The organism is Patescibacteria group bacterium, from assembly GCA_018897195.1.
Taxonomy (GTDB): domain Bacteria; phylum Patescibacteriota; class Patescibacteriia; order Patescibacteriales; family UBA12075; genus JAHILH01.
In genome coordinates this window covers 1-57,671 of the sequence record JAHILH010000003.1, presented here as the reverse complement: position 1 = coordinate 57,671, position 57,671 = coordinate 1, and the positions used below count along the sequence as shown (strand labels likewise).

Below are 57,671 nucleotides of genomic sequence, written 5' to 3'. Positions count from 1 at the left end.
CATCATAACTACCAGCATTTCCCCCAAAATTCTGCAAATCACCATCATATAAGTAATACCCGCCCCCGCAAGCACTAGCTGTGCCACTAGGGTGACAATATTCATCATTCGGATTACCATCCCAACCGCCATCACCCTCCACATCCTCCCATATATATCCGCTAGGACATTTACAAGTACTGCATCCAGCGCCATTGCAATAAGCGCCAGCACACTCATCATCTCCCGGCTCAGCGTGTCCAAAACGAGTATCAACTCTTCTCTCAACAAGCTCTAAATTTCGAGAGTGGAATTGCGTACAATAATACAAGGGATAGCGATCATTATATCCAACCACATCCTCCTCCCAATCACCACGTATACGGTCAACTGGATACCACAATAAACAAGCATTGGGATTACCTGGATAACGATCATACTCCAAGCAATAACCATAGCGACCTTTTTTCTTAATTCCAGAGTCTTCGTAATATTCACATGATAATGAATCACTTTCTGGATAAAGCCGGCAAGTTGGAGCAACAGTGTCATAAAAACCGTTAACCACTCTAGTCTTTAGCGCTGGCTTAATGACAACATTATCAACATAAACATTACCAGAACAAGTGTCGCCCTGACCAGCACAAACAGTAGAATTATTAACCCAACCCAAAAACTCTATTTTTATGCGATGAACATTATTATTAACCCAAAAATTACTAACAACCTGGCTCCAATCCTTGCCATTGGCGAAAACAATCGGATCAAAAGAATTTATAAAAACACCGGCGCTGCTAAATGTTTGGATTCTAATATAAAATGAAAGCGGAACATTTCCCTTGGAAAAGAAATTAAGCGTGTTAATATCGGCTGATAAATAGTAGTTTTCGCCAGGATCAACGTCAATAAAATCAGATTCCATATTTCCCGCTGCTGGCGAATATTTCAAAAAGGCTTTACCTTTGCCGGCATATTTAATACCTTCGGTCTGAGCGGTGATAGGATTATCGACCACGGAAAATAAATTATTCGTCCATGCCAGATCATTAGAAGGACTCCAACCAAGCGGATATTTACTAGCGCTTCTTTCAAAATCACCATTGGGAACCACTGTCATGCCTCCATTTTGAGTCATAGACGCTAATGGCAACATATCTTTTTTCAAAGTATTATTAACGACACCAACTTCGGAATAACCTGAAGCATTTTGATATTTACTAAAATTAGATGAGATTGCTTGCTGGTTTTTACTATCGGGAACGATAAAATTGTTGCAGTCATTATTAGCGCCAATGCTATCACATAAGCCAACACCGTAGCAAACATTATTATTATTCTCATCTTTGACATAGCTCTTGCAAGCCAACCATTCATCACAGGTGCGATCAGGAGAAACTTTTAATAAAACATTAGAATCATTCTGCCCAGCCACACTGGTTAGCGTCGTTGTACTTGTGTCGGCATCATAAATTAGTCCACTATACGAAACTCCCGGCTTCTTTCGTTCATTGAACAAAACACAGCCCTTACTAGGATTCAAGGATCCATTACATTCATCCCTATTAACGCTTTGACTTAATTGATAATCAATTACACTCTTTTTCAGGCTAACACTGTTTCCCGAAGCCACATCAGAAGAACTAACTTCAACAACGGCGCCATTAGAATTATTTGAATAAAAAGATTTACTAATCGCATCATCGTTTACAGTAATAGAAATTGCGCCACTGGCTGCGAATAAATTGCCTTCATTTAACAACGTTAAATTTCTTGCTGTCACGCTTGCCGTAAAACCAGAACCAGATTTAACTGAAAAAGTGTACAAAGTATTCGGTTCCAATGACACGCTCTGCTCTTTGTTCTCACTCCAACCATCAGCAACACGATTACCATCAACATCTTGCGAAAAATCACTATTATAAATAACATTAGAACTGAAATTAGAAATAGGGTCAATATATTCAGTACAAGTCGATTGACTAGTTGGGCAAGCACCCACCCAATAATTACTTGGCTGGTCAACAATATTACCGTAACCACCATAGCCGATTGTTTTTTGACTACTGACATAGCAAGAAATATCCTTATCGAACAGTGTACATGTTTTTTTAACATCCATTAATTCAGTGCTACAATCCTTGTCACTCTTACAAATATGTCCATCTTCAACACCGCCACATCGGCTAATCTTTTTTCGATACCAGTCAAAATCGGTAGAGCTGGCCTTTTGTCGCCATTCGCAAGTCATATCAAAGGGGTCTTTGAAATAACTCAATGATGCCCCACCATTATTATTCGACGCCGTGTCAAATATCCATTCATCACAACCGACCTGATCAGCGGCACATTTGCCCTGCACGTTATCTGGATTATTGAGCTTATAGACATCAGTATAAAAATTCTCAATAACACTATCAGTAACACCGCTATCATATTTAGATACTTCTCCCATTCGTTCACAGCCCTTTTCTTCACTGGTGCATTCCTTATCTTTGCTATAAACAACAAAGGCAATATTATCCTCAGCTGCACTGGAACTATTGTGCGTATCAATCATCATCTCACAACCGATTGCGCTTTCCTGACACAAATTAGTAAATTGACGCAAATAATGTTTATTATTATCACCTTCAGAGGAGTATTCAGCACAACCCAAATTATATTCTGGTCCCTGATAATTGCCAAAAATATCACTATTGCAAACATCTGGAATAACCGATGAACCCTTAATCAAGTAATAACGATCTGTAATTTCCGTAAGAATAATGTTATCAATAAAAAAATCGCCATTAGCCTTAATGAGTAATTTTTCATCAACGCTTATTTCATGATCTAATGAAGTCAAATTCAATTCATAAAGATTCCAATCGGTCTTAATCACGGCATTCACTGCCAATGATGATGAGGCTACACCAGAATCAAAATAAATATTAGTAAATTTATTAACTAAATTTGATTTACCTTTAGCCAAGAAAGCTAAATGATAAGATTTGCCTTGCTTAACAACATCGGAGACGTCATAAGAAATACCGGTATCACCGCTAGCGTTAGTAATCATAAGAGAATTTTCACCAGATTTCAATGACTCACTATCAAGTATCGCCTGAGTACCATCAAGGCCCTGCCATCCGGAAGCACTACCCTCGAAATCACTTTGTAAAACAATCTGCACGTTGGCTCCTGAATTACCATTATATTCACGACAACCATCTTGAGTCGCTGCACAAGTCTTGCCTTCACCGGGGATTGCATCATAGATACAAGCCTGGCCTGCTACGCTCCACTTACCGCCATTCAAACAAACATTGCAATTACTCAAAAGAGCATCCCAGCAGCTGTCTTTCTTGTCCGCCCCTTCATCAGTACAAATAACACTACCACAAGCAGCTTGCGTCGTTATACTATCGTCAACATTCACAGCTGTGCGGCGATATGGATGACAATCGTCACTACAAGCTATTGTATACGGCAAAAATTTATAAGATACTTTTCCCGTCTTATTATAGAACTCGAAACACATTGGATTGTCTAGGCTTCCATAAGTATCTGAATCACAGACTTTATTATTATAAAGAGAATCACTAGAAACCGCCGGATCAGTGGCGCTATCAGCCTTTAATTGATGAACTTTTAATTGAAAACCAGTCTCTGAAGATCCCTCCCAGGTATAAAATTCAGCGCAAGCTACATCACCAGCCTTAACACATTGCTTCAGCTCACTATAATACTCAACTGCTTCTGCCCCATACTGATCAACTTTTTCCTTTTGCGCGCTATCACCGACCTTGTCCAGGTTAGTAAATTGATCACAGCCAACTGCTTCGGCGCCACAAGTCTTGGTTTTGGTTGGAATCAAATAAGCCGATCGTCGGGAATCAAAAGCACTCTCTGATTGCAAATATTCGTCATAACCATTACAGGATGCATCACAATAATCAGTCGGTATTACACTCGCCGGGATTGTCATCTTGTCCGTTGTCGCTGTAAACATTTTGCAACCTACCTCCTCGGCATTACACTTGCGTGCAAAACTATTACAAATAGCGGGTGCTGTACTCTTCAAGCTATAATTTAACCCAGGATCATCATAACAAACATATTCCAAATAATTTGGTAATAATTTTTCATAAATCACGCCCACCTGTGCATATTCACTAAAAACAGTCGGATTCTTACTCTTTTCCACTTTTACGCCATCAATCAAGCAATTTGCATAGTCAGCACCGATAACGCCTATCCAAACTCGACCATCATTACTTTCATTTTCTTTATTAAAATAATGCGAAACTGCAAAACGTTGCCATTGATCTGTTGTTTCTAATGTGGACGATGAATAATTAGTCAAACTGTCACCTATTCCAATCACGCCGTTGGTGCCACAATTTTTTGCCGAAACGGAAAAGGTATAATAATAACCCTTCAAATCAACGTCAATCTTAAAGGCCGGTACGGTAGTGGCAATATCATGTGTTAATTTCACACTCTTGTCACCGAAGGCCGCTGTTGCGTCAACAGTCGCATCGAACAAATCCTCAAAACCGCCAAAAATATTAGCGCCGTTGCTCATTTCCGTACGAATAAACTGATGACAACCTTCACCCTTAACGTCACAATCACTCATGATGCGATTAAAAGTTGATGAGGCACTTGATAAACTCCACTTGACAGAATTATCTACAACATTATAAAAACCATTACTAGCACTAACGCCCATGGCATACTCTCTACAACCAACCGCATCCGCGCTACAATTATTAAAATCTAAACCATTTTGCAAATAAGAAACTGTATTACCTTGACGACTGCGGAAGGTCTGGCAAGTATTATAAATCGGCTCGCAAGAATTGCTGCCAAAATTCCATTTACGCTTTTCTTCAGTACAATAACCATAAACATCACAAGAGCCGTCTGCTTTTTCCTTGATACAAGATTGTTCATCGGCGCAATAATTATTATTACGAGAAATAGACAACTTGCTCGCACTCCCCTCGCCAGTAATATTTTCTGATAATATTTCTGGGCCATACCCCTCTTTCTTACAATAACCCAAGGGTGCCTTTAAAACCCAATCTGGATCTACTAAACCCTTACACCAATTAGCTGAATAACCATTACGCGCATCATTATCAGAGAAACAATCGACTAAATCTTTTAAGGATCTGACACCTGTACCAGTTGCAGGATCCTTGATATATTGCGCAGCCACCTCCCAGCCGACAGGCAAGATTCTAAATTTGCGCAAAATAATCATGGAACGATATGGATAATCTTCGTTATATTTCGGCTCTAAGCCATCTAATCTGAATCCAAAAATAGCATCCTGATTAAGATACTTCTGATCCATTGCCTCTCCCACTGTCATCCGACCCGCAATCGCCTGTCGGAATTTATCAGTAATTACACAATTAGTTGGTCCCGCCTTAGTTGGGTCTGGACATATTGTTAATTCAGCCAAAATATCATAATCACCTCGCACCGTAAAATTAGGCTCAATAATCTTCTTAAACTGCTCCTTGACTGCTTCAGTGCCGCCAGATCCACCACCAGCGTTAACATTCACCAAGCCATAATCACCTGTGTACGGCGACGTAGCAGGCGCGCCGGTTAAACTTTTTAATAAATTACTGAATACGGTCGCAGCTAATTGATTTAAAAAGACATTAACCGCGTCAACCATTGTTCCTGTAAAAGTATTGGCAGCAATAGCTCTCGTTGTTCCATCTTTTTGCAATTGATACGTAACAATCTGATCAGTTGGTAGCCCTGTTAAATTGCCAGCTATATCCGTAACGTCCAACCAACCTTTTTTATTCTTCACCCTCTCCTCCGCCAATCTAGTCTTGTTAGCACTTGCCTCCATTAAATTAGTTTGCAAAGACAAGGCGATGCCCAAATCATTAGAGTTAGGCTCAAACATATTTTGGAAGCGATTAAGAAAATCCGGTCTAGCCAGTTCCGACTCCCAATTTTTCTTCATTGTTGTAAAAGTACAAGCCGGCGCTTTCTTCCGATACGGTCCAGACAAACCACCTAAGATTTTAATTTTAATATCAAAGCTAGGGTTACAAAGATTAGCATCCCACTTCTTACTCAGAGCTTCAATATATTCTCCGGCAAAATTATCACCAATATTGGCCAAATACTTATCCCAACCCTCGGTAATAAACAACGGCTTTTGACCTTTTCCACCAGAGCCAATCCAAGTAGCTGTATCGTAAGCAATGGTGTTTAAAGATTTTTGAGCCGCCGCCCAAAAAGTTTTCGCATTAAGAGTCGACAAAGCATCTCTAGTTTTTTGTTCTGCAAAAGTCCTAGCCCATGACGCAGCATCAGCCATATCACCCTTTAGGGTAGTTTTTACCACCCCATCATCACCAACCTTAATCAATCCAGCACCAAGAGCCTGATCAAACGCCGCCTGATCTGCGCTGCCCAATGAAGCTATATCTGTAACCGATCCTCCGGCAAAATCTGTTCCAGTGAACAGCGCCGCAACATTTTTGCCACGACCAAACAATAAAAAAACAACAAAAAATCCTAAAACAAAGCTCTGCCAAAATCTCTTCTTTATTGTTTTTTTATTTTCCGTAGTCATATTGTTTACAAATTTAAACCCTCACTATTTTAAATCACTTATTTAAAGTTTGTTTATAATTATTCATTAAATCCTCATCGGAAATCTTCTCTAGCACCGTCGGATCCATACCCGCTTGAAGCAACATCTTGCGCAATGAAGCTGCGTCAGCTTGACCGGCCAAAACCTTTTGTGCGTCAATAGTGTCGGTACTACTAGCAGATAAATTCAATATTGGCTGACTGCCTCCTGATTGATTTGCCTCCTGTCCTACGGAATTTAGTAAGGGATTATTACTCTGCACTCCATTTATTGTCGTCGATGCTATCGTATCAGTCCCAACCGCATTACAAATAGCCCCCGTTGGACAATTCGGATCCTTACCGCTATCAATCTCCACCTTATCACTAAAACCATCACTATCGGAATCCTCTAAATATGGCGAAGTTTTATAAGTATTAAGCTCATTGTAATCAGTCAGGCCATCACCATCGGTATCCTTGGTCATATTCACAGTTGCTGGTACCTCAGTATCGGTAGTTACCGGATTGGAGTTGGTCACAGTCGAAGAACCGCTCAAAGGTGCGGAAATACCCTGCTTAAACTGAATCATCCAAGCAATAATTATGAAAAACGAAAAAAAAGCCAAAACCGCGACCGCGATCTTTTGGCCTTTACTCAAAGGTGGTCTTGAATAATACTGATTATAATCAACAACTTGATTACTATCATTCAATCCACCAACATCTTCTCTGATGTTTTGCTCTTCTTGCATGAGGAATTTATTATGAATATGAATCACCCAAAGGGACTCCGTTAGGGTTATCAACAACTATGATAATTATAACATATTTGCCTCCACTTCGACAAGCAATCTCTTCCAATCGTCAAGCGCCAATTCCTGAGCCCGTGCTTTTTCATTTAAGCCCACTTTTTCAATTACTGGCAAGATCTTTTCTTGAGGCACATGATATCCGGACGACAGATTATTCTTTAACATTTTACGCTTGGAAACAAATCCATGCTTTACCAATCTAAAAAATCGCTTCTGGTAAGCCGCATCTTCAACTGATTCAAATGTTTTCAGCTTAATAACCGCCGAGTCTACTTTTGGGGCTGGCCAAAAATCATTTTTGGGCACCACCTGAACAATATCACCATTCGCGAAAAACTGCACTGAATTAGCCAAAATACTCATCTGTCCCGGCTTAGCAATAATCCGCTCAGCCACTTCTTTTTGCAACATCAAAACCATCAACTCTGGCCGATTGTCAGTCTCTAAAAAACGACGCAAGAAAACTGAAGTAATATTATATGGAAGATTGGCTACTATTTTATATTTGTTAGCCACAAAATCCACGCCCTGCAAGTTTAAATCAAGAATGTTCTCATTGCGCACCTCCACGTTTTTAATCCCTTCCTTGGTCAAATTTTTGACCAACAAGGCCGCCAGGACATCGTCTAATTCAATGGCAATGACTTTTTGCACCTTTTCCGCTAATTTTCGTGTCAAAAACCCCAAACCAGGTCCCACTTCTAAAACTACGTCAGCTGCCTGCAAATCGGATGCCACAATAATATCATCATAAACTCCTTCATTAATTAAAAAATTCTGCCCCTTTGACCGGGCAGGCTCAATTTTATTCTCTTGGCAAATTTTTTGGGTTTTTTGTAATAAATTCATAGTTACTTTTCAATCTCCCTCGCCCTGGCGGGAGAGGGTTGGGGTGAGGGGAAAATTATTTAAACGAAGCAATTACATAATCAAATACCTCTTTTATTTTATCAACCTTATTCGCCTTAGCCATACAACCGGCACAACCAGCAGTTGAGGCCAAAACACCATTATCCATTAGAACATTAGACATGCCACCAGCAATTAACTGACCGCCTGATGTCAGGCCAGCCTGGGCGATAGACGTATTCAAGAACAAAGCATTCATTCCCATGCCGCCAGCTGGTGACCCGCTCACGTCAGAATACAAAGTGCAACTTGCCGCGTCCTTAGTTAAACAAAGCGTTCCGCCCTCACAGAGAGGTGGATAGCCGGTTGTAAAACAAGGAATTACCGTCACCGTTGTCAATCCAATCTGATACGGAAAGCCGCCCACTGCTTGTGCACCCTGAAATAAATGAAATTTACCAGAATTACTTACAAAAAAATAAGCGCCGACCATGGACAATGCAAAAAATGACAACAATATTCCTTTTTTACTTTTTATCTTCATATCAACATTATACCAAATTTATAAAAAAATAGAAAATGTGCTAAAATAAATATATGAAAAAAATTCTAACCGCCATCACAATCCTATCATTTCTTCCTCTGAGCACTTTTGCTGACACCAGTCTTGCCGCTAAACTTTCTGGTCAAATTCTAATTCAAGTCGAAGCTCACGGAGAAGCGTGGTATATTAATCCAGGCGACAACAAGCGCTATTTTCTTGGTCGCCCACAAGATGCTTTTGAGTTAATGAAAAAACTCAGCCTTGGCATTAGTAACGCCGATTTGAATAAAATCGTCCCACGAGTTGAGACAGGGCCAATTGACAGCGATGGCGATGGTTACAGTGATGAAATTGAAATCAAGAATAACTACAACCCATTCGGCGCAGGCAAACTTAATATTGATACCGCTTTTACAACTCATCATCTCGGCAAGATTTTTTTACAAACCGAAAAAAACGGCCAAGCCTGGTATGTAAATCCAAGTGATCAACGAAGATATTTTCTTAATCGCCCCTGCGACGCTTTTACCATTATGAAAAATCTCGGACTCGGCATCAGCAACAAGAATCTTGAAACAATTCCGGTCGGCATACTTTATAATGAAATCAGTACGCCAGCGCAACCAGTCGAAACACCAAGTATCAATGATCCGATTAACGCAGCCGCTAATGCCATTCGAAACGGCAATAAGAGTGAAGCGGTTAAGTATTTCATACCGACAATGAAAAAAGCTATCGAATACACCGTCGACTTCCTCAATGCCGAAGGCCGTCTCACGCTTGGTAATATCCTCTCTGGCTCTCGACTCGAATCATCTACTGAAACCAAAAAAACATACTTCAATGAAGTATATTTTAATGGGGAAAAAATTCCGGTGCGTTTTTATATAGAGAAGATTGACGGCGTGTGGTTGATGACAAATCTGTAATTTTCAAATTTACCCCTCACCCCGACCCTCTCCCGCCGGGGCGAGGGAGAATATAAATTATCTGATAACAATATTAACTAACTTACCCTTAACAACCACCACTTTCACAATCTCCTTACCATCAATCCATTTCTTAATCACGTCGCTTTCTAGAGCGACTTTTTTTGCGTCTTCTTCGGTAATATCTGATGCCACCTCAATCGTATCGCGAAGCTTACCGTTCACTTGTACGACCAATTGAATCACCTCATCAACAATCTTGTCTGGATTATATTGTGGCCAACTAGATTTAAGAATGCTTTCGCTGTGACCCAATTTTTCCCACAACTCTTCAGCTATGTGTGGCGCAAATGGCGCTAAAATTTGTAATAGTTTTTCCACCGCCATCTTTGGCAAAATCTCATAGCGACTCATCTCGTTGACCAAAATCATCATCTGAGCAATTGCGGTATTAAATTTAAAATCCATGATATCCTCGCCCACTTTCTTAATCGTCTTATGCACCAAAGTGGCAAATGGTTTAGCAATGCCGGCACACTCATCAGTAGCGCAATTACAATTTTCCAAGTGTTTATTTTCAACAATATTATAAATCTTTTCCAAAAATTTTCTGACACCCACAATCCCCTTCGTATTCCATGGTTTCGCATCCTCCAATGGTCCCATAAACATTTCAAACATACGCAATGAATCAGCGCCGTGCGATTCTACTACCTCATCAGGATTAACAACATTACCAAGTGATTTTGACATCTTACGTCCATCCTCTGCCAGAATCATGCCCTGATTACGTAATTTTAAGAATGGCTCATCAAAATCAATATAGCCTAAGTTGTGCAAGACCTTGGTAAAGAAACGCGCATACAGTAAATGCAACACCGCGTGTTCCGCCCCACCAACATATAAATCTACCGGCAACCATTTTTTAATACTTTCCTTTGAAGCAAATTCGTCTTTGTTTTCGCAATCAGTATAACGAAAATAATACCAACTTGAGCACACAAAGGTGTCCATTGTATCTGACTCACGACGCGCAGCTGCACTGCCACACTTTGGACATTGCACATCATGAAAAGTTTTTGAGTAAACTAACGGCGATTCACCAGTCGGTTTGAAATCTACATCCGTCGGCAATTCCACTGGCAAATTAGCATCCAACACTTCACCACAATCATCACAATAAATCACCGGAATCGGCGCGCCCCAATAACGCTGACGAGATACTAACCAATCACGCAAACGATAATTAATTTTGCGCGCACCAGCTCCTTTCTCCTCAAGCCATGACATCATTTTTTCACGCGCTGCCGCCGATTTCAAGCCAGTGAATTCACCAGAGTTAACAAGCACACCATCATCGGTAAAAAGCTCTTCATCAGTGCTCTGCTTACTATCAATAGATTTTTTAATTTTTAAATCATACTTCTTCGCAAACTCCCAATCTCTTTCATCATGTGCCGGCACCGCCATTACTGCACCAGTTCCATAACTACCCAAAACATAGTCGGCTACAAATAAAGACACCTCTTCGCCATTAAATGGATTAATCATCTTCACCCCCTTGAGTTCGACTCCGGATTTTTCTTTCGCCTCCATACGATCCAGATCGGTCTTGTGTTTAGCTTCTAAAATATACTGCTCAACTTCGTTGTAATTTTCAATTTGCAATTTCAAGTTTTCAATCAGTGGATGTTCAGGTGCCACTACACAATAGGTGCAACCAAAAATCGTATCGACGCGTGTCGTAAATACTTCAAGATGTTCTTGGCTATCGCTAATCAGAAATTTAACAAGTGCACCTTCAGATTTTCCAATCCAATTACGCTGTGCTGCCTTGATTGATTCCGGCCAATCAACTTTATTCAAACCATCCAAAAGACCAGTGGTCTGACCATTCTGTTCAATAAAATCCGTGATCTTAAAAAACCACTGCTCTAAATCTCGCTGTTCAACCTTGGTACTGCAACGCTCACAAACACCTCCATTAGCTTGTTCATTGGCTAATACTGTTTGACACTTTGGACACCAATTCACTTTAGACTTCTTTTTATAAGCTAAACCATTTTTATATAACAAAGAAAAAAACCATTGTGTCCATTTGTAATATTCCGGCGTTGAAGTATTAATTTCTTTACTCCAATCATAAGACATGCCCAGACTCTTAATCTGACGCGTAAAGTTCTTGATATTATCCGTTGTCGTCACCGATGGATGAGTACCAGTCTTGATCGCGTAATTCTCCGCCGGCAAACCAAAAGCATCCCAGCCCTGCGGATGCAAAACATTCTTACCGTTCATGCGTTGATAACGAGACATGATATCCGTCGCTGTATAGCTCTCGACATGACCGATGTGCAAACCAGCGCCAGACGGATAAGGAAACATATCTAGACAATAATATTTATCCTTGCCCTCATTATCGCCAGTTTTATTGATTCCACTCTCTTCCCATTTCTGCTGCCATTTTTTCTCAATTATTTTATGATCGTACATATGTTTTAAAATTAAAATTAAATCGTTTTATTCCCTCTCCTTGCCAGGAGAGGGTTAGGGTGAGGTAGTTTTCTGTGCACTAAACAAAATATTATCCACAAACCATCTTCCGACAACCCCTCACCCCGTCCCCTTATTATTTGTCGGACGAGGATTGCGCTAACCCTCTCCCGCGGGGCGAGGGAGACCATTACCCCTCTTTTTTATATAGAATTATATTTGTTTTGTGATTTTAATATTCAACTCTCGCAATTGCTTCTCATCAACAACAGTCGGACTGTCCATCATCACATCGCGTCCTTGACCATCCTTAGGAAAGGCATAAACGTCTCGCACGGAGTCGATGCCAAGAAGAATCATCAAGACGCGGTCAATGCCAATCGCGGAACCGCCATGAGGTGGCGCACCGAATTTGAAAGCATTGATCAAGCCACCGAATCGAGCATCTACTTCCTCTTGTTTGTAACCAGCCAATTCAAAAGCTTTATACATAATCTCTGGATTGTGATTGCGAATCGCACCGGATAATATTTCATAGCCGTTGAAGGCTAAATCATATTGATACGCCAAGATGTCGAAAGGATTTTTTTCTTGCAAGGACTTGAGTCCGCCTTGAGGCATTGAGAATGGATTGTGTGAGAAATCGACACGACCTGGTTCAAGCTCAGACATTTCAAACATCGGGAAATCTACCACCCAGACCAATGAAGCCTTTTTATCGTCTTTTAGACCTAAACGCGTGCCACAGTCACTACGAACCGCGCCAAGTGCCTTCCAGACGGTCTCAAACTTGTCAGCGCCAAAGAAAACGATATCACCCGCCTTCGCCTCCAATCTATCCACGATTTTCTTTGCCAATTCTTCACCCAAAAATTTCACGATTGGCGACTGCAACTCACCGCCTTCTTTTAAAATAATGTATGCCAAGCCTTTCGCTCCTTTCGTCTTCGCCACTTCAGTCAACTCATCAATCTCCTTACGACTAAACTTCGCACCACCATCTACTTTCAAGGCGTGCACGACGTAACCATTTTTCGCTGCCATATCCGCAAAGACTGAGAAGCCACAACCAGCCACCATCTCCGTTATCGGCTCAATCTCTAGACCATAACGCAAATCCGGCTTATCACTACCATACTTAGTCAAACATTCCATATATGGAATTCGCAAAAATGGTTTGTTAATTATTTCCATGTCACTAAACTTCTCAATCACTTCGATCATTAAATTTTCAATCACACGCCACACATCTTCCTGTTCCACAAAGCTCATCTCCATATCGACTTGATAAAAATCTCCTTGATGACGATCTGATCTTGGATCTTCATCACGGAAACATGGTGCGATTTGAAAATATTTATCAACGCCACCAACCATCAAGAGTTGTTTGAATTGTTGCGGCGCCTGTGGCAAGGCATAAAATTTACCCGGATGAAAACGTGATGGAATCAAAAAATCACGCGCTCCTTCCGGAGATGAATTAGCCAAAATCGGAGTCTGTACATCAATAAAATCTAGCGAATGAAAATACCGGCGCATGTGTGTCAAAACATCATCACGCATTTTCATAATATGTTGCATGCGTTGTCGGCGCAAATCCACAAAACGATATTTCAAACGAATATGTTCATTAATTTCACTTACCTTATCTTCATTCAATTCAAAAGGAGGCGTTTCTGATTTATTCAAAATCTCCACACTAATAGCCTCAATCTCAATTTCTCCAGTCGCTAATTTTGGATTGACCATATTATCTGGTCGCGCAATCACTTTACCAGTCACCTGCAATACCCATTCACTCCGCGCCGCATCCGCTTCGCTCCAAGCAGCTTTATTAATTTCTGGATCAAACTTGATCTGCGTCAATCCATAACGATCACGTAAATCAATAAAAATAATTCCACCGTGATCACGTCGGCTATGCACCCAGCCGGATAAGATTACTTCCTCATTTAAATTTTTCTTGGTTAATTCACCACACTTATGTGTTCGCAACATATATTTTTATATTTTTATATTAATAATTAATAAAAAAAGACTCGTCTCTGAACATCAAAAAAAATGACATCCAGGGACGAGTCTTCACCCGCGGTACCACCCTCATTTCCCAAACAATCGGGACACTTTTAGACAGCGATAACGGGGCTTATCCGGCAGATTCTACTCCTTGCCAAAATGACAAATTTCTTTCTGCGCCTTTTTTGGTGTTGGCCAAAATAATAACGGCTTTATATAGAGTAATAATACAGATAAAATCAAAAAATGTCAAAATATGTAATTTTATCTAATATTACATATATATCATTATTTAGATATAAAAAACAGATTTATTTTATTACAATCTACCCATTCCCATCGACCCAACTATCCCACCACGACCTATACCTGGTGCAGCGCTATTTTTAGATCCGAAACCGCCTGCGGGCTTATAAGCATCCTTATCCACCGACAAGCCCTTATTATTCTCATTTTGAAAACTAAGATTTTTACGAGTACTGGCGCCACCAATTGAAGCACTATGTACTCCTTGATGAACAACCTGCGCGCGAGCTTTAATATCTTTCATAAACATGGATCCCCGCTCAGATTTCTGTTGACCAAAGCTAGCCGATGCTCTTGATGCGGCAATATTACGTCTTATCATTATTTTTCTTATTTTTTCCTCTGCCCTTAACTCACTTGATGATTTTATTTTCTTACTATTAAAAGCCTTATCAATTTTTTCCCTAGAACTTTTAAAACTACCATACTTGCTCAATCCTGCATTATTTAATATTGTATTTTTTGTTTCATTGTTTTTTGTATCCGCCCATTTTTTAAGAAATTTACCCAACTCCTTTTTTGATCCATCTCTGCTCAATTTTTCACCAGTCATTTTCTCAACAACCGTTCTTACTCCTTTGTTGTCTACTAAATGATTTTTTTCGATTATTTCTCTAATTTTTACATTTGATAAATCTGACATATATTTGCTTTGCCACGCCATAGTCCAGAACACTCGGGACAACAGCGGATACCTCATTATTAAAATTTTATTTATATCTTAGCGCCGCCAAACAATTAATATTAGCAGCGCGCTTAGCTGGATAAAATCCCGTAATCAAACCAACAAAAGTGGAAAAAATAATAATCAACATGATAAACCATAAGGGCGTATAAAACAAATCAATTCCATTACCACCCATTGCGCCCGCTAAAAAATTAACGCCATAATTAAACACTTCGCCACCGGCCATGCCAATACCAATACCGCAGGCTCCGCCCAGAAAACCGATAATCACTGACTCGGACAAAAACATACTCCAAATATCCAAACTAGTAGCCCCCAGAGCCTTCATAATGCCGATTTCCTGCGTCCGCTCCAAAAGAGCAATAGTCATCGTATTAAACATGCCGATAGCTGACACTATCAAAGCCACAATACCAAAGGACGCTAAAACAATTTGCAAAATTTTAAATATCTGATTGGCCTGCTCAATAACATCAGACAAGGCACTGACCGTAAAGCCTTTTTCCGTAATTGCATTTCTAACAAAATCCAGGCGCTCTTTCATGTCAACTCTCACCTTGATTTTACTAAAATTTTTAGCAGATAAAATATCACTATTGGTAAAAGGCATATAGACATAGCTAGCACTTTCATCATCAATCACGCCAACAATTTGAAATTCTCTGTCGAGACTAATTGAATTTCTTAATTTCTTGTCAGCACCCTCAACAACATTTGGTAATAATAAAGTAAATTTAATATTGGTATTAAAAATCTTATCGTCGGCAATATTAAAAAGCTTTAAGGCGGTTGATGAAATAATTATTTTGTCTTTATCCTCTTCGGTATTTTCATAAAAACGCCCGATTTTCAAAGTCGTACCATCGAGTTTGAAAAAGTCCCTATCGGAAAAATTAACGGCCAACTCTGATGAAATATCATTAATATCAGCCTGCGATTGCGTTGTAAGCAGCGGACTAACCTTATCAACGCCAGCAATTCCTCGAATATTTGTCAATAAATTTTCATCCATCTTTAGATTATCAAGATCACCGGTAGCGACATCTAGACTCAATAATGCATCCGAAGTGGTAATTTTATTTAAAATAAGTTGCTGTAAGCCATACCCAAGCGACACCAAAAACAAGATAGCGCCAATGCCGACACTGATACCCAAAATAGTCAAGATCGTCCGCGACCGATTGCTCCTAAACATTCTTGTTGATAATCTTAATACATCCAATGTTAACATAAACTTTATTTATTATTAATTTTCTTTAAGCGCTCTGCAATACTATTCATCACCCTAGATGATTCTAAATCCATGGCTGAATTGGACACCATGCTAGCACTCTCTGCTTTTTCCAATTTAAGTTTTCGCATGCTCTCGTTTTGCGAAACACCAAAGCCAACTACTAAAACCAATTCCATCTCATCCGTTATTGCGCGTGCCGTTTTACTATTCAAGCCCACCCCATCCTCTTTGAAAGACTTGTCTAAATAATTATAAAATTCCGATTTTTGCATATTGTTTTCAAAGCGATCCTTAACAGCACTCTTCAGCCTACTCAATTGAGCTTCGTCTAAATTTTGATAATGCTTATTATAGCAAGTTTTTAATAAATAATCAGTCAGTTTCTGTGTCTTTTCCTCAATAACAACTTTTTCATGCCCGCCTCGCTCGTTCTTCACCTGATGAAATTTTTGCTGCATAAAATAAGCTAAACGGATAATTCTATCCATTCTTCTAATAATCTTTTCTGACGACCTAATGTCAAAACCAATACCGCCATCACGCGAAGGACGATGCAAGATATCTAAAAATTCCGCCCTGGTAATAGTTCCCATCAACTGACGTTGAATAGCGTCTTCAAAGACTTTTGTTTCCTCATAATTCTTCTCAGACGTAAAATAATTAACAAACATCTTTGACTTATAGGGCATAATCAAAATATTTATCTGTTCATTCGATAATCCGCTATAAGTCCGCAGCATGGATGCCATTTCCTCGGTTGGTGATTTAGCTGTTTTTCCGTCCTCTTTTTTAGCCAATGGCTTGCCCTTATTCTCGTTAATTTCTTCCCTGATTATCACCCCGTCTTTCATATGAATAATCCGATCAGCATAAATAACATTTTCTGGATTATGCGTCACCATAATAATCGTCTTTTTTTCTTTGGTATTTAAGTCACTGAGGATATTTAAAACATTTTCCGCTGAAGTTGAGTCCAAATTACCAACGGGCTCATCTGCCAAAATCAAACTCGGATCATTAACTATTGAACGAGCAATGCCAATACGCTGTTGCTGTCCACCAGACAATTCAGTTGGAATACGATGTGCCTGCTCCAAAATGCCAAATCTTTCTAGAAGCGTTTTTGCCAAGGCATTGCGCTTGCCGCGATGAGTGTTTATAAAAATCTGTGGCAGGGCCACATTGTCCAACACGCTCAAACTAGTAATCAAATTATAGGCCTGATAAATCATCCCCACCTCGAGACGATGATAATCGGCAAACTCACGACCATTCATGGCCATCAAGTCACGCCCCATCACGTTAATCATCCCCTCGTCCGGCTTTTCCAGTCCAGCTAAAATATTTAACAACGAAGACTTCCCACAGCCAGACGGCCCCAGGATTGCAATAAATTCCTCCGGATAGATATCTAAGTTAATATCAGCTAAGGCTTGATACTCATTATCTTTTCCCTTGTTGTAGGTAAAATTTACTTTTTTCACCTCGATAATTGGATTAGTATTTGCCATATATTTATTTTTTTATTATAACATATTTTGATAATATAAAAAACCTGTCCACGTTGGACAGGTTTTTTGTGTAGCTAAGCTAATTTTCTTATTTTATCTCATACTCCCGCATTGTTAACTGTGCTTCAATCTGCTTTACCAATTCAATTACCACTGACACCACAATCAATAAGGATGTGCCGCCAATTGCTAATGACTGAACGCCAGAGAAATATTTCAACACCAAGGGCATAACAGCAATGATAGCCAAGAATAAAGCTCCAACAGAAATAATTTTGTAAGTTGTGTTTGATAAGTACTCAGCTGTGTGACGTCCTGGTCTAATACCAGGAATAAATCCACCTTGCTTTTGTAAATTCTCAGCTATTTGATCAGGATGAAAAATAACTTCCGTATAAAAGAAAGTAAAGGCAAAAACTAACACAAAATATGAAATACCGTAGAATAACTGATTTTGGAATAAAGTAATAGTGTGCGCCGCGGTGTTAGCAATCCAGGTAGTTTTTGCATGAATGAAAAACTGTGCGATCATTGATGGAAATAAAATTACTGAAATTGCAAAGATAATTGGAATCACGCCAGCCATATTAACACGCAATGGCAAATGAGTAGAAGTACCACCATGAACATGTCCGCCTCGAATCTGCTTCGCATACTGCACGGGAATGTTACGTTGCGCTTCTGTAATATAAATAACCCCCACAACAGTCACAATCGCAATCACAATAAAGGCAATAAAGGTAAATAATTGGTCAGCGCTATATGTCGCCATTGTCTGTTGCAATTGCATTGGCAAGCCAGATACAATACCAGCAAAAATCAAGAAAGACACGCCATTGCCAATATTTTTTTCCGTAATCAATTCACCAATCCACATCAAGAAGACTGTGCCCGCAGTCACAACAACTACCATACTCAATAAATCAAAAGCAGAAATATCACCCAAGATGTTTGCTTGCGTTCGACGCAAAAGCGTAATCATACCAAAAGCCTGCATCGCTGCCAAAGGAACTGTTAACCAACGAGTCCACATATTAATCTTTTGTCGTCCAGACTCCTCCTTTTGCATTTCTTCAAAACTTGGAATAATCATACCCAATAACTGAAAAATAATCGAAGCGGTAATATAAGGAGCAATACCCATCATAATAATTGAAAAGTTTTCCATACCTCCACCAGAAAAAACATTCAACAAACCCATTACTTGGTTAGATGCAAAAAATTGTTTCAAGGCCTCAGCATTTACGCCCGGCAAAGGAATATGTGCCGCAAAACGAAATACAACCAACATCGCAAACACGAATAAAATATTTTTTCGTAGATCCTTAATTTTCCAAATTTGTAAAAACTTTTCCATATGATTTTTAATTATTTATATATAAAAGCAATCGGCTTTTTGTATAGTTGAAAGTTCATGCTTCTCAACTATAAAAAAATGTAGCAGTGCTACATTTTTTTATTTATAAAATTGTTCCGTCTAACTTGGTGATTTTTTCTTTAGCACTTTCTGATATCTTGATATTCTCAAAGGTCAAACCCTTTACAGTCAACTCACCGTCGCCTAGTATCTTTACAGTGATTGCCTCTTTCGAAATCAAGCCCTTTTCTTTCAAGACTTTGTTATTAACAATGTCCTTATCCTTAAAAACATTCAAGTCGTCCAAATTAAGCACTTGATCTTTCCCACTCAAAGATTTAAAACCTCTTGATTTTGGAACTCTCAACAAGATTTGTCGCATACCCAATCTCTTTAAACCACTCACACCGGCACGCGCCTTTTGACCCTTCAAGCCCTTACCAGAGTAAGTGCCGATACCAGAACCATTACCACGACCAATTCTCTTCTTAGGTTGCTTCAAGCTCTTATTTGATTTAATTGTATTTAATGATAATGTCATAAATTTGCTAAACCGCCGCGGCGGATGTTATTATTTTTTGATTTCTTTCTTTTCTTTAGTTTTAGCTGCTACTTTTTTAGTGGCTGGTTTTTCAGCCTTAACAGCTTCTTTCTTTTCTACTTTTACTTCTGCTTCTGCTTTTTCAACACTAACGCCCTCCTCTTTCTTTACCACTACCTTCTTGTCAACTTTTCGCAAACTGCTTAAAGCTTCAATAACGTTTCTAGCAATACTAACCTTGTTAGTTGTTCCCAAAATTTTACTAGAAATATTTTTGATACCGGCAAGATCAAAAATGATACGAGCCGCTCCTCCAGCAATAATACCCTTACCTTGCTTAGCTGGTTTCAATAGAATTTTCGCAGCCCCAGTTTTCATATAAACATCATGAGGAATTGTATCATTAACAATCGGCACTTCAATCATTACTTTTTTTGCTTGATTAACTGCTTTAGAAATCGCAATAGTTACATCAGCGCCCTTATCTAAACCGATTCCAATGCGACCATTTTTATCACCGATTGCCACGCAAGCTCGGAAACGCATTCTCTTTCCTCCAGCCATTACACGAGTTACTCTCGCCAAATCAACAATTCTTTGTTCGAATTCTTCTTTCGGTCTTTCACCACGACTATCCGGTCTTCTTTTTTTAGAAAATTGATTTTTTTTCTTATCACCAAAAACAGACTTAGCAACCACATCAGCTGCCTTCTTATCAGTATCAATCTTTGCTTCGATTTTATTTTCTACTTTATCGTTTGACATAATTTTTATCTAAATTAGTTCTATGTATTAATTTTAAAATTGTAAACCACCCTCTCTTGCTCCTTCAGCCAAAGATTTGATTCTACCGTGATATTTATAACCGCCACGATCGAAAACTACTTGTTCAACTTTCTTCGCTTTTGCTTTTTCAGCAATTAACTTGCCTAATTCAAAACCAGTCAAGATTTTGCCCGTCAAAGCGCTCTCACTCTTCTTACCTTTAACTTCCTTGGCAGCACCGCTTACTAAAGTTTTACCAGCTACGTCATCAATAATCTGCACAAACATGCTCGCATTTGAACGAAAAACGCTCAATCTTGGACAAGTCGCAGTGCCAGAAATCTTCTTTCTGATCTTAATGCGTCTCTTAAGTCTCTTTTCAATTTTAGCTTTATTAATATTCATATATTTATAATTTGTTTTCTATTTAACTATTTATTTACCCTTTGCTGAAGTCTTACCTTCCTTTCTCACAATCACCTCATCAGAATACTTAATGCCCTTACCTTTATAAGGTTCTGGCTTCTTAATTTTTCTGATTTGTGCGGAAATTTCACCCACTAATTGCTTATCAATACCTTCAATTGTGATTGTGTTCGCTTCTACTTTTCCAGCAATACCTGTCGGTAAAATAAATTCAACTGGATGAGAAAAACCAACGTTCAAAGTTACTTTCTGTCCTGCAATTGCAATTTTATAACCAACACCTTTCAATTCCAATTTCTTGCTAAAACCATCTGTCACGCCCTTCACCATATTGTTCAACAAACTCCAAAATAATCCCCAAAGGGCATTGTCTTTTCTTGAAACACCTTCCTTAATACTTACATGTAATTCACTTTCGCCAACTGTTACTGTAATTAACGGATGTAACTTTTGCTTCAACTCACCTTTCGCACCTTTAACAATCACGAATCCCTTTTCAACGCGTACTTGAGTATTATTATTAAATTTTATTGGTAATTTTCCTAAACGTGACATAATGTATTATTTTACTTAGTAAATTTCACAAATAACTTCTCCACCTAAACCTTCTCTTCTAGCTTTTTTATTTGTCATTAAGCCTTTAGATGTTGAAACAATGGCGATACCCAAATTATTTAAAACTCTAGGTAGTTCAATCTTCTTGGAATAAGCGCGTAAGCCTGGCTTACTAATTCTCTTAATGCTAGTAATCGCTGATTTACCGCTCTTCTTGTATTTCAATACTATTTTTAATTCATCAAAAGTAGATTTCTTCGGGTCGGCGCTAGCTTTAACAACATCAACATCATAAACCCACCCTTCTTCTTTAAGAATCAAGGCAATCTTATGCTTCATTTTGCTCATCGGTAAAAGAATCTCTGCTTTTTTCACAGCGGAAGCATTTCTTATTCTTGTTAACATGTCAGCTATTGGATCTGTCATAAAATTTATATTAATTTATTTTCTATATATACTTATTATTTATTATTATTTCCGCTTAACGCGGACAAACACTCTACCAAGATGCTTTCTTTATTCCCGGAAGATCACCATTGTCAGCTAATTCACGAAAACAAATACGACACAAACTAAAATCACGCATGTAACCATGGTTTCTGCCACATCTCCAACATCGGCGAATAACGCGTGTTGAAAATTTTGGTGTTCTTTTTGCTTTTGCAATTAATGCTTTTCTAGCCATATAATCTTAGCCGTTAATTTATTATTTATTAAAAATTATTTATTATCTTTCTTAAATGGAAAACCGTATAATTCAAACAGTCTCAAACCTTCTTTTCTAGTCTTAGCAGTTGTTGCTAAACTTACCTCAAGGCCGAAAACATTTTCAATTTCATCACTACGAATTTCTGGGAAAGCTAAATGTTCTTTGAAACCGATTGTCATGTTACCAGTTCGGTCCATGCCTTTATCAGTAATGCCACGGAAATCTCTTACACCTGGGAAAGAAAGATTAATTAATTTTGTCAAAAAATCAGTCATTCTCTTACCTCTCAAGGTAACACTGGCGCCAATTACCATTCCTTCTCTAAGCTTGAAAGCAGAAATCGCCTTCTTCGCTTTGTTCTCTTGTGGTTTTTGTCCAGTAATTCTTGTTAAACCGCTCAAAACGTTTTGGATAAAAGCTTTTTCCTTAGTCTGTCTACCAAATCCAACATTAACAACAATCTTAGAAATCTTTGGAATCTGCATCGCGCTCGTATAACCAAATTCTTCCTTCAATTTCGGCATTATTTCATTTTTATATTTTTCTTGTAACATAATTATTATTCTAATTAATCAATTACTTGATCACATTTTTTACAAACTCTATATTTCTTCTTTTTATCATCTGAATATTTATAACCGATTCTCGCTTCTTTGCCACACTTAGGGCAAGACAACATTAAATTAGACAAATCCATAGGTGCTGGAAATTCAATTCTTTGACCATGCTCACCTTGTCTTCTTGGACGCATATGCTTGATCAATAAATTGATACCTTCAACACTGGCTCTGTTCTTCTCAGGAAAAACTTGCAAAACTTTTCCGGTTTTACCGTTATCCTTACCAGCTGTTATTTTAACTTTGTCATTAACTTTAATTTTCATATTATATTCTTATTATATATCGTAATTTACAAAACTTCTGGTGCTAATGAGGCAATCTTCAAAAAGCCTCTCTTTCTAACCTCTCTAGCAATCGGACCAAATACGCGAGTTGCTTTTGGCTCTTTCTTTACCTTATCAATAACCACACAAGCGTTTTCGCTAAATCTCAAATACACACCATCTTCACGACGGATTTCTTTTTTGGTTCGAACAATAACAGCGTGAACTACATCACCTTTCTTGATCGCTGCATGTGGCGCTGCCACTTTTACCGCACAAGAAATAATATCACCAACCCCACCGTATCTTTTTTTGTAACCACCAAAAACATGGATACACAAAACTTCCTTTGCACCCGAATTATCTGCTACTTTTAATCTTGACTCTGTTTGAATCATATCTCTAAAAAATTAGATTAATAAATTACTCGCCATCTCTTGTCCTTGGACATTGGCCGACATTCAATAAATTTTACTTTATCACCTGTTTTATACTGTTCCTTTTCATCATGAACCTTGTATTTCTTGCTTACTGTATATCTCTTCTTATATCGTGGGTGAATCTTAACACTATCAACCTTAACTACAACAGTCTTGTTCATTTTGTCGCTCACAACCTCGCCATTAAAAGTTTTTTTAATAACTACTCTTTCTACGACTACTGCCTCATCAACCTTAGTTGCAACTTTCTTATTCGATTTTACTTCTTTTGTATTAACCATACTAATTATTTAACTAATGTAAATATTATTTAATATTTTCTTCTTTCTTGGTGTTAAGCAAAGTCAAAATTCGGGAAATAGTTGTTCGCACAACTCTAATATCCGTTACTTTTTTTAATTGCTTGCTCGCATCCTTAAATCTCAAATCACGCAAATTATCTCTCTGTTCCGCCAACATCTTGTGCAATTCTGGAATGTTTTTTAATTTTAATTCTTTTAAATTCATAAAATTTATCTACTTACTACTTTACATTTAACTGGTAGCTTGTGGGCTGCCGCGATCAAAGCACTTTTAGCTGTCTCTTCGTCAACACCGTCGATTTCAAACATAACCATTCCTGGTTTCACAACAGCTACATAGTGATCAACTGAACCTTTACCCATACCCATAGGGATTTCTCCACCTTTTTGGGTAACTGGCTTATCAGGGAAAATTCTAATCCATATCTTACCACCTCTTTTTGTCGCTCTCGTGATTACTCTACGAGCCGCTTCGATTTGTCTGGAAGTGATCCAAAATGGTTCCATTGTCTTCAAACCAAATTTACCGAAAGCAACGCTAATCATTCTACTAGCTTTTCCGCCTCTCTTGCCTTTGTGCGACTTTCTATATTTAGTTTTCTTTGGCATTAACATATATGTATAATATCACTAATTGTTATAAAAGATTTAGTCTTTTTGTATGGTCGGGAATTCACATTCCACGACCGTATAAATTATTTATTTTTTCTTGCCAACGACTTCGCCGCTAGAATCTCCTACTTTTTCAAATTTATCACCCTTATAAATCCAAACCTTGATACCGATTGCACCATATGTTGTGCGGGCTACGCCACGGGAATAATCAATGTCTGCTCTTAAAGTGTGTAGGGGTACTTTACCACTAGTCAACATTTCCGTTCTAGCAATTTCTGATCCATTCAATCGTCCTGAAATTTTTACTTTGATTCCTAATCCCCCAGCTCTTTCTACTTTGTTAATCACTTGCTTCATTACTCTTCGGAAAGGCATTCTCTTTTCAATTTCCAAGGCCATTCCTTGCACCACAATTTGAGAACTCAAACTTGGTCGATCAACTTCGTGTATATTTAAATTTATATCACTCAATTTAACTGCTTGTGGTCTTGATAAAAACTTAACCAAAAGCTCTTTTTTCAAATCCTCAATACCAGCACCGCCGCGACCGATAATAAAACCAGGCTTAGCTGTATAAACATTGATTACAATCTTCTTAGCATTTCTTTCAATCTCAACGCGATCAACACCAGCTTCCATGTATTTTTTCAACAAATGTCTACGAATATACAAATCTTGTTGCAAATTTTTTACATAGTCTTTACCAGTCCCGAACCACTTAGAGTGCCAAGTTCTTGTAATACCCATTCTAAAAATTTTTGGATTAACTTTTTTTCCCATATAATGTATAAGTTATTATAAAAACCAAAGGTTTTTTGTGTGGTCAGGAGTTTATGCTCCATGACCGTAAACTATCAATCTACTTCAAGTAGTCGCTTATCCTGACTTTCTTCTAAACATTTTATTAACAAAACCCTTAGAATCTTTCTCAACTTTGCTATGCTTGCCATGTCCTTCCATTCTTGGATCAACAATTTTCTTACCCTTCTCATCCGCATCTTCCTTAGCAATTTTTTCTTCTTCCTTGGCCTTAACCTTAGCAGCACCTTCTTCTTTAACGTTTCCTGTTAATTTGATCGGCGCTTCAATTTTAGTCTGCTTGCCTTTCTTCTCACCACTATCAACTAATTCTCCTAAAGTGATCATCACGTGACTAACTCTTTTTCTGATAACTGTCGCACGACCTCTAGCTCTTGGCATTGATCGCTTCATAGTCATACCTTCGTCAACTCTGATTTCCTTCACTAATAGATTATCCACCTTCAATTCGAAATTGTTTTCCGCGTTAGCAATCGCTGATTTCAAAAGCTTGTCAATTGGATGAGTTGATTTCTTATTAATAAACTTCAACTGATCCAAGGCTTTTTCAACCTTCATGCCACGAATAACGTCCACTACTAATCGGACCTTTCTTGGAGATATTTTTAAATTGTTTAATTTTGCTGATACTTGCATATTATCTTTTATCTTTTAAATTATTTTTTAACCTTGGCCATTTTACCACCGTGATTAACAAATTTTCTAGTTGGTGCAAATTCACCAAACTTGTGACCCACCATATCTTCAACTACATAGACATCAACATGCTTACGACCATTGTGGACGCCTACTGTAAAACCAACCATTTCTGGTGTGATTGAACATGAACGATCCCAAAGACGCAAATTAGTTTTTTCGCCCGGTTTCAAATTCTTGATTTTGTTCAAGAACCGTTGATTAATATATGGTCCTTTTTTTAAACTTCTAGACATTTGGTTATAATAATTATTTATAAAAGCCCTCGGCTTTTTGTATGGTCAGGAGTTTATGCTCCAATGACCGAATTTATTATTTCTTCTTCTTATTAACTCTTCTTTTTACAATCAATTTGCCAGATGGCTTTTTCTTGTTTCTAGTCTTCACGCCCAACGCTGGTTTACCCCAAGGTGTCTTCGGATGCTTCAAACCAATAGATTGGTTACCTTCACCACCACCATGTGGATGATCAACTGGATTCATCGCTGTACCACGAACTGTTGGTCTCCATCCTAATCTTCTATTTCTTCCAGCAGAACCAATCTTAATATGTCTTTGATCAACATTACTAACTTGTCCAACTGTGCACATACATTCCCTCTTAATCAATCTTATTTCACCGGATGGCATCTTTACTTGCGCATATTTTCCTTCTACACCCATTACGAATAATGCGATACCAGCGCCACGAGCGATTTTTCCGCCACGTCCTGGTTCGATTTCCACATTATATACGGCTACACCAGCTGGAATATTTCCAATCGGCATCGCGTTACCTTTCTTGATTTCAATTCTCTCTTGTGATGACATAATCTTGTCACCAACCACTAGACCAACCGGAGCTACAATATATCTCTTTTCACCATCAGCATAAAATAACAAAGCAATTCTCGCACCTCTATTTGGATCATATTCAATCGCATTTACAGTTGCCTCGATGCCAAATTTTTCTCTCTTAAAATCAACGATTCTAACAAATCTTTTTACACCACCACCTCTGTGTCTTACTGTAATCTTACCTTGTGCGTTTCTACCACCATGTTGCTTTTTGATTGTAATCAAATTCTTTTCTGGCTTGCTTTTAGTGATATCACTAAAATCATCAAATGTAGCTTGACGTCTTCCTGGTGTTGTTGGTTTTACTTTTTTAATTCCCATATCTTAAATTGAAAATTTATAATTATACTCCTTCGTAAACATTGATTGTTTCGCCTTTTGGTAAAGTTACAATCGCCTTTTTCCAATCCTTTCTCTTGCCTTTGATTCGACCAAATCTTTTAGTCTTACCCAAAACGTTCATTACGTTAACGTCAGTTGGTGTAACACCATAAACGTCCTTGATCGCTTTTTTGATTTCAACCTTATTGGTGTCATGAGCCACTTCGAACAAATACTTATTCGATGTTGCAAAATTAGCACCCTTTTCAGTTACTAAGGGTTTAACTAAAACTTTATAAGCATTTGACACTTTATTGCCAGCTACTTTCTTGGTTTCACCTTTAGTTGTTTCGTCTTTGTATAAATCTTTCGTTGCCATATATTAAATCCTGCCTTCGCAGATAATTTATTTCTTATAAGTTATTTCCATTTTCTCAACCGATGCTTTGGTAATAATCAAATTTCGATATTTTAATAAATCGAAAATATTGATGTTGTCCAAATTGATAATCTTCACACCGACCAAATTGCGGCCAGAGTATTTCACCTTATCATCGTTGCTAGAATCAATAATTAATACACTTCTTCTCTTATTCTCGATTTTCTTCATTGCCTTTTCTTCCATGTTACCAACAATCTCATTAAAAGTTTTAGTCTTAAATTCGCTCATTTTCACTTCATCCAAAATTGCCATTGCTTCGCTTGCCATTCTATCAGACAAAACCATGAACATCGCTTTTTGCTTCATTTTCTTATTGATTTCTTTTTTGAAATTTCTATCTTTCAAGGGACCAAAAGTAACACCACCGCCAATCCAAATCGGTGAACGACTTGAACCAGAACGAGCACGACCAGTTCCCTTTTGTCGCCATGGTTTTTTACCACCACCGCGAACTTCTCCTTTTGTCTTGGTATGTGCCAAAACTTGTCTTTCATTTCCTAACTGTGCAACATAAGCTTGGTGAATCAAATCATTATTGGTTTTTACACCAAAGATATTTTCACTCAACTCAATCTCGCCAACTGTTTCTGCTTTTTGATTGTATAATTTAGTCTTAATGGACATACTATTTAAAAAACTTAGTTATCAATAATTATTTTGAAGCTTCTTCGTCTTCAATTTTTTTGCCAGCTTCAATTACTACTTGTTCAATATTTTCTTCAGCTTTTACTACTTCTTCAGCCTTAACCTCTTCCTTAACTTCCACCACTTTCTCTTCAACCACCTCTTCAACTTTTTCTTCAACCTTTTCTTCAACCTTTTCTTCAACTGGAACAGTCTTCTCTTCAATAAATTTTAATTCACCTTTGCCCTTAATCATTACCAAGCCGTTAATTGCTCCTGGTACAGCACCCTTGATGTATAAAATATTATTTTCAATATCAACTTTGATAATTTCCAAATTGCTAGTTGTAATTCTCTTGCCACCCATGCGACCTCCCATTCTTGTACCTTTAAATACATGAGCAGGGCCTTTAGCACCAATCGAGCCAGGCATTCTAACTTGATCCTTAGTACCATGAGTCTTAATCTGACCTTTGAAACCATGTCTCTTTACTACACCTTGAAAACCTTTTCCTTTGGAGTTAGCAGTTACTTGGATAATATCACCTTCTTGAAATGTTTCAACGCCAACCACATCACCCTTCTTAGCTTCTACGCCTTCAGTTCTGAACTCACGAAGTTTAGCAAAACTGCCCAAGCCCTTCATATGACCTAATTGTGGTTTCTTGATATTCTTTTCTTTGCGAACGCCAAAACCCATTTGCAATGCTGAATAACCATCAGTAGCTTCATTTTTTACTTGAACTACAATGTTTGGTTCAGCCTTAACTAAGGTTACTGCAACAACTTTGTCATTCTTCCAAAGTTGAGTCATTTCTTGTTTTTTACCTATAATAAATTTCATAAAATATTCTGTTATTGTCGCAGATCCGCTTGGAGCGGATAATTTAAGGATTTAAGAAACAAAAAACTGGTTTATAACAAAACCAGCACTAAAAAATAATAGAATTATCTTCTGAGTTGTACTGTATCTTTTTGTTAACTTAATCCTTTCTAGTTTAGCTATTTATCCATCATTAAAGCACTGTCACCGCGCTAGCAGTGAGTTACTAAAACAATACAAGATAGCTCTACTTATATAATGACATTATATGCCATCTTTTTAAAAAATGCAAGTCCTTTTAATTATTCAATATTAGCCATTTTATATTATATATAATATAAATATAAAAATTTGGCAAATATTTAAACAAAAATGGATTACATCTTTATTTCAATATCAACACCGGCTGGTAAGCTTAGACTTGTCAAATCCTCGATAGTCTTTGGCGTAGGGTCAATAATATCAATCAGTCTCTTGTGAGTTCTGATTTCATATTGATCTCTAGCTGTCTTGTGAACGAAAGTTGATCGATTCACAGTGTATCTCTTTTTTTCCACTGGAAGTGGAATAGGACCAAAAACGCTAGCACCGCTTCTGTTCACGGTGTCAATAATTGTCTTTGTTGACTGGTCAATGATCTTATGATCAAAGGCCTTAATCTTGATTCTAATTTTTTGTTTAGAATCATCTTTCTCGCCTGTTTCTTTTTTGGATTTTTTTTCTGCTGTCATCTTGAAATCTTTAAATAATGTTAATTATTTTTAAATAAATAATACAATCCCGCCTCAACTTGAGACCGAGGCGGGACAAAGTATTTACTTAATTACTTTAACTACTACACCGGCACCTACTGTTCTACCACCTTCACGAATAGCGAATCTCATTTTTTCTTCCAAAGCAATTGGAGAAATAAGTTTCACCTTGAAGTTGATAGTATCACCAGGCATTACCATTTCAGTTCCTTCTGGCAATTCTACTTCACCAGTAACATCAGTTGTTCTGATATAGAATTGAGGCTTGTAACCCTTGAAGAATGGCTTGTGTCTACCGCCTTCTTCTTTTGACAAAATGTAAACTTCAGCTTCAAATTCAGTGTGAGGTGTTACAGTTCCAGTTTTAGCCAAAACTTGTCCACGCTCAACTTCATTTTTCTTTGTACCACGAAGTAATACACCAGCATTGTCACCAGCCATACCACTGTCTAACTGCTTGTTAAACATTTCGATACCAGTTACCACTGTTTTCTTTGTATCCATCAAACCAACGATTTCACATTCATCACCAACTTTCAAAATACCTCTTTCAATTCTACCTGTAACTACTGTACCACGACCTTCGATTGAGAAGACGTCTTCAATAGGCATTAAGAATGTTTTATCAGTATCACGAACTGGTTCTGGAATAGCTTCGTCTAAAGCAGTCAACAATTCCATTACTTTCAAACCGTATTCACCTGTTGGATTTTCAAGAGCTTTCAAAGCTGAACCTCTGATGATTCTTGTATTATCACCGTCAAATTCATATTTCTTCAACAAGTCTCTGATTTCTTCTTCCACAAGGTCGATCAATTCTTGGTCTTCAACCATATCGCATTTGTTCAAAAATACTACGATGTGACCGATACCAACTTGTCTAGCCAAAAGGATGTGCTCTCTTGTTTGAGGCATAGGTCCGTCTGTTGCGGCTACTACCAATACTGCACCGTCCATTTGAGCGGCACCAGTAATCATGTTCTTTACATAGTCAGCGTGACCAGGACAATCTACGTGAGCATAATGTCTCAATGTTGATTCATATTCAACGTGAGCTGTCGCGATAGTAATACCACGAGCTTTTTCTTCCGGCGCTGCGTCAATTTGATCTACATCCTTGTGAGATGACATCAAACCATTAGCGGCTGCCACCTTCAAGATAGCGGCTGTTAATGTTGTTTTACCGTGGTCAACGTGACCAATTGTTCCCACATTAAGATGTGGCTTGTTGCGTTCGAATTTTTCTGCCATTTTTTTAGCTTACGACCTCTACTTAGTTTAAAACTGAGAGAGTTTTGTCCAGTCGTTAAAATTAATTTTATTATGTTAATTATTTATTAAAACTTTTAGTTTTATATATAGTCAGGAGCTTATGCTCCAATGACCAAAACTTTTATTTTAAAAAGTTATTTCCTCTAAATAGTGTCTATCTTCTTCAATCACCTCCTCGGCTACCTCTTTAATATTCTTTGGGATACTCCAATGTCCACTTTTACCACTATGCTCTTCGGAAAAATCCACACGTCGGTCAAAATTACCTTCCAAAAAATTCATTTTATCAAAATCGCTTTCGTTTGACAAATTATCCTCTTTCGAAATTGAGAGGTCGCGATTTATTTTATCAATTCGCTCCTCTTCTGTCAAGTGGTTGTCGACCGGGGCATAAAAATCATTTTCACCCTCATAATCATTGTCGAAATCAATTTTTTCGTCCTCTTCGGCATTTTCATCCTCACTGTAATATTCCTCATCTTCGCAGCAATTACAATTACTGGCTTCCAAATCACGTTCATATTCATCAAAAGGAATCAGAACATAAGAATTTTCCGGTTCACGAGAATCAATGACAATTAATTTATCGCCAGTTTTTTTTGCAATATTTATAGCTCTCTGTAATTGACTATGCATATTATTTAATTCTGGATTATGATTTATTTCTTCTCCTTTTCCTTCTCACCAGCAATCTCAGCCACAATGTGCTTCGGTGCTTCTGAATAATGCAAGAATTCCATAGAATAAGCAGCGCGTCCTTGACTCATTGAGCGAAGCTCAGTTGCATAACCAAACATCGAAGACAATGGCACTTTCGCGTCGATTACCTTGCTCTTGGCTCTATCTTCCATTCTATCAACTTGACCACGTCTTGAATTCAAATCACCCACAATGTTACCCATATATTCTTCCGGAGTTACTACTTCTACTTTCATGATTGGTTCCAATAATACTGCACCTGCGTTCTTCGCCGCTTCTCTAAACCCTAGAATCGCCGCCATCTTAAACGCTGCTTCAGATGAATCCACATCATGGTAAGAACCGTCAGTAACGGCCACCTTCACATCAACCATTGGAAAGCCAGCGATAACACCGCGACCCAAAGCTTCTTTCACACCCTTATCAATTGCCGGAATAAATTCACGAGGAATAGAACCACCCTTTGTTTCATCAACAAAGCTGTTGCCAACACCAGCTCCAGCTGGTTCAAGACGAAGATAACAATGACCATACTGACCACGTCCACCGGATTGCTTCACGTGCTTACCCTCACCCTCGCCAGTAGTTCTAATTGTTTCTCTATATGATACTTGTGGTTTACCAATATTTGCTTCAACGCCAAATTCGCGTCTCATTCTATCTACGATAATATCCAAATGTAATTCACCCATACCGGAAATCAAAGTTTGATTTGTTTCCTCATCTGTTTCAACACGGAATGTTGGATCTTCTTCAGCCAGTTTTTGTAAAGCTGTTCCCATTTTTTCTTGATCAACTTTTGTCTTTGGTTCAACCGCAATCTTAATAACTGGCTCTGGGAATGTAATTGACTCCAAAACCAATTTCTTATCTTCATTACATAAAGTATGACCAGTAATTGTTTCTTTTAAACCGATTACAGCTGCAATGTCACCAGAGTGCACTTCTTTAATTTCTTCTCTTGAGTTAGCGTGCATTCTTACCAAGCGACCAATTCTTTCTCTCTTACCATTAGAAGAGTTGTAAACATAAGAACCGGATTGTAAAACGCCACTGTAAACACGCACAAAGCATAATTTACCCACAAACGGATCAGTCGCAATTTTAAATGCTAAAGCCGCAAAAGGCGCATCATCCTTGGCTGTTACTTCAATCTCATGTTCAGCATCATTTGGATCAGTCGCTACGATTGGTGGCACGTCAAGTGGAGATGGCAAGTAATCAACTACCGCATCAAGTGCAAACTGTACACCAATATTTTGCAAAGCTGTTCCAGCTAATACCGGGTAAATCATATTACCCAATACACCTTTTCTAATTGCTCTTTTCAATTCATCAATAGTCACTTCTTCACCGCCTAAATATTTCTCCATCAAGGCATCATCGCATTCAACTACACGGTCAAGCATTTCTTCACGAAATTTCTTCACCACTTCTTGCATATCATCAGGAATAGGAATTTCTATAATTTGTTCACCAGAAGCGCCCTTAAATTCATAACCTTTCAAGGTTACTAAATCAACAATACCACGCATAGTGTCTTCGGCACCGATTGGCAATTGAATTGCCACAGCCTTATCATTCAATCTATCTCGAATAGAGTCCAAGCTCATAAAGAAATCACCACCCATCTTGTCCATTTTATTTACAAAACAAAGTCTTGGCACATTATACTTGTCTGCTTGTCTCCATACTGTTTCAGATTGTGGCTCTACACCAGCAGATCCGTCAAATACAGCCACAGCACCATCAAGCACACGCAAAGAACGCTCTACCTCTACAGTAAAGTCCACGTGACCAGGAGTGTCGATAATATTGATACGATTGTCTTTCCAGAAACAAGTTGTAGCCGCTGAGGTAATTGTAATACCACGCTCTTTTTCTTGTTCCATCCAATCCATGTCGGCAGCACCGTCATGAGTTTCACCAATTTTATGTTTTTTACCAGTATAAAAAAGCACACGCTCAGTAAAAGTAGTTTTACCAGCATCGATGTGCGCCATGATTCCTATATTTCTTGTTTTTTCCAATGAGTATTCTCGAGACATAAATTTAAATCAATTATTTAAACAATAAAAACTGTAATAAGTGTTTTCAACAAAGCGTGGCTTTGATTATTTATTACAGTTCTTTTTGTATTTGTTTGTTATGTGAAATGTTAAACATCAAATTAATAATTCAGGTCGGTAATTATCTTGCAAAGTGAGCAAAAGCCTTGTTAGCTTCAGCCATTCTATGTACAGCCTCTCTCTTTCGAACTGCTGCGCCTTCGCCAGCAGATGCTGCCAAAATTTCGTCAGCCAATTTTACGTTCATCGGTTTACCCTTTCTATCCTTAGCGGCCTCGATCAACCAGTTGCAACCCAAAGAAAATCTTCTTTCACCTCTTACTTGAAAAGGAACTTGGTAGTTTGCACCACCAACGCGCTTGCCGCGAACCTCCAATAAAGGCATGATTTTCTTCAAAGCCTTGTTAAAGACGTGTCTTGGATCTTGTTTGGTTTTATCTTTGATAATTTCAAAAGCATCGTAAACAATACCTTGCGCGACAGTTTTCTTGCCTCTTTGCATGATATAATTGATGAATTTAGAAATATCAGTATCATTATACTTAATATCGCCTTCTATTTCTCTTTTTGGTGCTTGTTTTCCACGCATATATATAGTTTAAATTATTTTAATTATTTCTTTTCTCGCTTAGCGCCGTAAGATGATCTGGATTGCTTTCTATTTGCAACGCCTTGAGCATCGTAAACACCACGCACTACCTTGTAACGAACACCACCCAAATCTTTTGTCTTACCACCTTTTAGTAATACGATTGAGTGTTCTTGTAAATTGTGTCCGATACCAGGAATATAAGCTGTTACTTCTGAACCGTTAGAAAGTCTAACTCTAGCGATTTTACGTAAAGCGGAGTTTGGTTTCTTTGGAGTTGTTGTTGTAACCTTCAAACATACACCTCTTTTAAAAGATGCGCCTCTTTTCAACTCAGTTCTTTTACGATGAAGAGTATCCATGGTAAATTGCAAAGCTGGAAATTTGCTCTTAGTTGTAGTTTTGGTTCTTCCTTTTCGAACTAATTGATTAATTGTTGGCATAAAAACTGTTTTTTACTTTTTATAAATCATGTGTTAACAAAAACAACCCCGATAAAAACTCAGGATGTTATTGTTTAATTTATCAAAAAACTTTAAATAAGTCAAGACCACGATACAACTCATCTACCGCAAGAACATAAATACGAATTATTACCTAATATTAGCTACTACATAATTCGATTACTATATTTCATTTTCTTATCCAATATTAATGAAAGAATTCTTCATTGACAAAAAATTTATTAGTGCTAAGTTTGACTTAGTTTTTAAAAAATTATTGTCCCATGCTGTCACTTTAATGAAGACGATAATTGTCTCACTGATATTATTTTTTACCCTGATGTTTTTTTCGGGGGTTTTTGTGGCCAAAACTTTAGCTAATGCCTACTCCCCTTTGGATTTTTCCAATAGTTACAAAAGATTTGAAGCCAAAGTCGGTTTTGATCAAGAGAATGGTCGATACTACTCCTATCATTACGAGTTTTAAATCCCAACTATCAACTTGAACAAAAACTCAATCACCGGAATAATCAACTGAAAACCAAACATCACAAAAAATAAAACCAACATCATGCCGTATCTTTCCAGACTGGCATATTTTACCTGCCAATTATATGGCAAAAACGGCATTAAGACCTTGGATCCGTCCATTGGTGGTATCGGCACAAGATTAAACACCATTAACAAAAGATTAATATAAACTATCAATTGCATAAAACTCACCATGGCCATTGAGGCAATCGGGAAAAAACGCAACACTAGGCCAAAAAATATCGCTATCATAAGATTTCCCAATGGTCCGGCTATCGCCACCTTGGCAGCGCCATATTTTTTATCGCTTAGATTATAAGGATTAAATGGCACTGGTTTAGCCCAACCAAACACAAATGGAGAGCCAGTCATCACCAAAACCGCCGGCAAAAGCACTGAGCCGACTGGATCAATATGTGACAAAGGGTTCATGGTCAAACGACCAGCGTCCTTAGCTGTCGAGTCCCCCAACTCATTCGCCATCCACCCATGCATATATTCGTGAAAGATAGCGGAAAATATCAAAACAATGATTTGAAATATAGCAATTTCCATAGAATTATCTAATAAATTATTTATTATAACCCCTATATTATCACATCTTGCAAAAAAATACAAAATGTGATAAAGTTTTATCATCAATAACCGATTACGGCAAATATTGATTTTTTTTATTTATTTTTATTATAAAAAGCTATGGCTACAAAATGTGAAATATGCGGACGTGGGCCGCAAAAAGATGCTCAGAGATCACACTCAAATATCAAAACTATCAAGCGCCAATATATTAATTTGCAAAGCAAGAAAATTGACGGCAAAAAAACTGATGTTTGTACTAAATGTATCAAGACTATCAATAAAGAATAAAATTTCTTCAAATAAAAAACAGTCCCGAGTGCTCGGGACTGTTTTTTTTATCAAAAAAAACAAAAAACTTTCAAGATTAATAATTTTCTGCTATAATTTAAATAATAAGAATAAGGGGGAAATAAATATCCTGACGCGTCTAGCTGTCTAGTTTTCTAGCTATCTAAGCGTCCAGTCCATAAACAAATGCTAGAAGTCAAAAAAGAAGGAGTTATACTCAGACCAACAAACCTGGAATTCGAAAACAAATCAGTTTTTAATCCCGGCATTCTCCAAGAGGGCAATACCGTACACATGGTCTATCGCGCCATTGATGAAAATAATAAGTCCTGTCTTGGTTATGCGCGTCTTGAAGGACCGATGAAGGTTGTTGAACGCTGGACCAAGCCTTTTATGTATCCTCATTTCAACTACGAAAAAATGGGCATTGAAGATCCGCGCTTGGTCAAAATAAACGATTTAGTTTATATGACCTATGTCGTGCATGATGGTAAAAATGCCATGACTGCTTATTCCTCGGGTAAGGATTTATTCCACCTCAAAAAAGGAGGCATCATTTCGCCACAGCTTTCCTATAACCGCGTGGGTAAATTATTCGGCTTCAGTAAATTAAAAGACGACTATTATACTTTTAAATCATACTACACTGACTACGTCGGCGAAGACGTAACAGTCTGGGACAAAGACGGTTTTTTCTTTCCGGAAAAAATCAAAAACAAATATGTTTTCATGCATCGCATTTTACCTGACACTCAGATTGCGCCTGCCAAACATATTTATTTTTTAAAAACCAAAGAATATTGGGAAAGAAATATCAAACAACTTTCCAAGTTCGTCGTCCTCGAACCAGAACAAGGTTGGGAAAATCGCCATGTTGGTGGTGGCTGTCCACCAATCCGAACTAAATATGGTTGGTTACTCATTTACCACGGTGTTGGCGAATCAAATGACGGCCGCATCTATAGCGCCGGCGCTTGTATTCTCAAAATCGATAATCCAACTCACGTCATTGCCCGTCTCCCAAAACCATTTATGGTGCCAACTAAGAAGTATGAAACAAACGGCACAGTGAGCGATGTCACCTTTCCTACCGGCACTGCCATCTTTGACGATCGTCTCTATATCTATTACGGCACTGCTGATACCAATATCGCGGTTGCCTCTGTAAACTTGGATGAATTCTTAGAAGAAATTATGAAATATCCAGTTGTTGATTAAATCTTGCTCTCCAAAATCGAATATGATAGAATGAGAACATCTTTATAAATATAATAAATTTTTTGATATTCTCATTTTGAGTATCGAAAAATAAACAATCTAATGAAAAAAGAAATTGCTATCTTGAGCGCCGTGCTTATATTGTTAACCGGTTGCGCTAGTAAAACTGATGACGCCAAAAATGCCCCCGCTGAACAACAAGGTGGTTTTCAAGTATTAGACGCTGATCCAATAGCAGCAACTACCACCAATGAAACTGGAGAAGCAGATGTAACAACACCAGGTGATGGCGAAGCTGGCTTACCAATGGATGAAGAAGTTGGTTCTAGCCAAGAAGAAGTGCCAATGGACGGCGCTACTGACACTGGAAGCGCTGAAGAACCAACTCAACAATAATCACTGTCTCAAATAAAAAAATCTCATAATTGCTTATGAGATTTTTTTATTGGTAAATTTTATATCGTCTCAATATAGTCCCCATCCAAATATCCAATAAAAGGACTAATCGCGAGATTACGATTGTAATCATCAAAGCGACTGTATGACAAATAAATTCTTTTCTTTGCCCGCGTCAGCGCCACATAAAATAATCGTTTTTCTTCAGCCACATCCGAGCGATACATCGGAAACTTAAATTCGTTCAGGCCAACGACAAAGACGTAATCAAATTCTAAACCTTTAACTTGATGCACGGTCACAATTGGCACCTTGCCACTATCCACGCCGAGGAAATTAATATCGCGCGTCAAGGCGGCATAGTTAATCAGCTCACGCAAGACAGTCTCTGCTGGTCGTTCAGCGTCGTCTCTGGTTTGAAAAACATCACGCAAAACTTCAATCGACTTCAAACGTTTATCTTTATCCTTTTGTTCATTATAAAATCCTTGCAAACCGCTCTGTTCCCAGATATAATCAAGCGCGTCAACCGGACGCAATTTTTTTATTTCTTTTTGCCAAGTATTTATATCACCAGCCAACTTAACAAATTTGCCGGAAAATTTCGCAAATAAAGTCGCGCGCTCGGTGCGACTCACCATCAATTTCCCCACCAACACCTCCAACAAGCCAACCGTCGCCAACACGTCATCCTTGGCATCATGCGTCGCCTGGCTCAAACCGAATTTTTTTACCAGTGTCCCCAATTTATAATTCTCACTCTCAACCAAGCGTCGCGCCAAATCAAGCGTGTCATAATATTCTTTGAATTCAAATAAGACATCATGACGCTTGCCATTTTCCAACAACATCGACAAGTCAAAATTAACATTATGTCCAATGGTAATGTCATTACCAATAAAATCTTTCAACTCTTGCAATACTTCTTTCGGATCACGGCCTTTCTCAGCCAAATACTCATCGGTAAAGCCGTGCACTTCACCAGAGAGTCCAACCGGCTTGGTATTTTTCAAAAGAAATTCAAAATCCTTGCCCAGTTTACCATCAACCACTTCGGTCGCATAAATCTGAATCACCTCATCGCGCAAAGGATTGATGCCAGTTGTTTCGGTATCAAGCACAATCAAACGCCCCTTCTCCCATTTATTAATCAAATTAGAAAATGGTTCCGGATAATTAAAATTTTTAAAATCCAAAAAGTCCGACACGCGTAGTCCTGAAGCGCCACCCTCTTCACGGATTTTCTTCAAGGTCACCTCACCAATATTGCGCGCTGGTCGCGTCACAATGCGATACGCACTTTCGAGATCATATTTATTAAACAAAATTTTCAAATACGCAAAGACATCCTTCACTTCTTGGCGGCGGAAAAAATCATATTTATCAACCGTCATGTGCGCCATCTTTTTTTCCGTAAAAACATCAGCCAATTTATTTATCACAAAATTCGAGCGTGCCAACACCGCCACGCTTGCGCCTTCATCTTCTTCCCGAATGTTCTTAATCCGATCAATCACCCAACCCGCTTCTTCAGCCAGATTATAGCCTCCAAAAACCTTGATACATTTTTTCTCACCATCATCCAATCGGTCACTCTCAATATTCTTCGTCGTCCGTCCTTCCATGCTAGTTAAGAAACTTTTTATCGCCGCCAAAATATTCTGGTCAAAACGATAGTTCATTTCCAGGTGCATCTCAGTTACTGGTGCAAAATGTGATTTAAACAGACTGGCAATAAAAAACGGCTCACTCCCACGCCAAGAATAAATTGTCTGATCCAAGTCGCCGATTAATGCCACATTCTTATGTTGCTTTGCTAATTCTTTAATCACCAAATACTCCGACAAATGCGTATCTTGAAACTCATCCAACTGAATCAACTTAAACTTCTGCGCCCATTTATTTTTCAAACGTATATCAAAATACAAAGACCGTAAAGTCAGCAAGACCAACTCGTTAAAATCAAAGGCATTCTGGTTTTCCAACTCTTGAATATACATCTGTTCCAACTCATCCAAATTCCGATCCTCTTCCACGGCCGGCACCTGACAACCAATCATAATCTCCAAGCGCGCCAAGCGTCGCTTATAAATCCGCTCAATCAAATCCAAAGTCTCCCGCTTCTCATTCTTGCCCAGGAGCATCACATTCTCTTTCTTGTCTAAAATATTTTTAAAAATCTCAAACTGCTCATCCTCGTCAAGGATTACAAAATCCGCCCCCACCCCAATCTGCTTCGCCTCCGCCTTGATAAAATAAACACAAAAGGCATGAAAAGTGCCGATAAACAATTGCTCGAACACCCCCTTCTCCCCGATTCTTTTTTTAATTCGCGCCCGCATCTCCTCCGCCGCCCGATTCGTAAAAGTCAAACACAAAACCTCCTCCGGCTTCACACCAGAATCCAAAGCCTTAATAATCCGCTCGGTCAGAACAGTCGTCTTTCCCGTTCCTACTGGTGCGGAAATTAAATAAGCGCCGTTGATGTTATCGATTATTTCTTGTTGGTTTTTATTGAAATTCATTATTATTATTTTTTAATACTTTTTATTAATTCCCTTAGTCGATCATCATTGCCAACTAATTCAATATTACACTGCGGTAAATTTTTTAACAAATAAGCAATCTCTGCTTCCATCACCTTTAAATATTCCAAGTCACTTGAAAAACTCGGTGTAATATTGGTGAGAATCAATTTGTCCGGCGTCAGTAATTGTAAATGCGCCCGCGCATCACCAACTTCGGAAATGCCCAACTCTAAAATCAAAACATCAACCTTAGACAAAAACATAGCCCGCCACATTGCCTTGGCAAAGATAAATAATTTACATTTCTCCATTTTCCAATCCAAGTCTAAGACCGACAAAATCACCCCGATTTCCGTGTTATTCGACTTCGGATTGGCCCGCACTTTTCTCTCTTTTTCCAACTCGGTCACTAAGCGACGCTTCGTAGACGTTTTTTCCGTACTTCCAGTGATGGCAATAATCTCTGGTTTTGTGCGCCAAAGGTAAACTCGAGCACAGCTGCGCAAGAAGTTATAAGCCACTTTTTGCAATTGTGAAGTCTTCACGATTTTTCTCGACAAGATTAAGTTATTATCCAGTTCAACTGTTTTAATTTTCTCCGCCTGACCATTCACCTTAAAATATTCATACAAACGTTCAAAGGCTTTCTCGATATTTTCCATCGAATAGCCATAAGAAATCCGCAGATGCGATTCGCCCGTCGGACCAAAAGCTGCACCGGGCACGAGGGCCACGCCCACCTTTTCTAAAATATCATAAGCGAGCTTGGTTGAGTCATTAGCATAAGGCACAAGATCTTTGACGCGGGGAAAAACAAAATAAGATGAGTTCGGTTGCTGATAATCAAAGACGTGCGCTAGTCCATTCAACAACTCCAAAGTTCGATCCCGCCGACGCAAAAATTCTTCTTTGAATTCATTTACATAATCTTGCGCGTGCTCGAAGGCAGCAATGGCGGCATACTGCGACACGACCGGCGCACAGGTCACCATCGAATCATGAATCTTCAAAATCTCAGCAATCACCGTCTTGTCCGAATGCACAAAACCGATCCGCCACCCCGTCATCGCATAAGCCTTGGAAAAAGAAAAGACCCGCACCACACGCGCCTTCAACTCTGGCATCTGCGCCAGTGAAAAATACGGTTCACCGTTATATACAAAATCCTTATAAACTTCATCAGTCAAAATCATCAAGTCATGCTTCTCCGCAAAGGCGGCCAATTTCAAAAGTTGCTCCTTGGAATAAATCGTCCCGGTCGGATTATTCGGATTGCAATAAAAAATCACCTTAGTTCGAGGCGTCAAATATTTCTCCAACTCATCAACTTTCAAATCAAAATTCCGATCCTCGTCCAAAGGAAAAAAACACGGCCGCGCTCCCGCCACTTTGATCGCCTCCTGATACGAAACATAAGTCGGCGACGGAATCAAAACATCATCCCCCGGATTAGTCAGCGCCATCAAGCTCGCCGTAATCGCTTCAATCGACCCGCAAGTCGCAATAATCTCCGTCCACGGATCATAAAACATCCCATCGCGCGCCAAATTCTCCGCCACGGTCTCAAGTAACTCCGGCAACCCGATCGTCAAAGAATACCGCGCACACTTCCCCTCATCAATCATCCGCTTCGCATATTCACGAATCGGCAAGGGCGTATCAAAACTCGGAATCCCCTGCGCCAAACTAATCGCCCCCGGAATCCGCGCCGCCGCCATCTCAATCTGCTTAATCGGCGACACCTTGATATCGCGCGTGCGTTCGAAAAGTTTTTTTGTCATAAATATAATGTTATCCTAATAAGTTCTTCGCCCATTCCCTCACCTTGCGCCCACTCTCTTCTTTGTCATATTTCAAAGGTTCTTTAAAATCTATCTTACCAACAATCTCATTACCAGCTAATTCCTTTTTCATGTCCTCCAAGGTATTTCTCATGCCTCCGCCGTGAGTGCAAAAAATAGCAACTTTTTTATTTTGTATTTTTGCAGTTGCAAAAAAAGTTCGCAACGGTGGCGTAAATGTCCAAGCCCAAACTGGAGTGCCAATAATAATTAAATCATAATCACTTGGATTCTTTTCCAATGGTAATAATTCCGGCATTTCCTTCATCATCACCTGTCGTCCACCCCAAAAATATTTCATAAATCCAGTCGGCTTCAATATTTCCTTCTTAGTCCTTAAAACCAAAATATCCGCCCCAATCGCATTCGCAATTTCCTCAGCAATAAATTTAGCATTATTCGTTAGTGAATAATAAATAACAAGAGTTTTCATAAATTTATATTTTAATAATAAAAATACAACGAACGATATTGTTATAAATAATGTGCGACCGCACTTTTTTTACAACAATTCATTTCTCTATCTTTGGTTTGCAAAATTCATAACGTCGCTCATCTTCGCCGTTGCAGTACAAATTACCGAATCACCGGCCCCATAATATATTCGCAACGCATCACCTACCACAACCGCACCACAGCAGAATGTCACTTTGGGCATAGTACCTTTTTTTAAGGCTTCGTCGATATATGTTTCTTGTTCAGATTCACTTAGTTTTTGTAAAGCATCTAAACCGCCTGGCAAGACGTCGACAAGGCCGGCTAGCTCGTATAGTTCTTGCGGTTCGAAGATTGCTTCAATGGAGCGGTATAATATTCTGCGTGGGTTATTCAAATCAAGCAACAGTACGCCAATGCGATAACGATGGGCATTATTAATACCGTGATATAAAACTAGCCAACCCCTTTCTGTTTTGATTGGCGGCGGGCCCATTTCCACAAAAGTGTTATCAAAATAATCCCCCGTGCGTGGCTCCAAGAAAGGCTCTTCATCACCTGTCCAATGCAGGCCATCGTCAGACTCAGCAAACCAGATTCGATGTTCACCGAATAACATTAAAAATTTTCCGTTAATTTTTTCTGGAAAAATCGCGCCTGATTTTGACCACTCCTTGCTCATTTCTTTTGTCTGCGGTTTGCCGTCAACGAAATAAGTATAAACGCCACCAGCGTGGGCAAAATTCCAGTCCGCGAAAACTGCACCTTGCTTTTGCCAAGTTTTTAAATCTTTTGAAGTCGCCACTAACAAACGTGGTGTTTTGCCATCATAGGCTGCGTAGGTCATATAAAATGTATCGCCAATTTTGGTAATGCGTGGATCTTCTAAGCCACGCTTCTCAGCTTCGCCCTCACCAATTAATACAGACTCGGCAAATCTTTGGAAATTTTCACCGTCGTCGGAGACGGCATAACCAATCGCCGAGTTCCAATCACTGCCTGCACCAACCGCCCGATAAAATAAGTGATACTTATTATCGTGAAAAATCGCTCCGGGATTATATAATTTCAAAGCCTCCCAAGAATTATTTTTATCCGGCTTTAAGATTGGATTTAATTTTGAACGCGTAAATATGTTCATAGAATTAATTGTTGTAAAATTACGACGGTCGACGTAAATTTACAACAATTTTATATTAGTGCAAAGAATGCAAAGATGACGGCTGCAATTAAAAATGTAATTTTTAGATTTGCTATCAATAAAATACAGGCAATGTATACTAGGGCGCGAGCGAAGAATAGTGGAATTTCGCGGAAGACGATAAACTCGCTACTTTGTTTGTCTTTCTTGGCCAGTTGATAAGTAAGCGCTTGGTATGGCAGTTCAATCATGACACTGACGAAGCTGAATAAGATTGAAAATAAATACAGATAAATATTATTATCCAAAAAATAGGCCGTCACCCAGGTGAGCGTCGCCAACATAAAACCAAACTTCATCAATTTATTCTTGCTATACCGATCCGAAATTCTGCCCATTGCCATTGTAAACAATAAAACGATTACTGCTGTAATTGAATTAATTGAGCCAACCGAGGCAATGCCGATTTTCTCGCCCAGACTACTGGCAATTGTAAAATAAAAGAAGATTGGCCAGACGATGCCGTGCATATCCTCGCGGATATTCTCAAAAACTTCCATTACAATATATTTGGGATATTTCTTGAAAAAAGCAAAAACTTTTTGAAAATCAAATTTGGTTTTTATCTGATAATCTTCAAAACGCAAATAAACAAAAATCGAAATAAAATAAACCACAAACACCAGCGCAAACAGATTTTTAAAACCAAACAACAAGGCAATTGCACCCGACACAATCGGCATGATAATTCCGACGATTTGCGGCCAAGCAAAAAGATGCGAAACGTGCTTGCTCATATCATCATGTTCGACCTGATTGATAAAAATAAAATGCATCGGATAGTACATCAAACTGGCTTCAAGGGATTTCAGCAACGGCAATAAAAAAACCAAGAAAGAAAATTTATCAACCATAAAAAGTGCAGTATAAAAAAGAAAAACAATCGGAATTCTCGCTAAAAAAGTTCGTCGCACACCATAACGTTCGCAAACCTTGGCGGCGGTCATAAAAAAAATCGGCACACCGGCAGAATAAATCAGATAATAAACAAAAATCATTCGCAGCGAAAAACCGGAATTCAATAAGTAAACCGGCACAAAAATGCCGATTACTGTTCCGGCGACGGCTTCTAGGGAGTTTATTAAATTAATTATACGAAGTTGTGACATATTTAATCAAATCAATTGTTGTAAAAAAAGTGCGGTCGCACTAAATTTACAACAATGGCTATTTTTTAACTTGACGCGCTTGAATAATGTTTCAAGCCGTAGTGGAAAAATTTTCTTGAAGCGACAAAAAAGATAATTGCAACGATAAACGAATACGCGATTAAATCTAGGCGCGGGCCGAAGAGGAATATTTTAGCAGGGATGGTGGAGATGAAAGCAATTGGCAAAATCGTTGAAAAAATAATACGCACGGCGCTGGGGAAATAAATATCCGTTGGGTAACGAGACATTTTGATGATATTGTCGGTAATGGTAAATAATGCACGCACTTCAGTAAACCAAATCGACAAGGTTGCTACAAATAAGGAGATGCTGTACACAATAAGATAAGCAGTGACTAGTAAGAACAGATAGAGAAAAGCATTAACCGCTAATTGCCCCCAGGTAAAAACCAGATTTTCTGTTGCCTTCACAAAAACAATTGCCGCTGTCACCAAGCGCATCCAGTCTTCCGGATCAGCGCGCGAAAAAGAAGCGCTAAATTGCGCGTCAATCGGCTTGACTAAAAAACTATCGAAAGTCCCGCTCATAATATTCATTTTCAAACCAGCCACAAAGGCATGTGTCGCCCACGACAAACCTTCAATGAACATATAGGTCGCCAAGACAATCATCGCCTGATCTCGATTCCAACCCGACAAATCACCTGAAAAACGAAAAATAACATTCAATAAAATCACCGGCAAAACCATTTGCAAAACCACCGCCATGGCCATGACGAAAAAGTTGACCGGGTAGGCCATGCGTTCCATCAAACGCGCCTTGGCGTTAATTAACCAAACAACAAAATATTTGCGTATTTTTTTAAGCACCGCTTGCCTCATATTTTTCTACACCACTATAATAAATAAATTTTGCGAATAAATAAAACCAAACCAACCACAATAATCCGCCTGCAAATCCCCAAATAATTTCGTGCCCGGACAATTTACCCTGAATGACACTCAAAGGGAAAAAGCCGATATATTTGAACGGCAAAAAATTAGCCCACCACTGCAAACCCTTTGGCAATAAATCAAGGGGTAGCATACTACCAGAGAAAAAGGCCACCACATTATACATGAGAAAATTAATTCCCATCACCATGCCAAAATGAAACGCTAACAGTCCAATTATGTAAAAAACAAAAAAATAAATCGTCGCCGCCAAGATTAAACTAGGAACAAATAGAAGCACATTCACTGGCAAAAAACCTAGTTTAGGGAAAAACAATAAAGAACTAATGATAAAAATTAATACCAAAAAATCATACATAAACAAGCCCATACTACGGAATAAGTAATATTTGGTCAAATCCATCGGCTTTACTAAAAAAGACGAAAATGAGCCTAGGCGAATATAATCCCCCAAATGCCAAGCAATATCGCCCACCCCTTTGTAGGACAAAAAAATCACGAACATAATCAAATAATACGCCACCAATGATCGCAAAGAATAAGTGCCGGCCATGCCGCCATTGCGATAAACCGCCAACCACACATAGACCATCACCACCAACGACAAAAAGCCACCAAAAAAATTCGCAAAAAAATTAAAGCGATACACTAGGCTTTGCTGCGCTGCCATTTTTAATACTGTAAAATATTTTCTCATATTCTCTACCTCACCCCAACCCCCTCCTGCAAAGAAGAGGGAGAGATATATAGGTCTATTTACTCTTAAACACTTCTCCGACTACTGCACTAATATCTTCTTCTTTAATCTCAATATCCTCAACCGGCAGGTCAGATGACAAAATTCTCGCCGCTGTTTCCTTGGCTCGATCACGGTCAACGCGAACTACGGCTGAATGCGCGGAAAACTCTAACACGGTGCCAAATTCTACCAAAGCCTCTTTTTTAATCTCCCCGTCGGCAAAAATAATTTTAATGTCTTTGTGCGGAGCATACTTCACAATCAACTCGCTCAAAAGTCCATCATAAACAATCACACCTTGATCGATCAAAACCACTCGCTTACACAATTCTTTGATATCAGCCATATAGTGCGAGGTCAAAATAATCGTCGTCTTATTCAACTGATTATATTTTTTGATAAAATCACGGACATTTTTTTGTGATATCACATCCAGACCAATGGTCGGCTCATCCAGAAACAACACCTTAGGATTATGAATCAGCGCCATCAATAATTCGCATTTCATGCGTTCACCCAGGGACAATTTGCGCACTTGCTTATCCAAAACATCTTTAACGTCCAACAGCTCAACCAATTCATCCATTCTTTTTTTATAATCTTCATCGGAAACTTCATAAATCTCTTTTTGCAAAATAAAACTATCCAGAGCCGGCAAGTCAAACCAGAGCTGACTTTTTTGTCCCATCACCAAGCCAAACTGTTTTTGGAAAGCTGGTTCGCGTTTCCAGGGATTGTAACCCAAAACATTAACCTCTCCACTGGTCGGGTGCAAAATTCCGGACAACATTTTCAAAGTCGTCGTCTTGCCCGCGCCATTCGGACCAAGAAAACCAACGATTTCGCCTTCTTCCAAAGAAAAATTAACCGCTTTCACCGCCTCAGCAAATAATTTTTCACGCTTAAATAAAGACTTCAATGACGCCAAAAGCCCGGGTTGCTTCTTATAATAATCGTAAGTTTTACTTAAATTTTTTACTTCAATAATCGACATAAATTTATCTTAATTTCAATTAATGATTTATCCCCACTTTTTATTCAAAAACACTAGACAAGATATAGGTAAATACTATATAATTATAATATCAGTAATAATTCATATTTACAACTCTAAAAATGAACAAACCAAAACCACCGTGCATCCTGTACATCAGTACTTACCCTCCTCGTGAGTGTGGTATCGCAACCTTTTGCAAGGATACGATTGATGCATTTGATAAAGAATTTGGCGACACTCTCAAGACGAAGGTTTTGGCAGTCAACGACAATGGTACTTCGATTTATAATTATCCGCGCAAGGTCAGTATGCAGATGTATCAATCAGAAATGGTTGACTATCTAAAGAAAGCGACGCAGATTAATAACTCTCCAGAAATCAAGCTGGTTAACATCCAGCATGAATACGGCATCTTTGGCGGCGACTGGGGCGACTATCTTTTGCCTTTCATGGAGCTGGTTCAAAAGCCGATTATTCTCACCATGCACACAGTTTTACCGAAGCCGCATGACAAATTGAAAAATCTAACCAAGGCTATTACCGAGAAGGCCGCTGCGATTACAGTCATGACCAAGACTTCCGCCACTATTCTCGAAAAAATTTACGGCGTGCCAAAAAGCAAAATCAATATCGTGCCTCATGGCGTTCACAATATTTCCTTCCCTTCCAAGTCCAAGGCCAAGAAGAAATTAAATCTTGAAGGCAAAACTATTCTTTCCACTTTTGGTATGTTAAATCGTGACAAAGGTATCGAATATGCAATTGAGGCTTTACCAGAAATTGTTGCCAAGCACCCCAATGTAATGTATTTAGTTTTAGGTGCTACTCATCCAGTCGTGCGTCGTGAAGAAGGTGAAGTTTATCGCAACCGACTCAAACGGCTTGTGATCAAAAACAAACTTCAGGATCATGTAAAATTTTATGACAAATATTTAACCATCAAAGAATTAATCGAATTTTTGAAGGCAACCGATGTTTACATCTCCCCAACTTTAAACCCAAAACAAGCCGTCAGTGGTACGATTTCTTATGCCCTCTCCTGCGCTTGTCCAATTATTGCCACCAAAAATCAATACGCCAAGGACGTTTTGGATAATAGCCGTGGCTATCTAGTAAAGTTTAAAAATTCTTTAGAAATCAAAAATGCTTTAGCGGATGTCTTGGCTGATACCAAGGCACGCAAAGAAATGGGCAAGAATTCATATTTTTATTCTCGGCACATGACTTTCCAAAACACCGCTATCGCCTATTTCAAATTATACAATCAGATTGCCAATATTGTTCCCCGCAATCGCGACAAGTTGCCGGAAATAAATATGCAACATATCCGCACTTTGACCGACAAGTTCGGCATGATCCAATTTGCGCAACACACTCGCCCTGATATTCACTCTGGCTACTGCCTTGATGATAATGCTCGTGCCCTCCTAGGTTGTGTTGAATATCATGACACCAAAAAATCCAACGTTGTTCTTGGATTGATTAATACTTATTTTAATTTTGTTAAAATCACCGAGAAGTCAAATAGGAAATTTTACAACCTTTATTCTTATCAAAGAACCCCTGACGAAGACAACGAAAGTGAAGACTCCTATGGTCGTGGCATTTGGTCACTAGGTTACGTTATCAATAGCAAGCGCCTACCAGAAGACATGAAGAAACAAGCTCGAAGCATTCTCCGTCGTACTATCGATTCAGCCAACAATCTTAATTCCCTACGCGCGGTTTCTTTTACCATTATCGGTCTCTCTGAATCCTTGGAAAAAGATCCCAACAAACAACAATTAGAAATCTTCAAACGCTTAAGCGAAAAATTGGTACGCAAATTCAACCAACAGTTAAAAGATAGCCAAGACGAAAACTGGGCTTGGTTTGAAGATTGTCTTACTTACTCCAATTACAAATTATCCGAGGCAATGTTTAGAGCATACAAGATCACTGAAAATCCAATTTATCTTGAAATCGCTGATCGCAGTATTCAATTCTTAAACAAGATTACTTTTGAAGGCAATGGCCACTTCTCTCCAATTGGACAAGATGGTTGGTATTTCCGTACTGGCAAGCGTGCCTATTTTGACCAACAACCAGAAGATGCTTCTTCTGCGGTTGAAGCACTCGTGGTCGCCTACCAAATTACCGGCAACAAAGACTACAAAGCCAAAGCCGAGCTAGCCTTCCAATGGTTCTTGGGCAAAAATCATCTTAACCAAATGGTTTATGATGAAAATACCGGTGGTTGCTACGACGGACTTGGTCGCAACTCTCTAAACTTTAATCAAGGCGCAGAATCAACTCTTTCCTATTTTCTTGCGAGATTGGCCATTGAGAAGATTGCTAAATCATAACAAAGAGAAATATACAGTTCCCTCTCCTTGCCAGGAGAGGGTCAGGGTGAGGTAGTCTTCTGTGCAATAAACAAAAATAAACACCACGAACCATCTTCCGACAACCCCTCACCCCATCCCTCTCCCGCCTGGGCGAGGGAGACTATATACCATCCTTAATTTAAAAAACAGAAGTTCAAATAAATGACCAAGCCAAAAACTATTGCTTACTACGAAAGACTAGCTAAAAAATTAATCAAAGAATATGCCGACTACGAGCGCGTAGAGTTCGAAGACCGCGATTGTCTAGAGCGAGTAATTCTACCCTACATCCTCGGCCACCACAATCCACAAAGAACACTTGATATTGGTCGAGAGGATTACCAAACATTTTACAATTTATATTTTGAAAACCGTGAGCTTTGGACCTTGGACTTCGACCCAAAACGAAAAAAGTTCGGCGCCAAAGGTCATCACATCACCGACGACGTTGCCAATGTCAAAAATCATTTTGAAGATGGTTATTTCAACTTCATCTTAATGAATGGCGTCTTTGGTTGGGGCCTTAATGATCCAATCAAGATTGAACAAACGTTTAATTCCATTTACGAACTTCTTGCCCCCGGTGGCATATTTATTCTTGGCTGGAACGACATCAAAGATCTTACCCCAGTTCCCCTAGACCAGATAGAAGCTTTGAAAAAATTTAAACCGATGGAATTCCCCCCACTTAGCACTTGTCAATTCAAGGCACAAAACGGTGAACACACCTACAATTTCTATATAAAAGAGTGATTTGTCATTCTAGAACGAAGCAAACGCGTAGTGATAGAATCTTCCGATATTTAAAATTTGAAATAAATTAAAAATATGAAATTTGAACATTTCGAAACGAACTTAGAAAAAGAAAATGAATATCCCAAATTAGTGCGCGACAGAATCCCGGAAATCATTAAAGAAAGAAGTGGCGAAGAAGCTAAAACAAGGATCTTGGAAATCAGAGAAGAATATTTGACATTCCTACTTAAGAAGGTTGAAGAAGAGGCGCACGAATTAGCAAACGCCGAAGACAAAGAACATATTGTTGAAGAAGTTGCAGATGTTATGGAATTAATCGAATCGATTTTGGAATTTTACGATGTTGACATGGAAACAGTTCTTAAAGTCAAGAAAGAAAAGGCAGACAAACGTGGCGGTTTCAAAAAAAGAATTTTAATGTTAGAAAAAGTTTAAACAAATGACTTCAAAAAATGTAAAATTTGTAATTTTCACACCAATATCACACGCGGACATTGTACGACACGCTCTCGGTGAGGCCGGCGCTGGAAAAATTGGCAATTATGATTTTTGTTCTTTTTCTAATCGTGGAGTTGGACGCTTTAGGGGCAATGAAAAATCAAAACCTGCAATTGGCATTGCTAGCAACCTCGAGGCTGTAGAAGAAGAACGAATTGAGGTTATTGTACCAAGAGATATTTTGAGCTCGGTAATAGAAAAAGTAAAAGCAGTTCACCCATATGAAGAAGTTGCTTATGACATTTATCCAATTGAAAATTAATTTATTTGAAAATTGTTTCGAAAATTCGAAAATTGAAAATTCGAAAATTTAAATTATATGAACATCAAGGAGGAGGCTTACAAAAAAGCAGTTGAAGTTTTGACCAAGTCGGCAAAATCGACAGGGTTTTATGCTTCAGCCTTAAAAGGAGGCTATGAGGCAACTTGGGCGCGTGATTCTATGATCACCACTCTCGGCGCCAGTCTTTTGGGCAAAGATTTTAAAAAACCAATTGTAAACAGTATTGATCTCTTGGCGAAATATCAAACTGAAAACGGCCAAGTCCCAAATTGTGTGGGTGCCTACAATCTTGATCGTCGCTCCAAGCAAACTTATAACTCAATTGATTCTTCACTCTGGTTTATCATTGGTAATTATGCTTATGCTAAGGCCTACAAGGACCATAAAGTTCTTGATAAATATAAAAAAAATATTGCTCGCGCCTATGTCTGGCTCAAATATCAAGACCCGAATGAAGACGGTCTTTTGTCACAACAACCAACCATGGACTGGATGGACGCATTTCCACATAAATACGGCAATACAATTAATACCCAGGCTCTTTATTATGCAACCTTGCGCCTTCTAGGGGGCAAAAAACTCAATGACAAGGCTGACCATCTTAAAAAAGTGGTTAATGGAGACATTGAAGCCTATTTAAAGCTTTATGACGACAAATTAGGCTATTATTTGCCTTGGAATTGGAAAAATCACGACGGCGATCGCGAACAAGAAGAATGGTTTGACTCCCTCGGTAATGTCCTTGCCATTGTGACCGGTCTGGCGAATAAAAATATTGCTTACAATATTTTGGACCATATTGAAAAAGAAAAAATTAATGAACCCTATGGATTGAAAGCGCTATGGCCGCCAATCAAGCCCGGCGATAAGGAATGGCACTCTTATTTCTCTAAATGCGACGCCCGTGAACCACTCCACTACCTCAACGGCGGTATCTGGCCCTTTATCGGCGGTTTCTACGTCGCCGCCTTAGTCAAGATGAAAGAGTTCGACAAGGCGGAAAAGGAACTCAACAAACTAGCTTACGGCAATATGCAAAAAATGCAAATCCGTGACTTTAAAACTAGATATGAATTCAACGAGTGGCTACATGGTGAATCTGGCGAACCAATGGGTGAACCTTTTCAGGCTTGGACAGCCGCGACCTATATTTATGGCTATGAATGTTTGAAGAAGAAGAAAGTTTTATTCTTTGAATAAAAATTAAACATTTTTTATATTTTAAAAACCGTATTGAAAAATACGGTTTTTGTTTTGCATTTAGCGATCTTCGTGTTCGTGAAACTGTTCTACGGTTTCATTGGGATGAAGATCATTGTAGTCACCCTCAAATCTTTCCAACTGCTCACAGCGCTCCTTGTAGCATTCATAACACATTGGTTCAGAATCTGGGTCATGATTTTTCATTACCAAATCCTTATCTCCAAGTATTTTCTTAATATCACCTTCGGTAATAATCTCACCGCATTCACATTTTTTGCCGATCCACCCATCGACAATCTCAGAGCAAAAAACTTGCGCTCTAAACAGGGCATCCTCATCATCGCTATCCACACCAACTCCTTTTTTGTTATTCATTTTTCTCCCCCTTTGAGGGTTAAGATTAATTCCAAAGAACAATTGCTTTTACTAAAAAGTAATTAATTTATAGCAAATTCATTTAATTTGTCAACTATTCACCAACTTCCAATAAAACTGGACAATGATCCGAGCCCATCGTCTTATACAATATCGTCGTATCAATCACTTTTTTCATAAACTTCTTAGATACGCAAAAATAATCAATCCGCCAACCGATATTCTTTTGTCGTGCCCCCGCCCGATAACTCCACCAAGTATACTCTTTTTCATCAGGATATAGTTCTCGAAAAACATCAACAAAACCAGAGTCCAAAAAACCAGTCATCGCTTCGCGCTCTTCATAGGTAAAACCAGGACTACCAATATTTTCTTTTGCTCGCACTAAATCAATCTCTTCATGGGCCACATTAAAATCACCACAAATAACCACCGGCTTTTTTTCTTCCAACTTTTTTAAAACCGCGAACAAATCATGATTAAAATCCAATTTAAACTGTAAGCGTGACAACTCATGATTGGCATTAGGAAAATAAGTATTCACCAAGAAAAATTTCTCAAACTCTAAAATCTGTGTTCGCCCCTCAGTATCAATAATTCCAAAATCACTCAATCTAAAACATTTCACCACCTCCAAAGTATCACGCACTAAAGTCGCTGTTCCGCTATACCCCGGTCGCTCGGCCGGATGCCAAAAAACTTCGTAGCCGGGAAATTGAAAATTCTCTTTCTCAATTGCCGCCGCCCCCATCTTGATTTCCTGCAAGCACAAAGCATCCGGTTTTTTCATCGCCAGAAATTGATAAAATTCTTTTTTCACAATAGCCCGAAGGCCGTTGACATTCCAGGTAATTAATTTCATATTACAACATTCGTCATCCCCGCGAAGGCGGGGATCCAGGCACCTCGTAGAGTGTTTTCAATGTAAGGAGAATTAAAATTTACGAAGTGTTATTTATTATCAATATTTTTATTAATCCCGAGCACTCGGGATAGTTTCTATAATTATACATCCATTATTTGTAGCGCCTGGATTCCCGCCTTCGCGGGAATGACGATGACTACTTCTTTAAACTCCTAAAATGCATCCGATAAAATATCCGCTTCACAAACTCTACCAACACTAAATAAACAAAAACATATGAAGCAATAATCATCATAATATTTAGCGGCAATCGCTCTAATTGCATCATAACACCAAAAGGGGTAAATTGCACCAACCAAGAGATAACAACAGCCGTAAAGGTGGTGATAAACAAGGCGCGACTTGGACGACTTTGCAGGAACGGAATTTTCTTGGTGCGAATAATATAAATAACCAAAATCTGCGTGGCAATTGACTCAATAAACCAACCGGTTTGAAATTGATGTTCCGTTAAATGGTAAACATAATACAACAGATAAAAGGTCAGGAAATCAAAAATAGAACTCACTGAACCAAAGACAATCATGTATTTACGAATAAACTTCAAATCCCAGTGTGCGGGCTTCAATAATTCGTCAGCATCAACATCGTCTGTCGGCAAAGAAAATTGTGAAGAATCATAAACAAAATTATTGAACAAAATCTGCGCTGGCAACATCGGCAAAAAAGGCAAAAAGGTCACCGCCCCCATCATGGAAAACATATTACCAAAATTTGACGACAAACCCATCAAAATATATTTCATAGTATTATGAAAAGTTTTCCGCCCCTCAAGCACACCATCTTTTAAGGCCTCCAGGCTCTTTTGCATCAAAATAATATCGGCCGTGTCCTTGGCAATATCAACAGCATTGTTCACGGAAATACCCACATCCGCCGCTCGCAAAGCCGGCGCGTCGTTAATGCCGTCACCAAGGAAGCCAACCGTCTTGCCACCTTTTTTCAAAAGCAAAATTATCTTCTCTTTTTGCATCGGCGTTACTCGGGCAAAAATGCTGATGTCTTTTATTTTCTTCTCTAATTGGGCGTCATCGTAATTAGCCATCTCAACACCAGTCATCACACCCTTGATATTTAAACCTAAATCACGACAAATCTTTTGCGTCAAAACATCATTGTCGCCAGTTAAAATCTTAACTTCAATACCCAGCTTTTCCAACTCGGCAATTGTCGAACCGGCACTTTCTTTGGGCGGATCAAGAAAAGCCAAAAAGCCGGAAAAAATCATCTCATTTTCAATGGTATTACTGTATGAGCGAACATCATCATCTGGAATTTCTTTATAGCAAATACCCAGCACTCGAAAACCGTTCGCGCTTAATTCGTTGGCTTGCTTTTCAATTAACGTCTTGCACTTATCAATGACATCAATTTTATTATCCGCTTCATAGCCATGACAAATTTTAATTATTTCCTCCTGCGCCCCCTTGGTGATCAAAAAGCGCTTGCCATTGCGACGCACCACCATTGAACTGCGCTTACGCAAAAAATCATAAGGAATTTCGTCTATTTTTTCATAATCACTTACATCCAAGTCTTTAAAATTATTCACGGCTGTGTCAAGCGGATTCTGCGCGCCCGTATGAAAATGACTACTCAAATGTCCAAGGCGAAAAATCTTATCAGATTCCTTGCCATTACAATCAATATACTTAATCAAAGTAATAAGATCTTGAGTTAATGTGCCCGTCTTATCCGTACACAAAATATCCATTGAACCAAAATTTTCAATCGACGACAATTGTTTTACAATCACCTCTTTCTTTGCCATCATCTGTGAGCCCTTACTGAGACAAACTGTGATAATCGCTGGCAACATGTCTGGCGTCACGCCAATAGTGACCGCCAAGGCAAAGGTAAACGCCTCCAAAATAACCGCTATACTTAAATCGTGTGAATTCTTAACCAAAAAAGCAACAAAAACAAAGCTAACCATGTAAAAGACAATCTTCATAATAAAAAAACTGAATTTCATCGTATTGATTTCAAAATCAGTTTTCGGCTTCGCCTTATTCAATTCTTTGGCCACTTTACCAAATTCAGTCCGAATTCCGGTTTCCAACACTCGCACCGTGGCAAATCCGCTAATCACACTCGTGCCCATAAAGACCACGGCTGTGTTCTCTGGTGTTAGTTTTTCCACCACCCCCTTCTTGGAAACACTTTTTTCCACTGGCATCGACTCCCCAGTTAAAGATGATTGATTAACAAAAAAGTCATCACCCTCTACAACCTGACAATCAGCCGGGATCACGCTACCTGCTGATAAATATATCAAATCCCCAGGCACAACCTCGTGCACATCAATCTCCTGCTTCTTGCCGTCACGAATCACCGTCGTCTTCGTTGACACCATCGCTGTCAAACGGTCGACTGCTTTTTGGGATTTATAGGAATTAATAAAATCCAAAGTCGCGGACAAAATAATCATCATCATCACAATAATCGCACTCGCCCGTTGTCCGACTACAAAAGAAACTACCGAAATGCCAATCATTAACAAAAACAAAGGACTAGTCAGTTTTTCGAAAAAAATCCAAAAACCACTTATCCTTTTTTTATCAACCACTATGTTTGCACCATGCTTTTTCAGCAAATCCCGCGCCTCCACGCTATTTAGTCCGCTTAATTCACTTGAGCTTGTCATATTTTAGAGTTTAATATTACAAGATTATTATAACACAAAAAATCACTTTTCTCAAAACAAAAAAGAGCCGTAGCTCTTTTTGGAGAAAAGTGAATAACTATTTATACTGGCTTACCTAATAAAATATTACCAATCACGAAATTGACAATTGAATAGGCCATAAAGATGATAACCAAACCAAAAGTAGCCCAAACAATAGTCTCCTTCCCCTTCTTGACGCCATCGCCACCACCAGAAGTCATCCAAAGAAAACCACCGTAAATAAACATTACTAAGGCAATAGTACCGACAACTCCAAGGACGGAGTTGATGATTTTGCCGATGACGTAGTTTGGATCTCTCATGTTTTCATCAGAGCCAAGTGGATTGGATAGTTCTGATGGGCTAGAAAAATCCTGTTTAGCCGCATGAACAAATTGATTACCATATCCAATAAAAAAAATTAGAACAACGGCAGTTAAAAAATATTGCAAATATATTTTCCTTTTTTTATTCTTTGAATTAGTCATAATATTTTTATTAATTATATATATAATAATAGCATAATTTTTAAAAAAGAAAAAGGAATGTATTTAGCATTCCTTTTTTTTACTTTTTACAGATTGGACAAGCGTGTAAAATCTGCCTTTTTTTTCACGTTTCTAACCACGTCGACAGAAATATTAGTATTGTGGCCTTTAGCAAATAAGACTGAGACGTTTCCCTTATCCACCTTGTCACTCTTTTCATATTCACACCGATACTTACCTCTTTCGGGAATTTCTCCCTGTTCCTTGTCGCTGTGAAAGATTTTAATACTACCACCACCTCTTGGCATTATGGTGTTAATATTTAAAACATCGCCAGGCATAAGAAGTGTCTTG

59 protein-coding genes (1 of these 59 running past the window's edge) are annotated in these 57,671 nt (G+C 38.6%); 10 read left to right on the top strand and 49 right to left on the bottom strand.

What is annotated here, in order from left to right:
- The 4 genes from KKD45_03275 to KKD45_03260 form a co-directional block, all read right to left on the bottom strand.
- On the bottom strand, nucleotides 1–6,574 hold the 5' portion of the coding sequence (locus KKD45_03275) for a carbohydrate binding domain-containing protein (GenBank protein MBU4309525.1). Its footprint begins 1,226 nt before the window's first position; only the first 6,574 of its 7,800 coding nucleotides appear in the window; the start codon lies at nucleotides 6,572–6,574; its stop codon lies off the left edge, out of view.
- Between the two features lie 34 nt (nucleotides 6,575–6,608).
- Nucleotides 6,609–7,328: a hypothetical protein gene (locus tag KKD45_03270; protein ID MBU4309524.1), complete on the bottom strand. Its 720-nt coding sequence runs from the start codon at nucleotides 7,326–7,328 to the stop codon at nucleotides 6,609–6,611.
- A gap of 66 nt (nucleotides 7,329–7,394) precedes the next feature.
- A complete protein-coding gene (gene rsmA / locus KKD45_03265) occupies nucleotides 7,395–8,237 on the bottom strand; it encodes a ribosomal RNA small subunit methyltransferase A (protein ID MBU4309523.1) in 843 nt (280 codons plus the stop codon).
- A 55-nt stretch (nucleotides 8,238–8,292) separates the two neighbouring features.
- Nucleotides 8,293–8,781 carry a hypothetical protein gene (locus KKD45_03260; GenBank protein ID MBU4309522.1) on the bottom strand — a complete coding sequence of 163 codons (489 nt, stop codon included), beginning with the start codon at nucleotides 8,779–8,781 and terminating at the stop codon, nucleotides 8,293–8,295.
- Nucleotides 8,782–8,834: 53 nt separating this feature from the next.
- On the opposite strand from KKD45_03260, the gene KKD45_03255 reads away from it, so the two are divergent.
- Complete coding sequence (locus KKD45_03255) at nucleotides 8,835–9,710, top strand: thrombospondin type 3 repeat-containing protein (GenBank protein ID MBU4309521.1); 876 nt, start codon at nucleotides 8,835–8,837, stop codon at nucleotides 9,708–9,710.
- Between the two features lie 57 nt (nucleotides 9,711–9,767).
- Here the strand turns inward: KKD45_03255 and leuS are convergent, their stop codons facing one another.
- From leuS to rpsL, 31 genes are all read right to left on the bottom strand, one after another.
- The gene (leuS, locus tag KKD45_03250; protein ID MBU4309520.1) at nucleotides 9,768–12,203 is read right to left on the bottom strand and encodes a leucine--tRNA ligase; all 2,436 of its coding nucleotides are present in this window, start codon (nucleotides 12,201–12,203) and stop codon (nucleotides 9,768–9,770) included.
- Between the two features lie 213 nt (nucleotides 12,204–12,416).
- On the bottom strand, nucleotides 12,417–14,201 hold the full coding sequence (aspS, locus tag KKD45_03245) for an aspartate--tRNA ligase (protein MBU4309519.1): 1,785 nt from the start codon (nucleotides 14,199–14,201) through the stop codon (nucleotides 12,417–12,419).
- A gap of 337 nt (nucleotides 14,202–14,538) precedes the next feature.
- Nucleotides 14,539–15,168, bottom strand: a complete 630-nt coding sequence (locus KKD45_03240; protein ID MBU4309518.1) for a hypothetical protein — start codon at nucleotides 15,166–15,168, stop codon at nucleotides 14,539–14,541.
- Nucleotides 15,169–15,235: 67 nt separating this feature from the next.
- Complete coding sequence (locus tag KKD45_03235; GenBank protein ID MBU4309517.1) at nucleotides 15,236–16,444, bottom strand: ABC transporter permease; 1,209 nt, start codon at nucleotides 16,442–16,444, stop codon at nucleotides 15,236–15,238.
- Between the two features lie 5 nt (nucleotides 16,445–16,449).
- Complete coding sequence (locus tag KKD45_03230) at nucleotides 16,450–17,958, bottom strand: ABC transporter ATP-binding protein (GenBank protein MBU4309516.1); 1,509 nt, start codon at nucleotides 17,956–17,958, stop codon at nucleotides 16,450–16,452.
- 88 nt (nucleotides 17,959–18,046) lie between these two features.
- Nucleotides 18,047–19,315, bottom strand: a complete 1,269-nt coding sequence (gene secY, locus KKD45_03225) for a preprotein translocase subunit SecY (protein MBU4309515.1) — start codon at nucleotides 19,313–19,315, stop codon at nucleotides 18,047–18,049.
- 103 nt (nucleotides 19,316–19,418) lie between these two features.
- Nucleotides 19,419–19,856 (bottom strand): 50S ribosomal protein L15, encoded by a 438-nt coding sequence (rplO, locus tag KKD45_03220; GenBank protein MBU4309514.1) that lies wholly within the window; start codon nucleotides 19,854–19,856, stop codon nucleotides 19,419–19,421.
- A 30-nt stretch (nucleotides 19,857–19,886) separates the two neighbouring features.
- A complete protein-coding gene (locus tag KKD45_03215) occupies nucleotides 19,887–20,621 on the bottom strand; it encodes a 30S ribosomal protein S5 (protein ID MBU4309513.1) in 735 nt (244 codons plus the stop codon).
- 33 nt (nucleotides 20,622–20,654) lie between these two features.
- A complete protein-coding gene (gene rplR, locus KKD45_03210) occupies nucleotides 20,655–21,026 on the bottom strand; it encodes a 50S ribosomal protein L18 (protein ID MBU4309512.1) in 372 nt (123 codons plus the stop codon).
- Nucleotides 21,027–21,056: 30 nt separating this feature from the next.
- The gene (rplF, locus tag KKD45_03205) at nucleotides 21,057–21,602 is read right to left on the bottom strand and encodes a 50S ribosomal protein L6 (protein MBU4309511.1); all 546 of its coding nucleotides are present in this window, start codon (nucleotides 21,600–21,602) and stop codon (nucleotides 21,057–21,059) included.
- A gap of 15 nt (nucleotides 21,603–21,617) precedes the next feature.
- Nucleotides 21,618–22,028 carry a 30S ribosomal protein S8 gene (rpsH, locus tag KKD45_03200; protein MBU4309510.1) on the bottom strand — a complete coding sequence of 137 codons (411 nt, stop codon included), beginning with the start codon at nucleotides 22,026–22,028 and terminating at the stop codon, nucleotides 21,618–21,620.
- Nucleotides 22,029–22,101: 73 nt separating this feature from the next.
- Entirely contained in the window at nucleotides 22,102–22,287 is a 186-nt protein-coding gene (locus KKD45_03195) for a type Z 30S ribosomal protein S14 (GenBank protein MBU4309509.1), read from the bottom strand.
- A 35-nt stretch (nucleotides 22,288–22,322) separates the two neighbouring features.
- Complete coding sequence (gene rplE, locus KKD45_03190; GenBank protein MBU4309508.1) at nucleotides 22,323–22,865, bottom strand: 50S ribosomal protein L5; 543 nt, start codon at nucleotides 22,863–22,865, stop codon at nucleotides 22,323–22,325.
- A gap of 14 nt (nucleotides 22,866–22,879) precedes the next feature.
- Nucleotides 22,880–23,194, bottom strand: coding sequence for a 50S ribosomal protein L24 (gene rplX / locus KKD45_03185; protein MBU4309507.1), 315 nt, complete (start codon nucleotides 23,192–23,194; stop codon nucleotides 22,880–22,882).
- A 26-nt stretch (nucleotides 23,195–23,220) separates the two neighbouring features.
- Nucleotides 23,221–23,592 carry a 50S ribosomal protein L14 gene (gene rplN, locus KKD45_03180; protein MBU4309506.1) on the bottom strand — a complete coding sequence of 124 codons (372 nt, stop codon included), beginning with the start codon at nucleotides 23,590–23,592 and terminating at the stop codon, nucleotides 23,221–23,223.
- A 17-nt stretch (nucleotides 23,593–23,609) separates the two neighbouring features.
- Nucleotides 23,610–23,915 carry a 30S ribosomal protein S17 gene (rpsQ, locus tag KKD45_03175; GenBank protein MBU4309505.1) on the bottom strand — a complete coding sequence of 102 codons (306 nt, stop codon included), beginning with the start codon at nucleotides 23,913–23,915 and terminating at the stop codon, nucleotides 23,610–23,612.
- A 25-nt stretch (nucleotides 23,916–23,940) separates the two neighbouring features.
- The gene (rpmC, locus tag KKD45_03170; protein MBU4309504.1) at nucleotides 23,941–24,141 is read right to left on the bottom strand and encodes a 50S ribosomal protein L29; all 201 of its coding nucleotides are present in this window, start codon (nucleotides 24,139–24,141) and stop codon (nucleotides 23,941–23,943) included.
- A gap of 5 nt (nucleotides 24,142–24,146) precedes the next feature.
- Complete coding sequence (gene rplP / locus KKD45_03165) at nucleotides 24,147–24,551, bottom strand: 50S ribosomal protein L16 (protein ID MBU4309503.1); 405 nt, start codon at nucleotides 24,549–24,551, stop codon at nucleotides 24,147–24,149.
- Nucleotides 24,552–24,635: 84 nt separating this feature from the next.
- Nucleotides 24,636–25,331, bottom strand: a complete 696-nt coding sequence (gene rpsC / locus KKD45_03160) for a 30S ribosomal protein S3 (protein ID MBU4309502.1) — start codon at nucleotides 25,329–25,331, stop codon at nucleotides 24,636–24,638.
- 96 nt (nucleotides 25,332–25,427) lie between these two features.
- Nucleotides 25,428–26,006: a 50S ribosomal protein L22 gene (rplV, locus tag KKD45_03155; GenBank protein ID MBU4309501.1), complete on the bottom strand. Its 579-nt coding sequence runs from the start codon at nucleotides 26,004–26,006 to the stop codon at nucleotides 25,428–25,430.
- A 20-nt stretch (nucleotides 26,007–26,026) separates the two neighbouring features.
- Entirely contained in the window at nucleotides 26,027–26,302 is a 276-nt protein-coding gene (rpsS, locus tag KKD45_03150; GenBank protein ID MBU4309500.1) for a 30S ribosomal protein S19, read from the bottom strand.
- 76 nt (nucleotides 26,303–26,378) lie between these two features.
- Complete coding sequence (gene rplB / locus KKD45_03145) at nucleotides 26,379–27,224, bottom strand: 50S ribosomal protein L2 (GenBank protein MBU4309499.1); 846 nt, start codon at nucleotides 27,222–27,224, stop codon at nucleotides 26,379–26,381.
- A 22-nt stretch (nucleotides 27,225–27,246) separates the two neighbouring features.
- Nucleotides 27,247–27,603 (bottom strand): 50S ribosomal protein L23, encoded by a 357-nt coding sequence (rplW, locus tag KKD45_03140; protein ID MBU4309498.1) that lies wholly within the window; start codon nucleotides 27,601–27,603, stop codon nucleotides 27,247–27,249.
- 27 nt (nucleotides 27,604–27,630) lie between these two features.
- Nucleotides 27,631–28,290: a 50S ribosomal protein L4 gene (gene rplD / locus KKD45_03135; GenBank protein MBU4309497.1), complete on the bottom strand. Its 660-nt coding sequence runs from the start codon at nucleotides 28,288–28,290 to the stop codon at nucleotides 27,631–27,633.
- Between the two features lie 28 nt (nucleotides 28,291–28,318).
- On the bottom strand, nucleotides 28,319–29,134 hold the full coding sequence (gene rplC, locus KKD45_03130; GenBank protein MBU4309496.1) for a 50S ribosomal protein L3: 816 nt from the start codon (nucleotides 29,132–29,134) through the stop codon (nucleotides 28,319–28,321).
- A gap of 356 nt (nucleotides 29,135–29,490) precedes the next feature.
- Nucleotides 29,491–29,844 (bottom strand): 30S ribosomal protein S10, encoded by a 354-nt coding sequence (rpsJ, locus tag KKD45_03125; protein ID MBU4309495.1) that lies wholly within the window; start codon nucleotides 29,842–29,844, stop codon nucleotides 29,491–29,493.
- 84 nt (nucleotides 29,845–29,928) lie between these two features.
- Complete coding sequence (gene tuf / locus KKD45_03120) at nucleotides 29,929–31,116, bottom strand: elongation factor Tu (protein MBU4309494.1); 1,188 nt, start codon at nucleotides 31,114–31,116, stop codon at nucleotides 29,929–29,931.
- A 147-nt stretch (nucleotides 31,117–31,263) separates the two neighbouring features.
- On the bottom strand, nucleotides 31,264–31,773 hold the full coding sequence (locus KKD45_03115; protein MBU4309493.1) for a hypothetical protein: 510 nt from the start codon (nucleotides 31,771–31,773) through the stop codon (nucleotides 31,264–31,266).
- 23 nt (nucleotides 31,774–31,796) lie between these two features.
- Nucleotides 31,797–33,884 (bottom strand): elongation factor G, encoded by a 2,088-nt coding sequence (gene fusA / locus KKD45_03110; GenBank protein ID MBU4309492.1) that lies wholly within the window; start codon nucleotides 33,882–33,884, stop codon nucleotides 31,797–31,799.
- Between the two features lie 142 nt (nucleotides 33,885–34,026).
- Nucleotides 34,027–34,494, bottom strand: a complete 468-nt coding sequence (rpsG, locus tag KKD45_03105) for a 30S ribosomal protein S7 (protein ID MBU4309491.1) — start codon at nucleotides 34,492–34,494, stop codon at nucleotides 34,027–34,029.
- A 23-nt stretch (nucleotides 34,495–34,517) separates the two neighbouring features.
- A complete protein-coding gene (rpsL, locus tag KKD45_03100; protein MBU4309490.1) occupies nucleotides 34,518–34,937 on the bottom strand; it encodes a 30S ribosomal protein S12 in 420 nt (139 codons plus the stop codon).
- A 211-nt stretch (nucleotides 34,938–35,148) separates the two neighbouring features.
- Here rpsL and KKD45_03095 point away from each other — a divergent pair, with 211 nt between their 5' ends.
- Nucleotides 35,149–35,424, top strand: a complete 276-nt coding sequence (locus KKD45_03095) for a hypothetical protein (GenBank protein MBU4309489.1) — start codon at nucleotides 35,149–35,151, stop codon at nucleotides 35,422–35,424.
- On the opposite strand, the gene KKD45_03090 is transcribed toward KKD45_03095, so the two are convergent.
- A complete protein-coding gene (locus KKD45_03090) occupies nucleotides 35,421–36,023 on the bottom strand; it encodes a site-2 protease family protein (protein ID MBU4309488.1) in 603 nt (200 codons plus the stop codon). The genes KKD45_03095 and KKD45_03090 overlap by 4 nt on opposite strands.
- Nucleotides 36,024–36,164: 141 nt before the next feature.
- Here KKD45_03090 and KKD45_03085 point away from each other — a divergent pair, with 141 nt between their 5' ends.
- The 3 genes from KKD45_03085 (at nucleotide 36,165) to KKD45_03075 (ending at nucleotide 37,949) form a co-directional block, all read left to right on the top strand.
- On the top strand, nucleotides 36,165–36,335 hold the full coding sequence (locus KKD45_03085) for a 50S ribosomal protein L28 (GenBank protein ID MBU4309487.1): 171 nt from the start codon (nucleotides 36,165–36,167) through the stop codon (nucleotides 36,333–36,335).
- Nucleotides 36,336–36,521: 186 nt separating this feature from the next.
- The gene (locus tag KKD45_03080; protein MBU4309486.1) at nucleotides 36,522–37,553 is read left to right on the top strand and encodes a pesticidal protein Cry7Aa; all 1,032 of its coding nucleotides are present in this window, start codon (nucleotides 36,522–36,524) and stop codon (nucleotides 37,551–37,553) included.
- A 102-nt stretch (nucleotides 37,554–37,655) separates the two neighbouring features.
- Nucleotides 37,656–37,949: a hypothetical protein gene (locus tag KKD45_03075; protein ID MBU4309485.1), complete on the top strand. Its 294-nt coding sequence runs from the start codon at nucleotides 37,656–37,658 to the stop codon at nucleotides 37,947–37,949.
- Nucleotides 37,950–38,008: 59 nt separating this feature from the next.
- Here KKD45_03075 and KKD45_03070 read toward each other — a convergent pair whose 3' ends face one another.
- From KKD45_03070 to KKD45_03035, 8 genes are all read right to left on the bottom strand, one after another.
- Nucleotides 38,009–40,474: a UvrD-helicase domain-containing protein gene (locus tag KKD45_03070; protein ID MBU4309484.1), complete on the bottom strand. Its 2,466-nt coding sequence runs from the start codon at nucleotides 40,472–40,474 to the stop codon at nucleotides 38,009–38,011.
- A gap of 5 nt (nucleotides 40,475–40,479) precedes the next feature.
- Nucleotides 40,480–42,258 (bottom strand): aminotransferase class I/II-fold pyridoxal phosphate-dependent enzyme, encoded by a 1,779-nt coding sequence (locus KKD45_03065; protein MBU4309483.1) that lies wholly within the window; start codon nucleotides 42,256–42,258, stop codon nucleotides 40,480–40,482.
- Between the two features lie 10 nt (nucleotides 42,259–42,268).
- Nucleotides 42,269–42,751 (bottom strand): NAD(P)H-dependent oxidoreductase, encoded by a 483-nt coding sequence (locus tag KKD45_03060; GenBank protein MBU4309482.1) that lies wholly within the window; start codon nucleotides 42,749–42,751, stop codon nucleotides 42,269–42,271.
- 87 nt (nucleotides 42,752–42,838) lie between these two features.
- Nucleotides 42,839–43,894 carry a hypothetical protein gene (locus KKD45_03055; GenBank protein ID MBU4309481.1) on the bottom strand — a complete coding sequence of 352 codons (1,056 nt, stop codon included), beginning with the start codon at nucleotides 43,892–43,894 and terminating at the stop codon, nucleotides 42,839–42,841.
- Nucleotides 43,895–43,944: 50 nt separating this feature from the next.
- The gene (locus KKD45_03050) at nucleotides 43,945–45,063 is read right to left on the bottom strand and encodes an MFS transporter (protein ID MBU4309480.1); all 1,119 of its coding nucleotides are present in this window, start codon (nucleotides 45,061–45,063) and stop codon (nucleotides 43,945–43,947) included.
- Nucleotides 45,064–45,128: 65 nt separating this feature from the next.
- Nucleotides 45,129–45,947 (bottom strand): ABC-2 family transporter protein, encoded by an 819-nt coding sequence (locus KKD45_03045; GenBank protein ID MBU4309479.1) that lies wholly within the window; start codon nucleotides 45,945–45,947, stop codon nucleotides 45,129–45,131.
- Complete coding sequence (locus tag KKD45_03040; GenBank protein ID MBU4309478.1) at nucleotides 45,928–46,716, bottom strand: ABC-2 family transporter protein; 789 nt, start codon at nucleotides 46,714–46,716, stop codon at nucleotides 45,928–45,930. Before KKD45_03040 ends, KKD45_03045 begins: the two co-directional genes overlap by 20 nt.
- 55 nt (nucleotides 46,717–46,771) lie before the next feature.
- Nucleotides 46,772–47,752, bottom strand: a complete 981-nt coding sequence (locus KKD45_03035) for an ABC transporter ATP-binding protein (GenBank protein MBU4309477.1) — start codon at nucleotides 47,750–47,752, stop codon at nucleotides 46,772–46,774.
- Between the two features lie 122 nt (nucleotides 47,753–47,874).
- Here KKD45_03035 and KKD45_03030 point away from each other — a divergent pair, with 122 nt between their 5' ends.
- From KKD45_03030 to KKD45_03010, 5 genes are all read left to right on the top strand, one after another.
- Nucleotides 47,875–50,100: a glycosyltransferase gene (locus tag KKD45_03030; protein MBU4309476.1), complete on the top strand. Its 2,226-nt coding sequence runs from the start codon at nucleotides 47,875–47,877 to the stop codon at nucleotides 50,098–50,100.
- Between the two features lie 183 nt (nucleotides 50,101–50,283).
- Nucleotides 50,284–50,874, top strand: coding sequence for a class I SAM-dependent methyltransferase (locus KKD45_03025; GenBank protein ID MBU4309475.1), 591 nt, complete (start codon nucleotides 50,284–50,286; stop codon nucleotides 50,872–50,874).
- A 75-nt stretch (nucleotides 50,875–50,949) separates the two neighbouring features.
- Nucleotides 50,950–51,312, top strand: coding sequence for a nucleoside triphosphate pyrophosphohydrolase (locus KKD45_03020; protein ID MBU4309474.1), 363 nt, complete (start codon nucleotides 50,950–50,952; stop codon nucleotides 51,310–51,312).
- A gap of 4 nt (nucleotides 51,313–51,316) precedes the next feature.
- A complete protein-coding gene (locus KKD45_03015; GenBank protein ID MBU4309473.1) occupies nucleotides 51,317–51,637 on the top strand; it encodes a hypothetical protein in 321 nt (106 codons plus the stop codon).
- Between the two features lie 57 nt (nucleotides 51,638–51,694).
- Entirely contained in the window at nucleotides 51,695–52,858 is a 1,164-nt protein-coding gene (locus KKD45_03010; protein MBU4309472.1) for a hypothetical protein, read from the top strand.
- Nucleotides 52,859–52,918: 60 nt separating this feature from the next.
- Here the strand turns inward: KKD45_03010 and KKD45_03005 are convergent, their stop codons facing one another.
- The 5 genes from KKD45_03005 to KKD45_02985 form a co-directional block, all read right to left on the bottom strand.
- On the bottom strand, nucleotides 52,919–53,236 hold the full coding sequence (locus KKD45_03005) for a hypothetical protein (protein MBU4309471.1): 318 nt from the start codon (nucleotides 53,234–53,236) through the stop codon (nucleotides 52,919–52,921).
- A gap of 94 nt (nucleotides 53,237–53,330) precedes the next feature.
- Nucleotides 53,331–54,098, bottom strand: a complete 768-nt coding sequence (gene xth / locus KKD45_03000; GenBank protein MBU4309470.1) for an exodeoxyribonuclease III — start codon at nucleotides 54,096–54,098, stop codon at nucleotides 53,331–53,333.
- A 199-nt stretch (nucleotides 54,099–54,297) separates the two neighbouring features.
- Nucleotides 54,298–56,808, bottom strand: coding sequence for a magnesium-translocating P-type ATPase (gene mgtA, locus KKD45_02995; GenBank protein MBU4309469.1), 2,511 nt, complete (start codon nucleotides 56,806–56,808; stop codon nucleotides 54,298–54,300).
- A 101-nt stretch (nucleotides 56,809–56,909) separates the two neighbouring features.
- Entirely contained in the window at nucleotides 56,910–57,317 is a 408-nt protein-coding gene (locus KKD45_02990) for a pilin (protein ID MBU4309468.1), read from the bottom strand.
- A gap of 86 nt (nucleotides 57,318–57,403) precedes the next feature.
- Nucleotides 57,404–57,671: hypothetical protein (locus KKD45_02985; protein ID MBU4309467.1), on the bottom strand; the 268-nt coding region annotated here is incomplete at its 5' end.

Bases quoted from the DNA above. Each gene is read 5' to 3' on its own strand.
- KKD45_03240 (MBU4309518.1), bottom strand. From the start codon at position 15,168: ATGTCAGATTTATCAAATGTAAAAATTAGAGAAATAATCGAAAAAAAT.
- KKD45_03085 (MBU4309487.1), top strand. From the start codon at position 36,165: ATGGCTACAAAATGTGAAATATGCGGACGTGGGCCGCAAAAAGATGCT.
- KKD45_03010 (MBU4309472.1), top strand. From the start codon at position 51,695: ATGAACATCAAGGAGGAGGCTTACAAAAAAGCAGTTGAAGTTTTGACC.
- rplV (MBU4309501.1), bottom strand. From the start codon at position 26,006: ATGCAAGTATCAGCAAAATTAAACAATTTAAAAATATCTCCAAGAAAG.
- rplX (MBU4309507.1), bottom strand. From the start codon at position 23,194: ATGAAAATTAAAGTTAATGACAAAGTTAAAATAACAGCTGGTAAGGAT.
- KKD45_03065 (MBU4309483.1), bottom strand. From the start codon at position 42,258: ATGACAAAAAAACTTTTCGAACGCACGCGCGATATCAAGGTGTCGCCG.
- KKD45_03055 (MBU4309481.1), bottom strand. From the start codon at position 43,894: ATGAACATATTTACGCGTTCAAAATTAAATCCAATCTTAAAGCCGGAT.
- rplN (MBU4309506.1), bottom strand. From the start codon at position 23,592: ATGATTCAAACAGAGTCAAGATTAAAAGTAGCAGATAATTCGGGTGCA.
- rplE (MBU4309508.1), bottom strand. From the start codon at position 22,865: ATGTTACAAGAAAAATATAAAAATGAAATAATGCCGAAATTGAAGGAA.
- KKD45_03040 (MBU4309478.1), bottom strand. From the start codon at position 46,716: ATGAGAAAATATTTTACAGTATTAAAAATGGCAGCGCAGCAAAGCCTA.
- secY (MBU4309515.1), bottom strand. From the start codon at position 19,315: ATGGAAAAGTTTTTACAAATTTGGAAAATTAAGGATCTACGAAAAAAT.
- leuS (MBU4309520.1), bottom strand. From the start codon at position 12,203: ATGTACGATCATAAAATAATTGAGAAAAAATGGCAGCAGAAATGGGAA.
- rplP (MBU4309503.1), bottom strand. From the start codon at position 24,551: ATGTTAATGCCAAAGAAAACTAAATATAGAAAGTCGCACAAAGGCAAG.
- aspS (MBU4309519.1), bottom strand. From the start codon at position 14,201: ATGTTGCGAACACATAAGTGTGGTGAATTAACCAAGAAAAATTTAAAT.
- rpsC (MBU4309502.1), bottom strand. From the start codon at position 25,331: ATGGGAAAAAAAGTTAATCCAAAAATTTTTAGAATGGGTATTACAAGA.
- KKD45_03270 (MBU4309524.1), bottom strand. From the start codon at position 7,328: ATGCAAGAAGAGCAAAACATCAGAGAAGATGTTGGTGGATTGAATGAT.
- KKD45_03025 (MBU4309475.1), top strand. From the start codon at position 50,284: ATGACCAAGCCAAAAACTATTGCTTACTACGAAAGACTAGCTAAAAAA.
- KKD45_03195 (MBU4309509.1), bottom strand. From the start codon at position 22,287: ATGGCTAGAAAAGCATTAATTGCAAAAGCAAAAAGAACACCAAAATTT.
- KKD45_03030 (MBU4309476.1), top strand. From the start codon at position 47,875: ATGAACAAACCAAAACCACCGTGCATCCTGTACATCAGTACTTACCCT.
- KKD45_02990 (MBU4309468.1), bottom strand. From the start codon at position 57,317: ATGACTAATTCAAAGAATAAAAAAAGGAAAATATATTTGCAATATTTT.
- KKD45_03035 (MBU4309477.1), bottom strand. From the start codon at position 47,752: ATGTCGATTATTGAAGTAAAAAATTTAAGTAAAACTTACGATTATTAT.
- rpsG (MBU4309491.1), bottom strand. From the start codon at position 34,494: ATGCGTGGAAAACAAGCACCAAAAAGAGAAATAGAAGGCGATATTAAG.
- KKD45_03215 (MBU4309513.1), bottom strand. From the start codon at position 20,621: ATGTCAAACGATAAAGTAGAAAATAAAATCGAAGCAAAGATTGATACT.
- rplD (MBU4309497.1), bottom strand. From the start codon at position 28,290: ATGTCCATTAAGACTAAATTATACAATCAAAAAGCAGAAACAGTTGGC.
- rplR (MBU4309512.1), bottom strand. From the start codon at position 21,026: ATGAATATTAATAAAGCTAAAATTGAAAAGAGACTTAAGAGACGCATT.
- KKD45_03115 (MBU4309493.1), bottom strand. From the start codon at position 31,773: ATGCATAGTCAATTACAGAGAGCTATAAATATTGCAAAAAAAACTGGC.
- KKD45_03255 (MBU4309521.1), top strand. From the start codon at position 8,835: ATGAAAAAAATTCTAACCGCCATCACAATCCTATCATTTCTTCCTCTG.
- rpsS (MBU4309500.1), bottom strand. From the start codon at position 26,302: ATGTCTAGAAGTTTAAAAAAAGGACCATATATTAATCAACGGTTCTTG.
- rpsJ (MBU4309495.1), bottom strand. From the start codon at position 29,844: ATGACAGCAGAAAAAAAATCCAAAAAAGAAACAGGCGAGAAAGATGAT.
- KKD45_03045 (MBU4309479.1), bottom strand. From the start codon at position 45,947: ATGAGGCAAGCGGTGCTTAAAAAAATACGCAAATATTTTGTTGTTTGG.
- KKD45_03020 (MBU4309474.1), top strand. From the start codon at position 50,950: ATGAAATTTGAACATTTCGAAACGAACTTAGAAAAAGAAAATGAATAT.
- KKD45_03080 (MBU4309486.1), top strand. From the start codon at position 36,522: ATGCTAGAAGTCAAAAAAGAAGGAGTTATACTCAGACCAACAAACCTG.
- rpsH (MBU4309510.1), bottom strand. From the start codon at position 22,028: ATGACAGATCCAATAGCTGACATGTTAACAAGAATAAGAAATGCTTCC.
- rplO (MBU4309514.1), bottom strand. From the start codon at position 19,856: ATGACATTATCATTAAATACAATTAAATCAAATAAGAGCTTGAAGCAA.
- rplB (MBU4309499.1), bottom strand. From the start codon at position 27,224: ATGGGAATTAAAAAAGTAAAACCAACAACACCAGGAAGACGTCAAGCT.
- KKD45_03015 (MBU4309473.1), top strand. From the start codon at position 51,317: ATGACTTCAAAAAATGTAAAATTTGTAATTTTCACACCAATATCACAC.
- rplW (MBU4309498.1), bottom strand. From the start codon at position 27,603: ATGGCAACGAAAGATTTATACAAAGACGAAACAACTAAAGGTGAAACC.
- KKD45_03060 (MBU4309482.1), bottom strand. From the start codon at position 42,751: ATGAAAACTCTTGTTATTTATTATTCACTAACGAATAATGCTAAATTT.
- rplF (MBU4309511.1), bottom strand. From the start codon at position 21,602: ATGTCACGTTTAGGAAAATTACCAATAAAATTTAATAATAATACTCAA.
- mgtA (MBU4309469.1), bottom strand. From the start codon at position 56,808: ATGACAAGCTCAAGTGAATTAAGCGGACTAAATAGCGTGGAGGCGCGG.
- KKD45_03230 (MBU4309516.1), bottom strand. From the start codon at position 17,958: ATGGCAAATACTAATCCAATTATCGAGGTGAAAAAAGTAAATTTTACC.
- KKD45_03090 (MBU4309488.1), bottom strand. From the start codon at position 36,023: ATGGAAATTGCTATATTTCAAATCATTGTTTTGATATTTTCCGCTATC.
- rsmA (MBU4309523.1), bottom strand. From the start codon at position 8,237: ATGAATTTATTACAAAAAACCCAAAAAATTTGCCAAGAGAATAAAATT.
- KKD45_03005 (MBU4309471.1), bottom strand. From the start codon at position 53,236: ATGAATAACAAAAAAGGAGTTGGTGTGGATAGCGATGATGAGGATGCC.
- rpsQ (MBU4309505.1), bottom strand. From the start codon at position 23,915: ATGGTTAATACAAAAGAAGTAAAATCGAATAAGAAAGTTGCAACTAAG.
- KKD45_03075 (MBU4309485.1), top strand. From the start codon at position 37,656: ATGAAAAAAGAAATTGCTATCTTGAGCGCCGTGCTTATATTGTTAACC.
- tuf (MBU4309494.1), bottom strand. From the start codon at position 31,116: ATGGCAGAAAAATTCGAACGCAACAAGCCACATCTTAATGTGGGAACA.
- KKD45_03260 (MBU4309522.1), bottom strand. From the start codon at position 8,781: ATGAAGATAAAAAGTAAAAAAGGAATATTGTTGTCATTTTTTGCATTG.
- fusA (MBU4309492.1), bottom strand. From the start codon at position 33,884: ATGTCTCGAGAATACTCATTGGAAAAAACAAGAAATATAGGAATCATG.
- xth (MBU4309470.1), bottom strand. From the start codon at position 54,098: ATGAAATTAATTACCTGGAATGTCAACGGCCTTCGGGCTATTGTGAAA.
- rpsL (MBU4309490.1), bottom strand. From the start codon at position 34,937: ATGCCAACAATTAATCAATTAGTTCGAAAAGGAAGAACCAAAACTACA.
- KKD45_03095 (MBU4309489.1), top strand. From the start codon at position 35,149: ATGAAAGAATTCTTCATTGACAAAAAATTTATTAGTGCTAAGTTTGAC.
- rpmC (MBU4309504.1), bottom strand. From the start codon at position 24,141: ATGAATTTAAAAGAATTAAAATTAAAAAACATTCCAGAATTGCACAAG.
- KKD45_03050 (MBU4309480.1), bottom strand. From the start codon at position 45,063: ATGTCACAACTTCGTATAATTAATTTAATAAACTCCCTAGAAGCCGTC.
- KKD45_03070 (MBU4309484.1), bottom strand. From the start codon at position 40,474: ATGAATTTCAATAAAAACCAACAAGAAATAATCGATAACATCAACGGC.
- KKD45_03235 (MBU4309517.1), bottom strand. From the start codon at position 16,444: ATGTTAACATTGGATGTATTAAGATTATCAACAAGAATGTTTAGGAGC.
- rplC (MBU4309496.1), bottom strand. From the start codon at position 29,134: ATGAAATTTATTATAGGTAAAAAACAAGAAATGACTCAACTTTGGAAG.